Origin of the sequence: Streptomyces sp. SP18BB07, assembly GCF_036322545.1 — a bacterium.
Taxonomy (GTDB): Bacteria; Actinomycetota; Actinomycetes; order Streptomycetales; family Streptomycetaceae; genus Streptomyces; species Streptomyces deccanensis.
In genome coordinates this window covers 1-56,003 of record NZ_JAQYWT010000308.1, presented here as the reverse complement: position 1 = coordinate 56,003, position 56,003 = coordinate 1, and the positions used below count along the sequence as shown (strand labels likewise).

At 69.7% G+C, this 56,003-nt stretch carries 54 protein-coding genes and 5 pseudogenes (1 of these 59 running past the window's edge); 28 read left to right on the top strand and 31 right to left on the bottom strand.

What is annotated here, in order from left to right; all coding sequences use genetic code 11:
* Nucleotides 1–596, top strand: partial view of a hypothetical protein gene (locus PUR53_RS20360; RefSeq protein WP_329909184.1) — the 3' portion only. The gene continues 154 nt to the left of window position 1, outside the view; the window shows 596 of its 750 coding nt (coding positions 155–750); the start codon falls outside the window, past its left edge; it ends in the stop codon at nt 594–596.
* A 623-nt stretch (nt 597–1,219) separates the two neighbouring features.
* Here the strand turns inward: PUR53_RS20360 and PUR53_RS20355 are convergent.
* Together PUR53_RS20355 and PUR53_RS20350 are read right to left on the bottom strand one after the other, a co-directional pair.
* Nucleotides 1,220–1,612, bottom strand: coding sequence for a hypothetical protein (locus PUR53_RS20355; protein WP_329900619.1), 393 nt, complete (start codon nt 1,610–1,612; stop codon nt 1,220–1,222).
* A 436-nt stretch (nt 1,613–2,048) separates the two neighbouring features.
* On the bottom strand, nt 2,049–2,717 hold the full coding sequence (locus PUR53_RS20350; protein WP_329909183.1) for a GntR family transcriptional regulator: 669 nt from the start codon (nt 2,715–2,717) through the stop codon (nt 2,049–2,051).
* Nucleotides 2,718–2,811: 94 nt separating this feature from the next.
* Between PUR53_RS20350 and PUR53_RS20345 the strand changes: the two genes are divergently transcribed.
* Both PUR53_RS20345 and PUR53_RS20340 read left to right on the top strand, forming a co-directional pair.
* Nucleotides 2,812–3,240, top strand: coding sequence for a VOC family protein (locus PUR53_RS20345; RefSeq protein WP_329909182.1), 429 nt, complete (start codon nt 2,812–2,814; stop codon nt 3,238–3,240).
* A 118-nt stretch (nt 3,241–3,358) separates the two neighbouring features.
* Nucleotides 3,359–4,300, top strand: a complete 942-nt coding sequence (locus PUR53_RS20340) for a carbon-nitrogen hydrolase family protein (RefSeq protein WP_329900617.1) — start codon at nt 3,359–3,361, stop codon at nt 4,298–4,300.
* Nucleotides 4,301–4,383: 83 nt separating this feature from the next.
* Here the strand turns inward: PUR53_RS20340 and PUR53_RS20335 are convergent, their stop codons facing one another.
* The gene (locus PUR53_RS20335) at nt 4,384–4,650 is read right to left on the bottom strand and encodes a hypothetical protein (RefSeq protein WP_329900616.1); all 267 of its coding nucleotides are present in this window, start codon (nt 4,648–4,650) and stop codon (nt 4,384–4,386) included.
* Nucleotides 4,651–4,777: 127 nt separating this feature from the next.
* Nucleotides 4,778–4,993, bottom strand: coding sequence for a hypothetical protein (locus PUR53_RS20330; protein ID WP_329909181.1), 216 nt, complete (start codon nt 4,991–4,993; stop codon nt 4,778–4,780).
* 200 nt (nt 4,994–5,193) lie between these two features.
* Between PUR53_RS20330 and PUR53_RS20325 the strand changes: the two genes are divergently transcribed.
* The 4 genes from PUR53_RS20325 (at nt 5,194) to PUR53_RS20310 (ending at nt 6,528) form a co-directional block, all read left to right on the top strand.
* Nucleotides 5,194–5,328 carry a hypothetical protein gene (locus PUR53_RS20325; protein WP_329900614.1) on the top strand — a complete coding sequence of 45 codons (135 nt, stop codon included), beginning with the start codon at nt 5,194–5,196 and terminating at the stop codon, nt 5,326–5,328.
* Between the two features lie 192 nt (nt 5,329–5,520).
* Nucleotides 5,521–5,847: a PadR family transcriptional regulator gene (locus tag PUR53_RS20320; protein ID WP_329900613.1), complete on the top strand. Its 327-nt coding sequence runs from the start codon at nt 5,521–5,523 to the stop codon at nt 5,845–5,847.
* Nucleotides 5,844–6,200, top strand: a complete 357-nt coding sequence (locus tag PUR53_RS20315) for a DUF1048 domain-containing protein (RefSeq protein WP_329900612.1) — start codon at nt 5,844–5,846, stop codon at nt 6,198–6,200. The genes PUR53_RS20320 and PUR53_RS20315 overlap by 4 nt, the downstream gene beginning before the upstream one ends.
* A gap of 1 nt (nt 6,201) precedes the next feature.
* A complete protein-coding gene (locus PUR53_RS20310) occupies nt 6,202–6,528 on the top strand; it encodes a DUF1048 domain-containing protein (RefSeq protein ID WP_329900611.1) in 327 nt (108 codons plus the stop codon).
* A gap of 37 nt (nt 6,529–6,565) precedes the next feature.
* On the opposite strand, the gene PUR53_RS20305 is transcribed toward PUR53_RS20310, so the two are convergent.
* Nucleotides 6,566–6,748, bottom strand: coding sequence for a hypothetical protein (locus PUR53_RS20305; RefSeq protein ID WP_329900610.1), 183 nt, complete (start codon nt 6,746–6,748; stop codon nt 6,566–6,568).
* Nucleotides 6,749–6,909: 161 nt separating this feature from the next.
* On the opposite strand from PUR53_RS20305, the gene PUR53_RS20295 reads away from it, so the two are divergent.
* The 5 genes from PUR53_RS20295 (at nt 6,910) to PUR53_RS20275 (ending at nt 18,842) form a co-directional block, all read left to right on the top strand.
* A complete protein-coding gene (locus PUR53_RS20295; protein ID WP_443080336.1) occupies nt 6,910–7,326 on the top strand; it encodes a potassium-transporting ATPase subunit C in 417 nt (138 codons plus the stop codon).
* 399 nt (nt 7,327–7,725) lie between these two features.
* Nucleotides 7,726–9,486: a S8 family peptidase gene (locus PUR53_RS20290; protein WP_329901052.1), complete on the top strand. Its 1,761-nt coding sequence runs from the start codon at nt 7,726–7,728 to the stop codon at nt 9,484–9,486.
* A gap of 548 nt (nt 9,487–10,034) precedes the next feature.
* A complete protein-coding gene (locus PUR53_RS20285) occupies nt 10,035–13,754 on the top strand; it encodes an nSTAND1 domain-containing NTPase (protein WP_329900609.1) in 3,720 nt (1,239 codons plus the stop codon).
* Between the two features lie 143 nt (nt 13,755–13,897).
* Nucleotides 13,898–15,322: a polysaccharide deacetylase family protein gene (locus tag PUR53_RS20280; RefSeq protein WP_329900608.1), complete on the top strand. Its 1,425-nt coding sequence runs from the start codon at nt 13,898–13,900 to the stop codon at nt 15,320–15,322.
* Between the two features lie 127 nt (nt 15,323–15,449).
* Complete coding sequence (locus PUR53_RS20275; protein WP_329909180.1) at nt 15,450–18,842, top strand: S8 family serine peptidase; 3,393 nt, start codon at nt 15,450–15,452, stop codon at nt 18,840–18,842.
* 70 nt (nt 18,843–18,912) lie between these two features.
* On the opposite strand, the gene PUR53_RS20270 is transcribed toward PUR53_RS20275, so the two are convergent.
* Nucleotides 18,913–19,878, bottom strand: coding sequence for a helix-turn-helix transcriptional regulator (locus PUR53_RS20270; protein ID WP_329909178.1), 966 nt, complete (start codon nt 19,876–19,878; stop codon nt 18,913–18,915).
* Nucleotides 19,879–20,009: 131 nt separating this feature from the next.
* Here PUR53_RS20270 and PUR53_RS20265 point away from each other — a divergent pair, with 131 nt between their 5' ends.
* Nucleotides 20,010–21,326 (top strand): FAD-binding oxidoreductase, encoded by a 1,317-nt coding sequence (locus PUR53_RS20265; RefSeq protein ID WP_329909177.1) that lies wholly within the window; start codon nt 20,010–20,012, stop codon nt 21,324–21,326.
* A gap of 128 nt (nt 21,327–21,454) precedes the next feature.
* Nucleotides 21,455–22,372, top strand: a complete 918-nt coding sequence (locus PUR53_RS20260) for a zinc-binding dehydrogenase (protein ID WP_329900604.1) — start codon at nt 21,455–21,457, stop codon at nt 22,370–22,372.
* A 68-nt stretch (nt 22,373–22,440) separates the two neighbouring features.
* Here PUR53_RS20260 and PUR53_RS20255 read toward each other — a convergent pair whose 3' ends face one another.
* Nucleotides 22,441–22,878 (bottom strand): Lrp/AsnC family transcriptional regulator, encoded by a 438-nt coding sequence (locus tag PUR53_RS20255; RefSeq protein ID WP_086800909.1) that lies wholly within the window; start codon nt 22,876–22,878, stop codon nt 22,441–22,443.
* Nucleotides 22,879–22,942: 64 nt separating this feature from the next.
* Between PUR53_RS20255 and PUR53_RS20250 the strand changes: the two are divergent.
* Nucleotides 22,943–23,740: pseudogene (locus PUR53_RS20250) on the top strand (M20/M25/M40 family metallo-hydrolase); the annotation flags it as partial.
* 344 nt (nt 23,741–24,084) lie between these two features.
* Here the strand turns inward: PUR53_RS20250 and PUR53_RS20245 are convergent.
* A complete protein-coding gene (locus PUR53_RS20245) occupies nt 24,085–24,495 on the bottom strand; it encodes a hypothetical protein (protein WP_329909176.1) in 411 nt (136 codons plus the stop codon).
* 396 nt (nt 24,496–24,891) lie between these two features.
* On the opposite strand from PUR53_RS20245, the gene PUR53_RS20240 reads away from it, so the two are divergent.
* Nucleotides 24,892–25,077: a hypothetical protein gene (locus PUR53_RS20240; RefSeq protein ID WP_329909175.1), complete on the top strand. Its 186-nt coding sequence runs from the start codon at nt 24,892–24,894 to the stop codon at nt 25,075–25,077.
* Nucleotides 25,078–25,129: 52 nt separating this feature from the next.
* Here PUR53_RS20240 and PUR53_RS20235 read toward each other — a convergent pair whose 3' ends face one another.
* The 4 genes from PUR53_RS20235 to PUR53_RS20220 all read right to left on the bottom strand — a co-directional run bounded on the left by PUR53_RS20235 (nt 25,130) and on the right by PUR53_RS20220 (nt 27,803).
* Nucleotides 25,130–25,585 (bottom strand): hypothetical protein, encoded by a 456-nt coding sequence (locus PUR53_RS20235; protein WP_329909173.1) that lies wholly within the window; start codon nt 25,583–25,585, stop codon nt 25,130–25,132.
* A 126-nt stretch (nt 25,586–25,711) separates the two neighbouring features.
* Nucleotides 25,712–26,155, bottom strand: coding sequence for a TraR/DksA family transcriptional regulator (locus PUR53_RS20230; RefSeq protein WP_329909172.1), 444 nt, complete (start codon nt 26,153–26,155; stop codon nt 25,712–25,714).
* Between the two features lie 412 nt (nt 26,156–26,567).
* Complete coding sequence (gene ppk2, locus PUR53_RS20225) at nt 26,568–27,524, bottom strand: polyphosphate kinase 2 (RefSeq protein ID WP_329900598.1); 957 nt, start codon at nt 27,522–27,524, stop codon at nt 26,568–26,570.
* Between the two features lie 36 nt (nt 27,525–27,560).
* A complete protein-coding gene (locus PUR53_RS20220; protein WP_329900597.1) occupies nt 27,561–27,803 on the bottom strand; it encodes a DUF6411 family protein in 243 nt (80 codons plus the stop codon).
* Between PUR53_RS20220 and PUR53_RS20215 the strand changes: the two genes are divergently transcribed.
* Nucleotides 27,726–28,325 carry a hypothetical protein gene (locus tag PUR53_RS20215; RefSeq protein WP_329909171.1) on the top strand — a complete coding sequence of 200 codons (600 nt, stop codon included), beginning with the start codon at nt 27,726–27,728 and terminating at the stop codon, nt 28,323–28,325. The genes PUR53_RS20220 and PUR53_RS20215 overlap by 78 nt on opposite strands.
* On the opposite strand, the pseudogene PUR53_RS20210 reads toward PUR53_RS20215, so the two are convergent.
* Nucleotides 28,289–28,723, bottom strand: a pseudogene (locus tag PUR53_RS20210) (RICIN domain-containing protein); the annotation flags it as partial. The gene PUR53_RS20215 and the pseudogene PUR53_RS20210 overlap by 37 nt on opposite strands.
* Nucleotides 28,724–28,993: 270 nt before the next feature.
* On the opposite strand from PUR53_RS20210, the gene PUR53_RS20205 reads away from it, so the two are divergent.
* A complete protein-coding gene (locus PUR53_RS20205; protein ID WP_329909170.1) occupies nt 28,994–29,932 on the top strand; it encodes a hypothetical protein in 939 nt (312 codons plus the stop codon).
* Between the two features lie 183 nt (nt 29,933–30,115).
* Here the strand turns inward: PUR53_RS20205 and PUR53_RS20200 are convergent, their stop codons facing one another.
* A complete protein-coding gene (locus tag PUR53_RS20200; protein ID WP_329900593.1) occupies nt 30,116–30,286 on the bottom strand; it encodes a DUF5670 family protein in 171 nt (56 codons plus the stop codon).
* A 221-nt stretch (nt 30,287–30,507) separates the two neighbouring features.
* Between PUR53_RS20200 and PUR53_RS20195 the strand changes: the two genes are divergently transcribed.
* Nucleotides 30,508–31,269, top strand: a complete 762-nt coding sequence (locus tag PUR53_RS20195; RefSeq protein ID WP_329909168.1) for a ZIP family metal transporter — start codon at nt 30,508–30,510, stop codon at nt 31,267–31,269.
* Between the two features lie 302 nt (nt 31,270–31,571).
* Here the strand turns inward: PUR53_RS20195 and PUR53_RS20190 are convergent, their stop codons facing one another.
* Both PUR53_RS20190 and PUR53_RS20185 read right to left on the bottom strand, forming a co-directional pair.
* Entirely contained in the window at nt 31,572–32,246 is a 675-nt protein-coding gene (locus PUR53_RS20190; protein ID WP_329909167.1) for a LysE family translocator, read from the bottom strand.
* Nucleotides 32,247–32,327: 81 nt separating this feature from the next.
* The gene (locus PUR53_RS20185) at nt 32,328–32,609 is read right to left on the bottom strand and encodes a hypothetical protein (protein ID WP_329909166.1); all 282 of its coding nucleotides are present in this window, start codon (nt 32,607–32,609) and stop codon (nt 32,328–32,330) included.
* Between the two features lie 325 nt (nt 32,610–32,934).
* Between PUR53_RS20185 and istB the strand changes: the two are divergent.
* A pseudogene (gene istB, locus PUR53_RS20180) lies at nt 32,935–33,679 on the top strand (IS21-like element helper ATPase IstB).
* A gap of 48 nt (nt 33,680–33,727) precedes the next feature.
* On the opposite strand, the gene PUR53_RS20175 reads toward istB, so the two are convergent.
* The 3 genes and pseudogenes from PUR53_RS20175 to PUR53_RS20165 form a co-directional block, all read right to left on the bottom strand.
* Nucleotides 33,728–34,255 (bottom strand): DinB family protein, encoded by a 528-nt coding sequence (locus PUR53_RS20175; protein WP_329909165.1) that lies wholly within the window; start codon nt 34,253–34,255, stop codon nt 33,728–33,730.
* A gap of 214 nt (nt 34,256–34,469) precedes the next feature.
* On the bottom strand, nt 34,470–34,781 hold the full coding sequence (locus tag PUR53_RS20170; protein WP_329909240.1) for a hypothetical protein: 312 nt from the start codon (nt 34,779–34,781) through the stop codon (nt 34,470–34,472).
* 34 nt (nt 34,782–34,815) lie between these two features.
* Nucleotides 34,816–34,884: pseudogene (locus PUR53_RS20165) on the bottom strand (hypothetical protein); the annotation flags it as partial.
* Nucleotides 34,885–35,681: 797 nt separating this feature from the next.
* Between PUR53_RS20165 and PUR53_RS20160 the strand changes: the two are divergent.
* Nucleotides 35,682–36,290: a hypothetical protein gene (locus PUR53_RS20160; RefSeq protein WP_329895572.1), complete on the top strand. Its 609-nt coding sequence runs from the start codon at nt 35,682–35,684 to the stop codon at nt 36,288–36,290.
* Between the two features lie 346 nt (nt 36,291–36,636).
* Here PUR53_RS20160 and PUR53_RS20155 read toward each other — a convergent pair whose 3' ends face one another.
* Entirely contained in the window at nt 36,637–37,272 is a 636-nt protein-coding gene (locus tag PUR53_RS20155) for a TetR family transcriptional regulator (protein ID WP_329909163.1), read from the bottom strand.
* 120 nt (nt 37,273–37,392) lie between these two features.
* Here PUR53_RS20155 and PUR53_RS20150 point away from each other — a divergent pair, with 120 nt between their 5' ends.
* A complete protein-coding gene (locus tag PUR53_RS20150; protein ID WP_329909162.1) occupies nt 37,393–38,385 on the top strand; it encodes an aldo/keto reductase in 993 nt (330 codons plus the stop codon).
* Nucleotides 38,386–38,577: 192 nt separating this feature from the next.
* On the opposite strand, the gene PUR53_RS20145 is transcribed toward PUR53_RS20150, so the two are convergent.
* The 3 genes from PUR53_RS20145 to PUR53_RS20135 form a co-directional block, all read right to left on the bottom strand.
* Nucleotides 38,578–39,228, bottom strand: coding sequence for a hypothetical protein (locus tag PUR53_RS20145; RefSeq protein WP_329909160.1), 651 nt, complete (start codon nt 39,226–39,228; stop codon nt 38,578–38,580).
* A gap of 291 nt (nt 39,229–39,519) precedes the next feature.
* On the bottom strand, nt 39,520–41,007 hold the full coding sequence (locus PUR53_RS20140; protein ID WP_329909159.1) for an APC family permease: 1,488 nt from the start codon (nt 41,005–41,007) through the stop codon (nt 39,520–39,522).
* A gap of 78 nt (nt 41,008–41,085) precedes the next feature.
* A complete protein-coding gene (locus tag PUR53_RS20135) occupies nt 41,086–42,741 on the bottom strand; it encodes an amidohydrolase (protein WP_329909157.1) in 1,656 nt (551 codons plus the stop codon).
* Between the two features lie 150 nt (nt 42,742–42,891).
* Between PUR53_RS20135 and PUR53_RS20130 the strand changes: the two genes are divergently transcribed.
* The 3 genes from PUR53_RS20130 (at nt 42,892) to PUR53_RS20120 (ending at nt 45,356) form a co-directional block, all read left to right on the top strand.
* A complete protein-coding gene (locus tag PUR53_RS20130) occupies nt 42,892–43,503 on the top strand; it encodes a TetR/AcrR family transcriptional regulator (RefSeq protein ID WP_329909156.1) in 612 nt (203 codons plus the stop codon).
* Between the two features lie 176 nt (nt 43,504–43,679).
* Nucleotides 43,680–44,195, top strand: coding sequence for a hypothetical protein (locus PUR53_RS20125; RefSeq protein WP_329909155.1), 516 nt, complete (start codon nt 43,680–43,682; stop codon nt 44,193–44,195).
* Nucleotides 44,196–44,390: 195 nt separating this feature from the next.
* Nucleotides 44,391–45,356, top strand: a complete 966-nt coding sequence (locus PUR53_RS20120; RefSeq protein WP_329909154.1) for a DUF4259 domain-containing protein — start codon at nt 44,391–44,393, stop codon at nt 45,354–45,356.
* Here the strand turns inward: PUR53_RS20120 and PUR53_RS20115 are convergent.
* Both PUR53_RS20115 and PUR53_RS20110 read right to left on the bottom strand, forming a co-directional pair.
* A complete protein-coding gene (locus PUR53_RS20115; protein WP_329895563.1) occupies nt 45,253–45,540 on the bottom strand; it encodes a hypothetical protein in 288 nt (95 codons plus the stop codon). The genes PUR53_RS20120 and PUR53_RS20115 overlap by 104 nt on opposite strands.
* Before the next feature lie 734 nt (nt 45,541–46,274).
* Nucleotides 46,275–47,225: an RNA-binding protein gene (locus PUR53_RS20110; RefSeq protein ID WP_329909153.1), complete on the bottom strand. Its 951-nt coding sequence runs from the start codon at nt 47,223–47,225 to the stop codon at nt 46,275–46,277.
* 409 nt (nt 47,226–47,634) lie between these two features.
* Between PUR53_RS20110 and PUR53_RS20105 the strand changes: the two genes are divergently transcribed.
* The gene (locus tag PUR53_RS20105) at nt 47,635–49,035 is read left to right on the top strand and encodes a UDP-N-acetylmuramoyl-tripeptide--D-alanyl-D-alanine ligase (protein ID WP_329909152.1); all 1,401 of its coding nucleotides are present in this window, start codon (nt 47,635–47,637) and stop codon (nt 49,033–49,035) included.
* On the opposite strand, the gene PUR53_RS20100 is transcribed toward PUR53_RS20105, so the two are convergent.
* From PUR53_RS20100 to PUR53_RS20075, 6 genes are all read right to left on the bottom strand, one after another.
* Nucleotides 49,032–49,241, bottom strand: a complete 210-nt coding sequence (locus tag PUR53_RS20100) for a hypothetical protein (RefSeq protein WP_443080334.1) — start codon at nt 49,239–49,241, stop codon at nt 49,032–49,034. The two genes, PUR53_RS20105 and PUR53_RS20100, sit on opposite strands and share 4 nt — an antisense overlap.
* 126 nt (nt 49,242–49,367) lie before the next feature.
* Complete coding sequence (locus PUR53_RS20095; protein ID WP_329909151.1) at nt 49,368–50,528, bottom strand: bifunctional class I SAM-dependent methyltransferase/NUDIX hydrolase; 1,161 nt, start codon at nt 50,526–50,528, stop codon at nt 49,368–49,370.
* A 34-nt stretch (nt 50,529–50,562) separates the two neighbouring features.
* The gene (locus PUR53_RS20090) at nt 50,563–51,144 is read right to left on the bottom strand and encodes a class I SAM-dependent methyltransferase (RefSeq protein ID WP_329895560.1); all 582 of its coding nucleotides are present in this window, start codon (nt 51,142–51,144) and stop codon (nt 50,563–50,565) included.
* On the bottom strand, nt 51,141–52,421 hold the full coding sequence (locus tag PUR53_RS20085; RefSeq protein ID WP_329909150.1) for an MFS transporter: 1,281 nt from the start codon (nt 52,419–52,421) through the stop codon (nt 51,141–51,143). Before PUR53_RS20085 ends, PUR53_RS20090 begins: the two co-directional genes overlap by 4 nt.
* 58 nt (nt 52,422–52,479) lie before the next feature.
* Nucleotides 52,480–52,644 (bottom strand): hypothetical protein, encoded by a 165-nt coding sequence (locus PUR53_RS20080; protein ID WP_329909149.1) that lies wholly within the window; start codon nt 52,642–52,644, stop codon nt 52,480–52,482.
* Nucleotides 52,645–53,038: 394 nt separating this feature from the next.
* Nucleotides 53,039–54,808 carry an ABC transporter ATP-binding protein gene (locus PUR53_RS20075; protein WP_329895576.1) on the bottom strand — a complete coding sequence of 590 codons (1,770 nt, stop codon included), beginning with the start codon at nt 54,806–54,808 and terminating at the stop codon, nt 53,039–53,041.
* 544 nt (nt 54,809–55,352) lie between these two features.
* On the opposite strand from PUR53_RS20075, the gene PUR53_RS20070 reads away from it, so the two are divergent.
* Nucleotides 55,353–55,739, top strand: coding sequence for an HIT domain-containing protein (locus PUR53_RS20070; RefSeq protein ID WP_329909147.1), 387 nt, complete (start codon nt 55,353–55,355; stop codon nt 55,737–55,739).
* 30 nt (nt 55,740–55,769) lie between these two features.
* A pseudogene (locus tag PUR53_RS20065) lies at nt 55,770–55,994 on the top strand (ATP-binding protein); the annotation flags it as partial.
* Nucleotides 55,995–56,003: the final 9 nt, after the last annotated feature.

Here is a 56,003-nt window from a genome sequence, read left to right as displayed (position 1 = left end):
CCACACCGCCCAAGACGCCCGACGTCCCGCCCAAGACGCCCGACAGTCCTGCGAAGACACCTGGTACCCCCACCACGCCTCCGTCCCCGAAGCCGAGCGGTACGGCAGCCGACGGCGCCAAGGCCCTGACCTGCGAGCAGTTGCGGAACGCGTCTCTGGACGGCGGAGGGCTGGAGGGATACGGCATCCCGGGAGCCGCCCTCAGCGCGGGACGCTGGGAGGGCGGGGACGGTGTCGTGATCGAGTTGCAACCGCAGTGCGCGATCGGTGACATCACCGGAGACAGCGCGCCCGACGCCGTGGGAGCTCTGAAGATCTCGACCGGCGGCACCGGCAAGTTCTACACGCTGGTGACCTGGCGCAACGACGGCGGCACCCCCGTCCCCGCGGCCGCCGCCGAACTCGGCGACCGTACGCCTGTGGTCTCCATCGACTTCCCGTCCGGCGGGGCACCACGACAGGTGACCGTCGTCCACCGGACTCGCGGCGACGACGATCCGGCGGCCGTCGTCACCCTCACCCGTACCGCTGTGTACGAGGTCAGCGAGCCCACCATGGTGGAACTGCACCACAGCGACGCCCCGTACACGCCGTAACCGGCGACAACCTGGACCGGCGGGCACCGCCCAGGGCTGGGTTCCACGAGAGCGACCCCCGGCCAACACCGCTCCGTCCGACAGGCCCAGCAGGAGCTGCGGCACGCAGACGCGCAGACACGCAGACGGTGGCCAGCCGGGCAGGCGACAGCCCGGACGACCGTCACGCGGGTACCAGGGCGAAGGAAGCCCCCTCGTGGTGAGGAGGCTTCAGGGAGTTCGGGCGGCGTGGTATCAGGTCAGCGCAGGCCCAGCCGTCCCCGGGTCGCCAGCAGGATCACCGCTGCCGCCAGCGTCGACGCGATCAGAAGCTGAACGCGAGCGTCGTCCCCATGAAGGCGAGGAGGCGATCGTCATGAGGACCTCACGGGAGTCACTGAAACCCGCACAGTGTCGGACACACTCCCGCCGACATCAACCAGTTTTTTCTTGCCCGGCCCGGCCCAAAGGATGCGAGACGGCCGGGTGCGAGACGGCCGGGGGCATGCCGGTGTCCGCACCGGGGGCCTCGCTCCTTGCTGTACGGCCCCTGCGGCGTCGTACCCCATGGCCGCTTTGGAAGTGCTACTCCCGATCGTCGTCGAAGAGTCCCGCTGTGGCCTGTGGCAAGTCGATGATGTCAGTCAAGGTCCACTGACCGCCGCCTGCCTGGGGATCGCCTCCGTGCGGCGCCTCGGAGTGCTGCGGCCAATGGAGCCGGCGTAGACCTCGATGATGGGGAACTCGTTCGCGCCGTGCAGCTCGTGGACGAAGGCGGCGTGGAAGCGATCGGCGAGTTGGACGGAGACGAGGTCGCCGGGGCGTAGGAATGTGACCGTTCTGGGAATGCGCGGCCGACGGGTCACCGGCGTCGGTGCCGACTGCAGCAATGTCTTGATCGCCGGGGACTGCCTTGCGAACGCGTCGGACAGGACGACATCACAGTTGAGCTCGTCGAACGAGGCGAAGGCTCTCGCGGTGACGGCACCGCTCGCGTCGTGGAACCCGTACTTGTGTAGCAAGGTGGCCAGCGCCACCCACCCGACGTCCTTGGTCGTCGTCGTCGCCGCCGCCGTCGTCGCGTCAGCTGCGTCGAGCAGGCAACGCCAACGGGTAAGGAGCGGTGATCTTCATCGAGCACCCCAGGGCCAGGGCCAGGGCCGGTGACGGGCGAGCAGTCGTTGCCTGCCGGGTCTTGATACACGTCGGACGGAGTCCCGCAGCTCGTTCGTGGCGAAGCACCGAGCAGCAGGAGGTCAGCAGTTCCTCCTGGTCCTCGGCGATCTTCGAGACGGCCTGGGGGAACTCCGCGCCGTACGGCTTCGGGCCTTGGGGTCCAGTACCGGCTTGTGGCGGGCAGCCGGGAAGACCTTGGCGCTGCCTTCCACAGGCCGCCCATCGGCCGCCGCCATCCACGGTCAACTCGGGATCTTTCGCTTCGCCTGCCCTACCCCTACCGAGCCGGAGGCCCGGCTACTCCGTCGTGTCCGCCGCCTTGAGGAGGTCGAAGGCGTGGCTCCGGTGTTCCGCGAAGAGCCGGAGGGCGCGCTCGGTGTCGCGTGACTCCAGGACATCGGCCAGTTCCCGGTGTTCGACCTCGATGTGCTGGGCGTAGTCGTTGTCGCCGAGGCCCATGCGCATCAGCAGGAACAGGTGCACCTGGGAGCGGATTGCTTGCCATGCCTGTTCCAGGCGGCCGTGATGGGCGGCGGCGTAGACAGCGTCGTGGAACTCCAGGTCCAACCGCAGGATCGCGTGATCGTCTTCTGCGTGGGCCATCCGGTCCACGGCTCTCCGGACGGACGCCAGGTCCTCCTCCGAGGCGTGCTCCACGAGGCGCTCGACGGCCAGCTGCTCCAGGGCCCCGCGGAGGCTGTTCAGCTCCTCGGCGTCCTCTGCTGACAGGTTCGTCACCGTGGTCCCTCGGTGCCATTCGCTCTGGACGAGGCCTTCGCGCTCCAGCCTCAGCAGTGCCTCGCGCACCGGACCACGACTGACCTGGAGGGCCGTGGCCAACTCGACCTCGCGCAGCTGGGCTCCGGGTGCGTAGATGCCGGAGAAGATCGCTTCCCGGATTCGGTCTGCGACCTCGTTCGCCATGCCGCGTCGGCGGGCTGGTGCGATGCCCCTCTGGTTACTCACTTCGCTCACCCTTGCTTCTCGATGTAGCAATGTTAACATTCACACATTCACCGTCGCTGCTACTGCTACTCTTCCGAACGGAAGGCAAAAAATCATGACCGTGCACGAACGACCGGTCCCGCCCTTCCACCTGGCCGTGCCGGTCGACGACCTGGCGGCAGCTCGCCGCTTCTACGGCGAGGTCCTGAACTGCAGCCAGGGTCGCAGTTCCGACACCTGGATCGACTGGAACTTCCGTGGCCATCAGCTCGTGACTCACCTGGCGGCGCGTAGCGAGCCGGTCCACAATCCGGTCGACGGCCAGCACGTACCCGTCCCGCACTTCGGCCTCGTCCTGTCCGTCCCCGACTTCCACGCACTCGCCGAACGCCTCCGTGCCGCGGACACCACGTTCGTCATCGAGCCCTATCTGCGTTTCGAGGGGCAGCCCGGCGAGCAGTGGACCATGTTCCTCAGGGACCCGTCGGGTAACGCCCTGGAATTCAAGGCGTTCGCCGACAGCTCGCAGATCTTCGCAGCCTAGCCAGCGTAGCCAGCGTGGCTGCCGGGCTCGGCCCACCGACCGCCCTGCCCACCGCCGGCTGACCCCGCCGGCCGCTCAATCCCACCCATCGAATCGAAACGACGCAGGAGACAACGACATGCGTGTTGCCGCCGCACAGGCCCGGCCGCACTGGCTCGATTCGTCAGCCACGACCAAGAAGGTCCTCGCCTGGCTCGAGAGCGCGGCCGCGCAAGGCGTACAGCTGATCGCGTTCCCCGAGACCTTCCTGTCCGGCTACCCGTCCTGGCTGGAGCACACGGGCGGCGCCCGCTTCAACGACGCTGCACAGAAGCGCGCCTACGCCGCCTACCTGCAGGCTGCGGTCGAGCTCGACGGCCCGGAACTCGCCCAGATCGCCGAAGCCGCACGAGACCTGGGCATCTTCGTGTACCTCGGCACCACGGAACGAGGAGTCGGTACCGCCCGGGGAACCGTGTTCTGCACCCTGGTCGCCATCGACCCCGGCGCAGGCATCGTCAGCGCCCACCGCAAGCTCATGCCCACCCACGAGGAACGACTGGTCTGGGGCCTCGGGGACGGCAATGGGCTGCGCGTGCACAAGGTGGGCCCCACCCTGGTGGGAGGCCTGAACTGCTGGGAGAACTGGATGCCGCAGGCCCGTCACGCCCTTTACGCGCAGGGCGAGGAACTGCACATCAGTGTCTGGCCCGGCAACCCCCACAACACGGCCGACAACAGCACCTGCTTCATCGCCCGCGAGGGGAGGATGTTCCACCTCGCGGCCAACGGTCTGCTCTCCCTGGCCGACGTCCCTGCCGACTTCCCGCTGCGCGCCGAGCTGGAGGAGGTCGGCGTGACCGAGTACTGCCGTGGTGGCTCCGCCGTGGCGGCCCCGGACGGCACCTGGATCGTCGAGCCGGTCGTGGACGAGGAGCGTCTGGTCATCGCCGATCTGGACTTTGCCCGAGTCCGGGAGGAGCGTCAGAACTTCGATCCGACCGGCCACTACAGCCGTCCGGACGTCTTCGCCGTCGAGGTGGACCGTCGGCGCAGGGAGGCTTCGCACTTCCGCGACTGACCGGGGCCAGGGTCAACGACCCTGTCCCGCAGTCGGGGTAGCACTGCGTGGCGATCACCCTAGGAGTCACCGGCGTGGCGGAGTCACCTGCGTGGCCGCCGTCCTGAGGGTGCAGCGTCGCGTGTCCGCCATGGTGCAGTGGGGGCCAGCTTGCAGCAGGTCGCCTCGGTGGCCGTTCGGGCGTCGAAGACGTGGACCTCGCCGTGGCCGCCACGGGTGATGGCGACCCAGTCCACGCCCGGCGAGGCGGCCACGGCGCGGCGTACGGTGTGGTCGGCGTCCACCAGGACCAGCACGTCGCCGTCCGGGTGGATGCGGGAGAACGCGGTGTGGTCCTCGGTGAGGGCCAACCGGAAGGTGTCGGGTTGATCGTGATGTTCATCGCGATGGCACGGTTCGTGTGGCACCCGGGCAAGTGCCAGACCGGGCGGTACTGGCGGCGGGCTTCCTGGGGCGACGAGGGAAGAGTGCAGGGGCTCAGCGGCGCCGGACAGTGCGGCGCGTGAGGACGACGCCGGCTGCTGCGGCGGCCGTCAGCGCGGTGACCAGGGCCGCGCGGCGGGCGGCGGGGGCCGGGATGGGAGGAAGGCCGCATAGCCGGTCGAAGACACTGAGCGGTGGGCCGCTCAGCACGTTGCCGGGCGGGCGCCGCGGCACCCCGGGGTGGGGATGGGTGGGTGCGTCGGCGTGCACCGCCTCCCAGGCGGCAGTCGGCGGTCGCCGAGCGCGTCACGCATGCGGGGCAGTAGCTCGTCCTCCTCATCACGGATGTCCTGGGAGATCAGGGCGAACGCTCGGCGTATCCATTCGGAGCGGCGGGGATCGTCCGGTGACCTCTCGATCTGAGCGACCAGCTCGTTGATCTCCTGACCTTCGGTGCCCGGGTCGTCGCGGTGTTCGGCAGCGAGTTGCACGTATCGGTCGCGAGACCTCCCGTTGAGGCGGAGCACGCGAACCAGCTCGCTCTGGAACACGTGCTGTCGACCGCGGACAACATCGTCGATGACCTGCCCAACACCCTTCCCTGAGTGCGCGACGGAACTTGCAAGTCGACTCCACCATCGTGCGCGCTCACCTCTGTCAGGTTCAGCGTGCTGCGGCAGGGAAGTCCCAAGCCTGCTGGAAACAAGTCAGGCGCGTTGGCACATCCTCCGCTACTCGGTGATACTGTGTAGCGGTACTCGGTAGTACGTAGTACCGCTAGCCGGGGAGGACCCGCGATGGACGACCTGACGGAGATGCTGAAGGGCACGCTCGAAGGGTGCGTGCTCGAAATCATCGGCAGCGAGGAAACCTACGGGTACGCCATCACCCGTCAGCTGAACGAGCTCGGCTTCACCGACGTCGTCGAGGGGACGGTATACACCATCCTGCTGCGACTGGAGAGGAACAAGCTCGTCCAAGTGACGAAACGCCCGTCCGGGGTCGGACCGCCGCGCAAGTTCTACGCGCTCAACGACGCCGGACGCGAAGAGCTCGCGAAGTTCTGGGCGAAATGGCAGTACGTCTCATCACGCATCGACAGGCTCAAGGAAGGCGGGAGATGAACTTCTGGGAGAAGGTCACAGGCAGCGATCTCACCAGGGACGGGAAGGCGTTCGAAGCCCGGGCCGAGGCCCTGCCGGACGATTACCGGGCGGCGTGGGAACAGATCAAAATCCATCTCCTTCCCCATGGGGACTTCACCGGCCGCAACCTCATGCCGATCCTCGACGCCGCCCTGGCGTTGCTCGAAGAAACAGCGGCGGAGGGGCAGAGCGTTCACGAGGTGCTCGGCGACGACATCCAGGGCTTTTGCACGGCGCTGGCTGGTGGGGAAGGGGCTCGAACCTATCGCGACCGGTGGCGCGAGCAGTTGAACAGGAACGTCGCAAGGAAATTGAGCCGGCTGGGAGGCTGACGTGGGCATCCAGGACATCATCGAGGGCAAGAAGCAGTGGCGGGCGCACATGGCCCGGGTCAAGGCACTCCCGCCGGACTACCAGATTGTTTACAAGGAGATGCAGAAGTACCTGTTCAAGGTCGGACCGGTGGACCTGCCTGACGGGCCCCTGCTCCCCGGGATCGTCGACTTCTTCGAGGAAGGCGCCGCCGCGGGCAAGGGGGTCTTGGAACTCATCGGCAATGATGTCGCCGCGTTCTGCGACGACCTCATCAAGGACTCACCCACCTATGCGGACGTCTACCAGGAGTCCATCAGCAGCGAACCCCGTACGGCGGAAAAGTAGCCCCAGCGCTGGCCGTCACTCGGCGGTCACCCGGCGGTCAGTTCCGCGAGTTGTTCGGTCGGGGTGGCATTGCCCGGTCGGCGAGGCGCCGTAGCTCGTGCAAGTCCTCCTGTTCGGCGGCGAGCTCGATCAGTTCGTCGACCGCGCTGTGGTCGCGGTGCTCTGCCCGCTCCCGTAGAGCGGAGAGGGCCGACGGGGTGGTCGGGCCGTGTTCGGCCATCAGGGGCGACCTCTCTGTGTGGGGGCTACTTGCGGGGGTCGGACAGTTGTCCTGAGGTGCGTAGGAACGGGCGCGCGAGAGGGCCGAGACAGGGCGCGTCGGTGTCAGCCGGTGTGGACGCGTGGGCGGCGGGCTCGGTCCGGTTCCGCCTCGCCGGGCTGATGGTCGGCCGCACGCCCGAGTACTTGGGCAAGAAGATCGGCACCCGCGAGATCAAGCTGGCCGCCTGCTACATCCTCATCACCCCGGCCCTGGTCAAGGGCCTCATCGACTGGGTGAAGGCCGCCAAGGCCGCGGTCGTCCAGGACAACTCGGTGCCCGGCTATACGGTCGAGCCGTCCGAGGTGCCCGCCGACGCGGTGACCTCCTCCTGCTCCGGCCTGGACCCGGACATCTCCCCGGCCTACGCCGACCTCCAGGTCTACCGGGTCGCCGAGAAGAACGGCCTGCCCGTCGACCAGGTCCAGAAGCTCGTCGACGACCGCACCCAGAGCCGCACCGTTGGCTTCATCGGCGAGCCCCGCGTCAACGTCCTCGAACTCAACATCGCGCTCAAGGACCTCCTGGCCAGGAGCTGACGGCAACACACGGTCCGTGGAGGGAGTCGGCGGTCCAGTCGGGGGCCGGAAACCGCCGACTCCCGCCTCATGAGCACCGGTCGCACAGCCCTGGCGCTCATGGCCCGACCTACGAACAGGAAGGCGCACACCCATGCAACGGTCGTGGTGACCGACCCCGCCGGCCGTCTGCCGTGCGTCTCCGTGAGGAGTCGATGGCGGGGGAGAGGCCATGTCTCTTTTCAGCCATGCCCCCATAACGCCCCTGCACGGAAAGGTACTTCCGTACAGGGGCATGCACCTGACATCTTGCATCCACCACTCGTTTCGTACGGCCCGGCCGGTGCCACCAGCACCACCGGGCCGTCTCCGGAGGACGCATTGATACCCCACATGTCCAGCCGATCCAGACGCACGCTGGTGCTGGCAACCACGCTCGGCGCCGCCCTCGTGTTCGGCACGCCGGGCGCACTCGCGGGCACGCTCCCCGTCGCCCCCTCCACCGCGCCGGCCGCCAAGGCCGACGCTCCGGCCACCGTGCCCGCTTCACAGAGTGCGACCTGGGTGGCCGGCACGCGTGCCTACCTCGTGATCACCGCCCCCGGTGACAGTTCGGCGGTCCGCTCCGCGATCGAGGCCAACGGCGGCACCGTCTTCTCCGACTTCGAAGCCATCGGCGTGATCGTCGCCCACTCGGCGTCCAGCGGATTCGCCGCCACGATGCGCGGCGTCTCCGGCGTGCAGCAGGTCGGCGCCACGCGCACCTCGGACGTCCCGGCCGATGCCTACAACCCGGCGCTCCCGGCCAACCCGTCCCAGTCCTCGACCCCGGCCGGAGAACCGGTCCGGGCCGACATGAGCCAGATCAAGGCCGACCAGGCCTGGGCCGTGAACCCGGGCTCCGCCTCGGTCAAGGTCGGCATCCTGGACACCGGTGTCGACGACCAGCACCAGGACCTGGCGCCCAACTTCAACGCGGCCGACTCGGTCTCCTGCGCCTACGGCAAGCCCGACACCCGGGCCGGCGCCTGGCGGGACGTCGACACGCACGGCACCCACGTCGCGGGCACCGTCGCCGCGGCCAAGAACGGCAAGGGCGTCGTCGGTGTGGCTCCCGGGGTGAAGATCTCCGCGGTCCGGGTCGCCGAGCCGGGCACCTCCCTCTTCTTCGCCGAGAACACCATCTGCGGCTTCGTCTGGGCCGGTGACCACGGCTTCAACGTCACCAACAACAGCTATTACACAGACCCGTGGCAGTTCAACTGCCCGGACAACATCGACCAGGCCGCCATCATCGAGGGCGTCAAGCGCGCCCAGGAGTACGCCGAGGCCAAGGGCTCCCTCCAGATCGCCGCCGCGGGCAACGAGAACTACGACCTCGCCCACAAGACGACCGACTCAGCGAGCCCGAACGACTCGACGCCGGTCACCCGCACCATCACCAACGCCTGCCTCGACATCCCGACCGAGCTGCCGGGCGTGGTCACGGTCGCGGCCAACGGCACGGGCGTCACCAAGGCCTCGTTCTCCAACTACGGGCAGGGCGTCATCGACGTCGCGGCGCCGGGCAGCAACGTGTACTCCACCGTCCCCGGCGGCGGCTACGGCAGCAAGAGCGGCACCTCGATGGCCAGCCCGCACGTGGCCGGCGTGGCGGCGCTCATCGCCAGCGCCAACCCGGGCATCACCCCGGCGCAGCTCCGCGCCAAGCTGGCCACCCAGGCCAACGACATCGCCTGCCCCTCGGACAGCCGCTGCACGGGCACCACAGCCAACAACGCGTTCTTCGGCGAGGGACAGGTCGACGCCCTCAAGGCCGTCGGGACCACCCCGCCGCCCGGCAAGTACTTCGAGAACCTCGCGGACTTCGCCATCAACGACAACGCGACCGTGGAGAGCCCGATCGCCGTCACCGGCGTGACCGGCAACGCCCCGGCCACCCTCAAGGTGGGCGTGGACATCAAGCACACCTACATCGGTGACCTGAAGGTCGACCTGGTGGCGCCGGACGGCACCGTCTACCCACTGCACAACCGCACCGGCGGCAGCGCCGACAACGTGGCCCAGACCTACACCGTGAACGCCTCCTCGGAGGTCGCGAACGGCACCTGGAAGCTGCGCGTCAACGACAACGCCGCCTCCGACACAGGAAAGATCGACGCCTGGAACCTGACCTTCTAGCGCAGGGCCCGGCAACGCCCGCGTAGAGCACGCACTGGGCGGGCGACAGCTGCCCGCGGCCGCGGACAAGGTGGGCAGCGGTCCGTTCGGCCAGGGCTACGACCTGCTGGGTGGCAGACGGCGTATGGGCCTCGGCGGCGGTGTGCGCCGCGGTCGAGGCCCACATGCCCCGATACGAGGTCGCATCAGCACGCCTCCGACAACTCGTACGACATGCTGCGACGCGGTAGGCACGGGGCGCCGACCTGGCCATGGGGCGCCGTGCACGGCGAAAGAGTGGGCACCGCGGTGCGGTGACCACTCTCGGCGGTATCAAGCACTGATCTCGGCGGTATCAAGCACTGAAAGAACCCTGTCGCCTGCGGCATCCGCCACCCGGGGCCGACAACCGAGCCATGTGGGCGGCGCCCTCCGCGGGGCCCGTGCATCAACGAGGTCGGAGGGCGGGGGCGAGTGTCCCGTGGGCAGCGTCACAGATCGGACAGGATTGCGGGGGGACCTGGCGAAAACGTAGCTTGAACGCCGGACGTGTGTGAAAGGTGCTCCCGGTGGGACGACGTGAGAAGCCGGTCGATCCTGACGCCGGTGCCGTGCAGCGCCTCGCGCACGAACTGCGGCTCCTCCGAGAGAAGGCGGGCAAGCCGCCGTACCGGGAGATGGCCGCGCGGGCGGGCTACTCCATCACCGCGATGTCCCAGGCCGCAGCCGGTGATCAGCTGCCGTCCCTGGCGGTGGTGCGGGCGTACGCCGAAGCGCTGGACGCAGACCCGGACGAGTGGGAGCGCCGCTGGCGGGAGGCGGACGCCGAGGTCCGGGCGCCCATACCGGACGAGAAGCCGCCGTACCGGGGGCTGGCGCGGTTCGAGCCGGACGACAGCGAGCTGTTCTTCGGCCGGGAGACGCTCCTCGCCGAACTGGTGGGGTTGGTGCGCGAGCACCGGTTCGCCGCGGTGTTCGGGCCGTCCGGCAGCGGCAAGTCGTCCCTGCTGCGAGCGGGACTGATTCCGAGGCTGCGGCAGGCGGCGGGGGAGGAGCGGCCCGCGGTGATCCGCGTGCTCGCCCCGGGAGAACTGCCCGCGCGCACGCACGCGCAGGCACTGGTGCCGCGCGATGCCGACGGCGAGACCTGGGTGATCGTCGACCAGTTCGAGGAACTGTTCACGCTGTGCCACGACCGGGCGGAGCGCGACCGGTTCCTCGACCTGCTGCTCGCGGCCCGGCAGCCGGAGAGCGGGCTGCGGGTGGTGGTCGCGGTCCGCGGCGACTTCTACGGCCACTGCTCCGCACACCGTGAGCTGGCCACGGCCGTCAGCCGGGCCAACCTGCTGGTCGGGCCGATGAGCCGGGACGAGCTGCGTGAGGCGATCACCGGCCCGGCCGCCTCCGCCGGACTGAACGTGGAGCGCACCCTCACCGCCCGGATCATCGACGAGGTCGTCGACCAGCCGGGCGCGTTGCCCATGCTCTCCCATGCCTTGCTGGAGACCTGGCGCCGTCGCCGTGGCCGCCTGCTGACCCTGGCGGCGTACAACGAGACGGGCGGAGTACGCGGCGCGATCGCCGCCACCGCCGAGGAGGTGTACAGCCAGGTACCGGCGGAGCAGAGCCGTATCGCGCGACGCATCCTGCTGAGACTGATCGCTCCCGGCGACGGCACGGCGGACACACGCCGCCCGGCGTCCCGCTCCGAGCTGGGCAGCGATGCACAAGACGTGCTGGACCGTCTCGCCGCCGCCCGTCTGGTCACCCTGGACGGCGACACGGTGGAGCTGTCGCACGAGGCGCTGATCAGCGGCTGGCCGCGTCTGGCCGGGTGGATCGAGGAGAGCCGGGAAAGGCTGCGCGCACAGCGCCGACTCGGTGAGGCGGCTCGCGGTTGGGAGGAGTTGGCGCGTGATCCCGGAGCTCTGTACCGGGGCACGAGGCTCACCGGAGCCGCGGAACTGTTCGTCCAGCAGCCGAACGACGACCTCACCCCTCTGGAAAGGGACTTCCTCACGGCCTCCCTCGCCGCTCAGCACGCCGAGCGGGAGGCCGAGACACGCACCGCACGTCGGACGCGTTCTCTGACCATCGCCGTGTCCGTGTTCCTCGTCCTGGCGCTGACCGCCGGCCTGGTCGCCTGGCAGCGCAATGAGGTGAGCCGGGAGGAATCCGCCAAGGCCACGGCTCGCCGCCTGGCCACCGTGGCCGGCAGTCTGCGCTCCACCGATCCGCGCACCGCCGCCCTGCTCGGGGTGGCGGCATGGAAGATGGCCCCGCTCACCGAGTCCCGCTCGGCGCTCCTGGGGTCCCTGGCGCAGACGGAACGCGACGCGTTCACCGACCCTCTGGCGGGAAGGGACGTCCGGCGCTTCCTCTCCGACAGCGGCCGGACGCTGCTCAGCGTGGAGGGCACCACGGTGACCACCCGGAATGTGACCGACCACAAGGTCACGGCCACCTACCGCCTGCCGAGCGGTACGGAGGTGGGCGATGTCGGGCCCGACTCCCGGTTCCTCGACGTCATCGGGCCGGACGGGGGAGGCAGGCTGTGGAACCTGCCGGAGGGCAGATCCGAGGCCGAGCTGGGCAATGCGTCACAGTGGGGCAGCTCGACGGACGGGAGAACATACCTCACCGGACCGCCGGACGGCCCGGGCGCAGCCGCCTTGCACCGGACGGACGACGGCCAGGTCCTGTTCACCACCGACGTCCCGCGCACGCTGTCCTCGGCGGCGATCGGCCCCGGCGGACACTTGCTCGCCCTCTGTCCCGCGGATGGGCCGCTCCAACTGTGGGACACCGTCGGCCGCAAGCGGCTGCCGGGAACCTGGGAGAAGGCGGACAGCACTGTCTGCGGAACTGGTTCCGGTGCGGACGGCGGCCCCCGCCTCCTGCGGTTCAGCGCGGACGGCAGGCGACTGGCCGCCGTCTACGGCACGCGGGCCCTTGTCTGGGACGTCCGCGGCGGACGCACGCTCGCCGACTTCGCCAGTGACGGGAGCACCGGCTTCACGCAGGCAGCGCTCTCCACCGACGGCGAATTCGTGGCCACAGCGGACGACCAGGAACTCGCCGTCTGGCGACTGGCCACAGGCGGGACCCAGGTCTTCCACCGGCCGATGTCCAAGGACGAGGTCACCGGGCTGACATGGGACCGGGGAAAGCCCGGCCTCCTGCGCTACCTCGACGGCGCCACGGTTCACACCCTTGACCTGACCGCCCGTCTCACCCCGCGGTGGCACGGCACACCGACCGACGCGAGCGTGCTCAGCCCGGACGGCACCACCCTGGCCACCGTCACTCGTGCTGGCGCCGACTACCGCTTCGAGCTGCGAGCCACGCGCACGGGCACGGTCCTCGCGCACGCGAAGCTCGGCCCGCTGCCGAGCACCTCCGACGAGGACGTTCCCCTGCTGGCCTTCAGCCCGGACGGCCGCACCCTGGCCCTCGCCGACACCGCGTCCTCGCACGGCTCGTTGCGGCTGCGCTTCACCGTGTGGGACGTACGGACACACCGGATCCGTACGGTCTTCGACACCTCCGGCGCGGCCGACCGCCCTGCCACGGCCCTCGCCCTGGGACCCGGCGGCCGCACCCTGCTGGCCGTCCGCTCCACCGACGGCACCTCCACGACGGAGGTATGGAACACCCGCGACCACCGCCGATCAGGGACCGTGCGTGGCTTCTCCGGGGAGGTACTGACCGGGCGACCGGACGGCGGTCTGCTCGTGAGCTCCGACGATCAATACGTCGATCCAGGGGCCGCAAGGGTCAGTGGACGGGCGCTTGCCGACGGCCGCCAGGTCACCTCGCTCGCTTTCAGCCCCGACGGCACCCAGCTCGCCGTCGGCGATTCCACCGGGCACGTCACCCTGTGGGACGGCGCGATCCGAGACCGCACCGGCGCACTGACCGGCACCTCCGACACGGTCACCCAGGGCGAACCGGAGGCAGTGGGGGCGCTCGCCTTCTCCTCCGACGGCGGCACACTCGCCGTGGGCGGCGCGAACGGGACGCTGAGGCTGTGGGACACCGAGGGACATCAACTTCTCGGGACGGACCTGCCCACGCCCGGCGACGAGATCCACTCCCTTGCCTTCACCGAGGACGGCGGCACGGTCTACGCCAGCGGCCCCCACGTGTCGCTCCTGCGTTTCCCTGTCGACCCGGACCAGGTCGTGGAGACCGTCTGCGCGCGCGCCGGTGGCGGACTGACCGCAGAGCAATGGCGGACCTACGTCCCCGACGCGCCGCACGAGAGCGTCTGCCCCACAAGCGGCTGACGCGTCCGGTAACAAGAACCGGATTTTTCAGAGTGGCGTCGAGGGTCGCTGAAAAACGCCTCTGACCTGGACGCTCGTGACCAGAACGACCGCGGCGCCCGCCGACGGCGTCCGCCCTCCCCTCTCCCAGGTTCTGGTCACACATGCGCACTCACACCCTGCTGCCCTCGCTCCTGCTGCTCGGCACCCTCTCGATCACCACGGCCTGTTCCCCCGGTTCCCCGGAGCCGGCACCCGCCGGCCCGCCACGAGCCGCTGCCGAATCTCCCTCATCCGTGCACAGCGTCGACCCGTCGAAGATCAAGGGCCTGCGGATCGTCAGCAACAGCAGCGAGCAGCGCTCCTGCCCCTTCGCCACCAGCTACCCGGACGTGCCCGGCGCGGAGGCGATGACGGCCGCGATGAAGAAGGACGTGGAGCAGCGCCTGGCCACATTCCGCGAGGGGGCGTGCGGTAACGGCGCAGTCGGCGAGCTCAACGTCAGCCACAGGTTCCTGGTGGCTTCCGGCGATGTACTCGGCGTCCGGCTCACCACACAGGACAGCAGCGGCGCCGGGTCCGGGCTGTCGGCCAGGACGTACTGGTACGACGGTGACGCGGGCGACTACGGCACTGCTCTCGAACTCATCGCCGACGACTCCCGGAACGCCTTCATCTCCACCTTGAAGGACGAACTCAAGGGGCGCGAAGGCTTCGACGCGACCGTCTTCGACGGCACGCTCTCCGACGCTGCCTCCCGCGTGCCCGCTCTGGACAACATGGCCTTCACCGCTGACGGCGGGCTGCAGGTGACCTTCGACAGCGGCGAGGTGGGCGCGCCGCCCGCCGGAACGTTCCTGGTGACCCTCTCCAAGAAGACGGTCACCCCCTGGCTGTCCGCATTCGGCAAGCGTGCCCAGCGGCAGACCACGACCCCCGGCCGTTCGCTCGACCTGGGCGCGCGGAACACCCCCGACCCGGCCGTCCCCACTCACACCGCCTCCGGTGACGACGACACCGACTGCAAGCAGGTCACCTGCATCGCGCTGACCTTCGACGACGGACCGGCGGCTCCCGAGACCGCGACCCTGCTGAACCACCTGGCCCAGTACAAGGCCCGCGCCACCTTCTTCACCACCGGACAGAACGTCGCCGCCCACCCCGACCTGGTTCGCGCCGAGGCCCGCGCCGGACACGAGGTCGGCAATCACTCCTGGAACCACCCCGACCTCACCAAGCTCACCCCCGAGCAGATCGCCTCCCAACTCAACCGCACCAGCGCCGCCATCAAGGCCGCCACCGGCAAGGAGCCCACCCTCTTCCGCCCGCCCTATGGCGCCATCAACTCCACCGTCCGGTCCGCCACCAGGCTTTCCCCCGTCCTGTGGGACGTGGACACCGAGGACTGGAGGTATCCCGACGCCGCCAAGGTCGCCCGGACCGTCATCGACAAGGCGCAGCGCAACAGCGTCGTCCTCATGCACGACATCCACCCCACCTCCGTCGCCGCGGTCCCGCAGATCCTGCGGACCCTCACCGCCCGCGGCTACCACTTCGTCACGGTCAGCCACCTGCGCGCCAGCCTCTGAACCGTCGCGTACGACGTGATCGAGCCCCTGCCGCGAGCGGCCGACGGCGGCCCGAATCCGCTTGTCGGCCACCCAGTTTTCGAACCACCAGATTCCGGCGTGGAGCCGGACACCGAAGGAGTACGCATTGCTGCCCAAGTCAGTCAGGTGGGGGGTGCTCCCCGCCCTCGCAGGTGTGGTGGCCGTCTCGCTCGCCGTACCGGGACCGGTCGCACAGGCCGTCGCCCCCGAAGCAGCGTCGGTGGGGCGGCACACGGGGACAGCCAGAACCGTGACCCTCATCTCCGGCGACCGGGCCATTCTGCGCCCCCAGCCCGGCGGCAAGGCCCCCGCCGTGTCCGTGCTGCCCGGCAAGGGCCGGGAGGACATGGGCTTCCGCCTCGTACGCTCCCTCCGAGCCGGGACACAGCACATCAGCGTGATTCCAGCTGACGCCGAGCACTCCCTGTCCACCGGGAAGTTGGACGCGCGGCTGTTCGACGTCACGGAGCTGATCCGCATCGGTCAGGACGACGCGCGCTCGCGCTCACTGCCGTTGATCGTCATGGAACGGTCCGACAAGGGGGCCGCCCGGTCCGCCCTCACCGCGCACGGAGCCGACCTCGGCCGCACCCTGCGCGCTCTGAACGGCGGCACCCTCACCCAGCCCAAGAAGAACACCGGTGCCCTGTGGCAGTCACTGCTCAAGGGACCGTTGTCCAGCCGTGTCAGCAAGCTCTGGCTGGACGGCAAGGCGAAGGTCCTGGACGACGAGAGCAACAAGATCATCGGAGCCCCCACCGCCTGGAAGTCCGGCCTCAGCGGCAAGAACGTGCTGATCGCCGATCTGGACACCGGCATCGATGCCAACCACCCCGACTTCAAGGGCCGCATCGCCGACTCGAAGGTCTTCATCGGCACCAGCCTCAAGGACGGGTTCGGGCACGGCACCCACACCGCCTCGACCATCGCCGGCACCGGCGCGGCCTCCCGGGGCAAGTACGCGGGCGTCGCGCCGGGCGCCAAACTGCTCATCGGCAAGGTCTGCGACGACAACGGCGCCTGCCCGGACAGCGCGATCATCGCCGGCATGGAGTGGGCCGCGGCCCAGCACGCGGTCGCCGTCAACATGAGCCTCGGCGGCACCGTCACCGACGGAACCGACCCCCTGTCCACCGCCCTGAACCGGCTCACCGCACAGACCGGCACCCTGTTCGTGGTGGCCGCCGGAAACGACGGCGGGCCGACGGGCAACGGCGTGGACGGTACGGTCGGCAGCCCCGGCAGCGCCGACGCCGCGCTCACCGTCGGCAGCACCACCAAGCGCGACACCCTCAGCGACTTCTCCAGCCAGGGCCCCCGACTCGGCGACGCCGCCGTCAAGCCTGACCTGGTGGCACCCGGCGAGGACATCATCGCGGCCCGCGCCGACGGCACCAACATGGATACGCCCACGCCCGACCCGCGCTACGAGCAGGCGTCCGGCACATCCATGGCCACCCCACACGTCACCGGTGCCGTGGCCCTGCTCGCCGAGGCTCACCCCACCTGGAAGGCCGCCGACTTCAAGCGGGCCCTGACCTCCTCGGCGCACGGCCTGAAGAACCTGACCGCCTTCCAACAGGGCTCCGGCCGCCTCGACATCGTGCGCGCCCTGCAGCAGAAGATCCACGCCACCTCCGGCGCCGCCAACCTGGGCCTGTTCGCCTGGCCGCACGCCGGCACCACCGCCACTCGGCAGATCACCTACCGCAACGACGGCGACCAGGCGGTCACTCTCAAGCTCGCCCTGGACACCTACGGCCCGGGCGGCAAGCGGGCCCCGGCCGGCATGTTCTCCCTGGGCGCCACCAGCGTGACCGTCCCCGCGCACGGCACCGCCACCGCGAACGTCACCGGCCGTACCACCAAGGCCCAGATCGGCCGCTACGGCGGCGCCGTCCTCGCCACCGCCCGAGACACCACGGTGCGTACCGCGGTCGGCCTGTTCGCCGAACCGGAACGCCACACACTGACCGTCACCGGCCTCAACCGTGAGGGCAAGCCGGCCGCAGGCGCACTGCTGACAATCGTCGGCCCGCGCACCGGCATCCAGCAGGACATCCGGCTGGGGAGTGACGGCACGTTCCGGCTGCGCCTGCCGGAGGACGACTACACCATCCTCGGCATCGACGACAGCCTGGCCGAGTTCGACGGTTCCGGCACCCGTACCGGGACCCGGACCCTGCTCGCCGCCACCGCTATCCGCACCGACCGGGACCGCACCGTGACACTCGACGGCCGCAAGGCCGGCAAGGTCTCGGCCCGCGTCGACCACCGCGACGCCACGACGATCTCCACCTCGGCCACCCTCGCCCTGGCCGGGGGGCCGGGAATCGACACCTACTCACTCACCGCCGTCGTCGGCAGCAAGGCCACCCTGTACGCCACGCCCACCGCACAGGCCCCGGGCGTCCGCTACGCCGCCTCCGCCACCCTCACGGGCAAGGGCTCGGGCGGCGCCTACCGCTACTCCTTGCGGCAGACACACAACGGCGGCATACCTGCCGACACCAACCCCGTCGTCCACGACCGGCAACTGGCCACCGTGCGTGCCAGTTACGCCTCACAGGGCGGCAAGCGCGTAGCAGCCGTGCGCTCCGATCAGCCCACCAACGAGACGGAGTTGATGCCGTTCATCCCGACACTGCACACCGCACTGCCGAGCCGAGTGACCGAGTACTACTCAGTCGCCCCCGGACTCACCTGGACGCACTACCTCGACCTCTTCGGGACGACGGACAACAGGCCCGACGGCACTCTCCCGGACCATGACGAGACGACCGCGGTCCGTCGCTACCAGGCCGGACGCACGTACACCGTCGACTGGAACCGGGCCCCCGTCGGCCCGGCCGTCTACAGCTCCACCCGCAAGGGCAACGACCTGTCCCTGGACATGACGCCGTATGCCGCCACAGGCACCGGTCAGCGCCTCGACGGCTCCTCCAACTTCGGGGTCGACGGCGAGGTCGTGCTGTCCTCCGGTGGACGGGTCATCGACCGAACCGGCGACCTCTCGAACATCGGCTTCACCGTCCCCAGCGCCGCCAAGCGCCGCTACACGCTGACCACCCGCACCACGCGCACGGCCGACTGGACGGCGCTCGGCACTCGCTCCACGGTTACCTGGGGCTTCACCTCGGCACGGCCTCGCGGCTCGACATCCTCGACGCTGCCGCTGCTGACCGTACGCGCCGGGGGAGGGGTCGACCTCAAGAGCACCGCCCCTGCCGGCCGTACCTTCCGCGTCCCGCTCACCGTGCAGCGCCCCGCGGGTGCCGAACGGTCGGCGGTCACCCGGCTGACCCTCCAGGTCTCGTACGACGACGGCCGCACATGGAAGACCGTCCGCGTCGCCCGCCAAGGCACCACCGGCAACGCCCTGCTCCACCACCCGAGCCGCACCGGCTATGCCTCCCTGCGGATCAGCGCAGCGGACAAGGCAGGCAACACCGTCACCCAGACCGTCATACGGGCCTACCGAATCGCCACAGTGCACTGACCTGCACGACGGCACCCTCGTGGGCACCCTTCACTCCTGGTGAAGGGTGCCTCGGCCTGGCTGTCGCGGGTCAGGACGTCGATGACGGCGCGTAGTGGCGGGCAAGGTCGGTGGCGAGGGCGCGGAGGTGGGCCCTGGCTTCGGTGGGGCCGTGCACGGTGATGGCGCTCCCGAACGGCAGTAGCGCTCGCACGTCCTCCAGGTGCAGGAAGCGGATCGTCACCCTGTGGCCGGTGGCGGATGCCTCATGGTCGTCCCGGACGAGTCGCTGGCCAAAGATCCGTCGCGCTCGCTCGAACTGGGTCTGGTCGATGGTGGCGCTGACCTCTATCGCATGGTTGTGTTCCCACTGATCGACGAGCGCTGCGGCGACGGTGGCCAGGGTCTGGTTCTCGCGGATCCGTCGTGGCTGGTCGACTTCTTTCCACGTAGTGATCCGTTCGAGTCGGTACATCCGTGGCACTTGGGCACAGTCGGCGACGAGGTACCAGATACCGGCCTTGGCGAACAGCCCGTAGGGATCCACGACCAGGTCGCGTGGGCATGACTCGCGTGGGCTGTCGTACTCGATCCGTAGCCGTCGACCTCGCCGCACTGGGCCGATCAGCGTAGCCGGAGTTGTGCCGGAAGCTCGTGTCCGGAGCCAGGGACAGCTGTCCACGTGCACCACGTCGGTGAGCGGCAGAAGCTCATGAACTCGACGTGACTGCGCAGCGCCGATCTTGGAGAGCGCGCGCCGGCTTTCGGCCGATGCGTCGAGCTCCGCACGTTGCTTCTCATCCAGCCCGGTGAGCGAGAGGTGTTCACGCTCGCCCGGCGTGAGGCGCGTGAGGTCGAGCCCGGACCCGGGCAGCATGGTCACGCCGCCGAGGCGGCCCCGGTGTGCGGTCACCGGCAGACCGGCGTCGCGGAGCCAGTTCAGATCGCGGGTGATGGTGCGAAGGGACACCCCGAGCGCCGAGGCAAGTTCCTGTGTGGTCACCGCGTCCCTCGATTCGAGGAGCAGCATCAGGGCGAAAAAGCGGTCTGGCGTCACACCCCGAGTTTTTCAGGGAATTGCGACACGATGCGGCGCATATACCGGTGAGGCTGATGGACGCGTACCTACGAGCTGCCTGTTGGCCGGGGGTGCGCGCACACACCCCCCGATCCAGAAAGATGCCCGCGATGAGTGCCGACCCGACCGACGCCGAATCACCGGTGACATACCAGCCAGGCTCTGCCGAATATGACGAGCACCGTGCCGGCTTCCAGTTGCGGGAGCGTCATCGGCCGGCCCACGTGGTGGCGGCACGCGCCGCCGGTGACGTCGTGGCGGCCGTCCGGCACGCCGCGGAGTCATGTATGCCGATCGCGGTCCAGGCCACGGGACATGGACTCGCCAACCCCCTCGCCGGTGAAGGTGTGTTGGTGTCGACGCGAAGGATGGACGGTGTCGATGTCGACCCCGGTGCCGGCACCGTACGGGTGGGCGCGGGAGCGCGGTGGCGCGATGTGATCGAGGCCGCCGCGCGCTACGACCTGGCACCGCTGTCCGGGAGCATGCCCGGTGTCGGCGCTGTCTCCTACACGCTCGGCGGCGGCATCGGGCTGATGGCTCGTCACTACGGCTTCGCCGCAGACCATGTCACGCGCTTGCAACTGGTCACCGTCGACGGCTCCCTGCTGACGGTCTCGGAACGCGAGGAGCCGGACCTGTTCTGGGCGCTCCGCGGCGGTGGCGGGAGCTTCGGCATCGTGACCGCGCTGGAGATGGCTCTGATGCCGGTCGCCAGGCTGGTCGGGGGCGGTCTGATGTTCGACCTGGGGGAGACGCCGGAGGTGGTCTCCACCTGGTTGCACTGGACGGCGACCATGCCCTCGGAGATGACCTCGGCGATGACCACGCTCGAGGTTTCCAAGCGGCACATGGCCCATGTCCAGATCGCCTACCTGGGTTCGGCTGCGGAGGCAGACGAGTTGGTGGCCCCATTGCGGGCGTTGAAACCCGCGTACGACGGTGTGCAGGAGATCCCGTACCGGCGGTCCGACACGGTCTTCAGCGAGCCGGATCAGCCGCATGCGTATGTCGCCGACAATGTCTTGTTGCGGGCGATCGACGAGGAACGTCTCCGCGACGCCATCGCCGTGTCGGCGCCAGGCCGGTCGGTTAGCTCCATCATCTCGGTTCGTCATCTCGGTGGGGCGCTGTCCACTCCGCCGAGGGTGCCGAACGCGGTCAGCCACCGCGAGGCCATGTACCTGCTGTGTGCGGTGTCCCCGACAACCAGGTCGAACGCGGCAAGTGCGCGGGCTCTGCAGGGCGAAGTGTTGGCCGGCTGGTCCGGGACCGCCGTAGGCAGTTCGCCGAACTTCACTCTCGGACGACCCGACCGACGCGCCGCCGCAGAACTGTTCGACGCCGAGCGTCGTGACCGATTGCTGCAGCTGGCCCGCAAGTACGACCCCGCCGGACTGTTGCACCCCAGCTTCGTCATCGCCTGAGCACAAGCATCGAAGCTTGTTCGCTGTTCCACTCCGGCTGCCGTGGAATCGCCAGAGCTCGGGAGCCGCTGGGCAGCAAGGTTATCGATGTTGACTACTGTTACAAGTCGTCAACCAAGGGGGAAGACATGCCTGTTCGTGCTCTCGTCGTCGATCCGTCCGCACCCGCCGCCGTACGCCTCGCCGAGGTTCCCGACCCCGTGCCCGGACCGGGCCAGGTCCTGGTGGACGTCTCCCACGTCTCCTTGAACTACGGCGACCTCAACGACGCTCGCTCCGGTCGGGTTCCCGTGGGTGCGGTGCTCGGTTCGGACGCAGCCGGAGTGGTCGTTCGGGCTGCCGCCGACGGAACCGGCCCGGCGGTGGGCACTCGGGTGGTGGCCCTGACCTCGGGGGCGTTCGCCGAGCGCGTCGCGATCGATGTGGGTGCGCTTGCCGAGGTGCCCAAGGGCTTGGACCCGGCGAAGGCGGTCGCCCTTCCGGTCGCCGGAGTGGCGGCACTGCGCTCACTGAGGGCCGCCGGGCTCGGGCCGGACAAGAGGGTCTTGGTCACCGGCGCGTCCGGCGGGGTCGGCCGCTTCGCCGTTCAGTTGGCGGCGAGGGCGGGTGCCCACGTGATCGCGTCCGTGGGCTCGACGGCCCGCGGGGAGGGGCTGGTCGGCTTCGGCGCCGACGAGGTATTGGTCGGCCTGGAAGGACTCGAGCGAGCGGTCGACGTGGTCATCGACAGCGTCGGCGGCCCCCAACTGGTGGCGGCATGGAACCTGCTCGCTCCCGGGGGCAGCGTGCAGAGCGTCGGCTGGACTTCCGGGGAGCCGGCGGTCTTTCCCCCGTATGCGACCGTGGGCCCGACCAGGTCGCTGACGTCCTTCGTCATCGAGGGCGATGTCGGCCCGGACCTGACCGTTCTCACTGAGCTGGCTGCTGAGGGGGCCATCACTGTCGAGATCGGCTGGCAGGGATCCTGGGACCGCTTCGCCGAGGCCGCCGAGGCCCTCCGCGGGCGCCGCGTCTCCGGAAAGGCCGTCCTGCAGGTCACGAAGTGAGCGGTGCGCCGGCAGTGCCGCCGCAATCCGTCGCGGACGCGGCGTTCGAGGTGATCCCATGGTGTCGATCACACGCGAGGTCGGTTCAACAGCCGGGAGAGCACGATGGCGCTCTCGGTCCGTTCGACAGGAGCTGTGGCGCGCACGCGTTGAATGGCCTGTTCCAGGTGGTGGATGTCCCTGGCGAGCATGTGGACGACTGCGTCGGCGGCGCCAGAGACGGTACAGGCTTCGACGACCTCGGGGATGCCCTCCAGGGCTCGGCGTAGTTCGGCGGGGGTGGGATTGCCGGTGCAGTAGACCTCGACGAAGGCCTCGGTGTGCCAGGCCAGTGCCTGAGGGTCGATGAGAGCGGTGTAGCCGCGGATCGCGCCTGTGGCCTCCAAACGCCCGAGACGCCGCTTGGCGGCGGGCGCGGACAGCCCGGCCGCCTTGCCGATCTGGGCATACGTGGCACGTGCGTTGTGCAGCACGTAGCGGATGATCGCTTCATCGATGGCGTCCATGACCCCACTCCAGACGTCAGAACCCGCGGCTGGCCCCCGGGGCGGCACGGCGCAAGTATTCGCACTGCGCGGCCAAGTGTCCGCGCACTTCGTCGTCAGCGAGGAGGACGGAGGGCTCGGAGCGTTCGGAACCCTCGAACGCGGCCACACCGGTGATGCCTGCATCATCACGGAACCGACCAGCGGCGCCCTCATGACCGCGAACGCCGGCGCCCTGACTTTCCGTATCGAGGTACCCGGCCGCGCCACCCACGGCAGCACCAGATACGTCGGAGTGAGCGCCGTCGACGCCTACCTGCCCATCCACCGCGCGCTCGCCCGTCTCGAAGCCCGCCGCAACACCGGCGCCGGCCCGCTGATGGCCGACTACCCCATTCCCTACCCGCTGTCCGTGGGTACCGTCCGGGCCGGCGACTGGGCCAGCAGCGTGCCCGACCTGCTGGTGGCCGAGGGACGACTGGGTGTCCGGCTGGGCGAGGATCCGGCCCAGGCGCGCACCGAACTGGAAGTGTGCGTGGCCGAAGCCTGCGCGGACGATCCGTGGCTGCGCTCCCACCCCGCCACGGTGACGTGGCCCGGAGGCCAGTTCGCCAGCGGACAGCTGCCCGCCGGACACCCTCTCGCCGCCCTGGTCGGCGACGCGCACGCCGACGTCACCGGTGGCCCCCGCCCGCCGGAGCGAGGCGCCCCCTACGGCAGCGACCTCCGGTTGTACTCCGGCGCGGGCATCCCCACGCTGCAGTACGGCCCCGGCGACGTACGCCTCGCGCACGGCCCGCAGGAACAGGTCCGCGTCAGCGAAATAGTCACCGTCACCCGGGCACTGGTGCTCGCCACGCTCCGTGCGGTCGGCACCGAGTAGTACCGCCGCACCGCCCTTTGCCGCCTACTGCAGAAAGGCATGGCCACGGTGATGGCCCTTCGGACGAGGCACTCGACTGTCGCCCGCGGGCCCCGCCACCAGTGACCGCTTCGCTGTCGTGTCGTCCCACGACGTCCAGGTCTGGGACACCTCGACAGGGCGCCGGATCGCACCTCGACGTCTCGGGTGTGTCGACCGCGGTTTTCCGCGCGGACTCGAGGACATCAGGCATGGCGGCTGGCCGCGCTCGGGTCGCCGTCGGCGTCGACGGGCGCCGCGCCGATCCGACCGGCGGTGGCCTGGCTCGGCACGGCGTTCACCGCGGTACCGGACGTGACCGGAAGCTACGCGACGCCCCTGGCGCTTCGGCAGTTGGCCTCGTTGTTGCCCCAGTACTCGCAGACCGTGACGTACACGTAGAACCCGTCGGCGAAGAAGTTCTCGTGGTCCGCGGTGCAGCTGCCGTTGTTGGACGGGTCGCGCAGGATGACCGCCATGTCGCCGCCACGGGGGTCGGTGCCGGTCACGACGGCGACGACACCCCGCTCATTGGAGTCGTTGTCGCAGACCGTGATCTTCTCCATCGACGGATAGCCGGCCAGGTCGGCGTCGAAGAACACCGCGCCGCTGCCACCCGCCGTGTAGAGCCAGCCGACGTTCTGGGGCGGCTCGGCCGCGTTCGCCTGCGTCCCGACACCGAACACCACGGCCAACACCGTGGCGACCACCAGACTGAATCGTCGCACCCACCTCATCGACCATCCCCCTTCCCAGCCCGAGACAAGATCGGCACACCCTACGGAAAACTCCGGCTCCCGTCACCGCCCGCTCGGAAATCTGGCTGGATCTGACGGCCACCCACCGACCGCCCCTGCGCGAGCCCCTCCAGGAGAGCCGCCGTCTCGAAGGCGTGTGGGTACGGAACGAATGGGTGCTCGTGGTGGAAACCGAATACTCGACCGTGTCGTTCGCGGAGTCGTTTTGCCCCTCCGGTGTTGGCGGGGTCGAGCCGACGAACGGCCGAGGACACCGCGCTGTCAGTGCCCCGCCGTAGGGTGGCCAGGTGTGGCCCGAAACCGGCCTCGACCCGCAATTGACCACCCACCGGCCGCGCCGCTGCCGGGAAAGTCCGACAGAGAGCAGATCCCGTCGTGTTCCAGGAGACCCCCATCTTCAGCCGCCTCGTCGACGAGCGCGGCGACGTCCCCGCCCAGGTACGCGGCGAAGCCGAGCGCATACGACGCGACTTGGCCCGCGTCCTGCCTCAGGCGCCCGCATCCTCCTGGAACACACCGCGCAGCACCCAGGGCCCGACGGCTCCCTCCACCGCCCTGTAGGGGCGCGAGGGGCCCAACGTCTGCCGCTCCCCGTCACCCGCCGAACTGCGCCTCACCGCCCTGCGTCCGTCAGGCCCGTGTGGACGGGTGCCGGGGACCACGTGGGAGGCAGTGGCTCAGCCGGATCCCCGGTCACCAGCAGCGGGTAGTGGAAACGCCACCACCGGGCGTGCTCTGTCATCAGGTTCTGGCTCGTACCGAACGGTCTGATCGGTGCCGTGGCCAGGCGGAACCGCTCGTCCAGGGCGTCGAGCTCGGCCTGACGGTGTCGGCGTACCCGTTCGGTCAGGATCGGCCAGGCGTCATGGAGCCAGTCGCGATCGGAGATGTCATGGGAGAACTCCCAGGCCCACATCGTGTCGAAGCCCTCTTCGACGTCCGTCACGAACTCCGCCCACGCCTCCATGCGAGCGTTCAGCGTCAGGACGCCGTGGTAGCGCGTGGACAGCTGCCGCGTAGCGCGATGAACCGACGCGTAATCCTCGGCATCCAGCAACTCAGTCTCCATACCCTGCAGCCTCGCAGGAGCGAGCACCATCGTCACCGACGGGTGTGTGGTGACCTCGCTCTGGATCTGGTCGACTACGAACAGTGGCTGAGGGTCGAGCCCGGATCGGGCACTCGGCTCGTTCCCTCACGGGTCGCGCGGTGGACGCCGTAGCGGGTGGCCGGTTCGTGGCGGCCGGCGTGCGTCGGATTCGGCGCAGCGGACACACGTGGTCGCCGCCGGACGGATCTCCAGGCGCTCGGGCGGGATCGTCATGCCGCAGCCATCGCAGCGTCCGTACTGACCTCGGTCGAGTCGTTCCAGCGCCCGGTCCAGTTCCTTCAGGTGCTCGCGTGCCTGCGCCATGAGGGCGGCCACGTGGGCCCGCTCGAAAGCGGTGGTGCCTCCTTCGGGGTCGTGCTCGTCGTCGACTGCGATCAGTGCATTCGCCGCGACGATCCCGTCGAAGTCGCGGCTCAGCGCGGCCGCCCGGGCGAGGGTCTCGGCGCGGGCGGCCAGGAGGCGCGCGCGGGCGGCCGAGAAGGCGGGCGGCCCGGGGGCGTCGGGGTCGTTGCGGGGTACGTCACCCATGCTGCGAGAACGCCGAAACGCGGCTCACGATTCCCTGTTCAGGACCACCGTCACCCGTTGGCCTGCCGGTGGTCACCGCAGCGGTCGCAGGTCGGTCCTGGCCCCAGGCCGGCCAGTACACGCATGGGTGCCTGTCCGTAGCCGTGTGCATCGTGTGGGACGAACTGTGGTCGCTCATCGAGCCGTTGTCGCCCGGGGAACGAGGCGGCCGGCGTCCGGGACCAGCTGTACCAGCTGCTGCCTCGGGCCCAGGAGCGGGCCCAGCCCCATCGACCGTGCACGCCCAGGCAGGAAGCCCCGCCGCATCACCGGCCGGCCACGGCGGCGAGCCGAGATGCTCTCAGGGCGTCCGGCGCGTCCACTCACCGCCCACCTTCTCCACACCGCCGGACGATCACGGTGGCCCCGCCGGTCAGAGGGGTTCGGGATGGTTGCCGGGCCCGTTGGTGCGGGGGGACAGAGGGGTGGGTGACAGCGTGGTGTCCTCCTCTCCGGGCTCCAGCAGGGTGTTGGCGGCGCCGACGATGAGCGGATCGGGGGTGCCCACCGCCTCGGGATCCTTGCTGGTGTAGTCGATGCGCGACAGCAGACTGCGCATGGTCTCCAGTCGCGCACGACGTTTGTCGTTGCTTTTGACGACGGTCCAGGGGGCGCGTTCGGTGTCGGTGGCGCGGAACATGTCGACCTTGGCCTCGGTGTAGTCGTCCCACCGGTCCAGCGAGGCCAGGTCGGTGGGAGAGAGTTTCCACTGCCGCACCGGGTCGACCTGCCGGATGGCGAATCGGGTGCGCTGTTCGGCGCGGGAGACGGAGAACCAGAACTTCACCAGCAGGATGCCGTCGTCGACGAGCATCCGCTCGAAGGCGGGGCACTGAGCGAGGAACAGCTCGTACTCGTCCTTCGAGCAGTAGCCCATCACACGCTCCACACCGGCCCGGTTGTACCAGGAACGGTCGAAGAAGACGATCTCTCCCGCCGTCGGCAGGTGGGCGACGTATCGCTGGAAGTACCACTGCCCCGTTTCCCGCTCGGTCGGCCTGTCCAGGGCCACCACACGTGCGCCGCGGGGGTTGAGCCGCTCGGTGAGGCGTTGGATCGTGCCGCCCTTGCCCGCCGCGTCGCGCCCCTCGCACACCACGATCACGCGTGCGCCGGTGTCCTTGACCCACCGCTGTAGCTTGAGCAGCTCGATCTGCAGGACGCGCTTGCGCCGCTCGTACGCCTGGCGGCTGACCCTGTGGTCGTACGGATGGTTCTCGCGCCAGGTCCGGAGGGGGCGGCCGGCCCCGTCCAGCAGGACCGGCCGCTCCCGTCGGCTGGTGTCCACGGTCAGCCCGTCCAGGAGCCGGTCGCCCTGTTCAGCGTTCATCACACCACTCCCGAGTGAGCTCTGTACGCGCTGAGGTCAGAGGGGCATGCGGCCACGGGTACGGCGGCCGGCCGAGCCGCTGCGGCCCACGGCGCGGGAACTCGAGCGGAACGGCTTGCTGAAGAGTCGACCAAGGACACCGGGCGCCTTGCCGCCGGCCCGCGCGCCGGCGCCGAGCGAGCGCTGAGTGCCACGTTCGGGATGACGGGACAGACGCGGGACGAGGAAGGCCAGCACGGCCAGGACGACACACACTCCGACAACTGCGGCGATGATCACGAATCGACTCCTTCGATAGGTCGGAAGAACACGAGTGCCCCGTCACACGCCCCACCCACCTATGCAATCGCTTGCATACTCTCGACGTTCCGCGAGGGCGGGAACCTTCGGAACTGCCTGCGCCTGGCCGCGACGCACGCCACCCACACATCCGCGGACGTCGTACGCTCCATGCACGAACTCGGCAGTGCATCAGCGCTCTACGAAGATCAGCCGCCCCAGCGCCGGTTCCGGGACGCGAACGCCGTCCCTTGCGGTGCTGTCCGGTTGGAGTGCGATCGGCAACCGACGTCTACGGCGGCGAGGACGCAGGCCCGCTCCCGCAGTGCTTGTGCGTCCGCCCTACGACAAGACCAGCGCGGCATTCAGCGGCTCTTCGGCGAAGGGGAGCCGGCCGCGGCTGGAGGGAAGCGCACCGAGGTCCGGCGGATGGTGGAGGACGCCACCCGCCGGACCTCGGCGTGTCGTCAGCTCATGCCGCGCTGGAACTGCTGGTTGGTGCCGGTCCCGCAGGTCCACTGAATGAGCCGGGCGCCGTTGGCGGTGGAGGCGTCCTTCACGTCCAGGCACTTGCCGCTGTGCCGGGCGACCAGGTTGTAGTACGGGCCGCCGCCCACGCCGGTGACCGTGCCGGCGGCGGTGTCGAGGGCGATCTGCGGGTACCACGGCATGCTCATGGTGGTCCGGCTGGGGAAGGCCAGCGGCAGCCAGACGTACTGGGAGTCGTTGACGGTGCTGCCCATGGAGTCGCCCCAGCGGTCGCCCATGTACAGGTACGAGGTGCCCTGTGTGCCCTGGACGGGCAGGATGAACGTGGTCTGGGAGCCGTAGCCGGTGTCGTCCCCGATGTCGGCCATCGCGGTCCACGGGCCGGTGATGCTGGTCGCGGTCGCGTACCGCTGCTGGTTGGGCTTCCAGCCGCATGTGCAAGCTGGGTTGGGTCGGATGAACGCGGATCGCACTGCGGTCTCGGCACAGCGGATGCTGTGGATCGTGGCCGCCGGGTTCTGTCTGGTCTCGGCCGTCCTCGTACCGCTCACACTGCCGCTCGGCTGGGACGAGATCGTGTACGCCAGCCGCTTCGGGTCGTACGGTCCCGCGACCCCGTTCAGTGCTCCGCGTACCCGCGGGGTTCCTCTGCTGCTTGCTCCGGTCGCCTCCTGGGGCGACTCGACGGTGCTGCTCCGGGTGTGGCGCTCCTGTTGGCCGGCGGCGCGCTCTGGCTGGGGTTCCGACCCTGGCTGCGGATCCTGCACCGCCCGGCGGCGGTGTGGGTGGCGGCCGGGCTGTACGGCAGCCTGTGGATCACTCTGTTCTACGCCGGTTCCGCGATGCCGAACCACTACTCCGCGATGGGTGCCACGGCCGCGGTGGGCTGTCTCCTCGCGCCGCGTCCCCGATACGCGGGTGTCGCGGCAGGGCTGGCGGTGGTGACCCTGATGCGGCCCAACGACGGTGTGGCCGTCGCCGTGCCGTTGCTCATGGCCGCCGTACTGATGCCCGTGTTGCGTGACCACGGCCGTCTCCGGGGGCGTCTGTCGGCCGTGGTGGCCGGACTCGTGGCGGGTGCGCTGCCCTGGGTCGTCGAGGCCGAGGTGAGGTTCGGCGGGGTGCGGAACCGGCTCGCGGAGGCCGGCGACGTCCAGGGCGGCCTGGGGGCCGCCTTCCTCGTTCCCTACGCCGCGCCGCGCTTCCTGCTGCCGGCCTACGCCCTGCTGGCTCTTCCTGCCGCCGTCGGGCTCCTGGCCGTCATCCACCGGGCCCGCACCCGCCGTTCGCTGCCGACAGCCGCGGTGCTCGCCCTGGCACTTCTCGGGCACTGGGGCCTCCAGGCCGACCTCGTCCACACGCATGCGAGCATCCAGCAGCGGGCCCGCGGAGACTGGGTCCGGATCGCCTCCGTGCTGCGCGAGCACGGGGTGCACCCGCCGTGTGTCCTCGCGGGAAACCGTTCGACGATTCCCATCGCCCACACCGCGGGCTGCACTGTCACGGAGACGGATCCCTCGGCGCACCCCAGTGCGGTAGTCCTTCGCGAGGGCAAGCCACCGCGATGGGCGCGCGACTGGCAACGTTTTCCGGTGCCGGACACCTACAACCCCGGATGGACCGTGGTCGTGCCTCGATGACGGCCGACTGCGCACCTCAGGCCGGTAGGGCGATGCGGCCCCCGAGGCCCCCTGCGGCGGGTCAGCTTCGGGTGGATGCGTAGTTGCCGCATCCGGCTCGCCCCACCGGAGAGATGTCCTGATCCGGAACACGCTTGTGGGCTCCGGATACATCCGGAGCCCACAAGCACGCCGCTGCTTGGCTTACCAGCGATACCAGCGTCCCTTGCGGCCGCTCGCGCCCGCGGAGCGCATGACGAAGCCGAGCAGCCAGACCACCAGCACGATGACGGCGATCCACCACAGTGCCTTCAGCGCGAAGCCCGCGCCGAAGAGGATCAGAGCCAGCAGAAGAACGAGAAGCAGGGGAACCATAGTTATCAACCTCCGTCGCTCCTCGTGCCCGGCGAATGCAAGAACACACGGTCGATTTCCTTGGTTTCTCCATTGCTCTCGCGGGCACTGGACCCAGTTTCTCCACGGCATTCACTTCACCGCCGGATCGGTGGTGCTGTCGGTTCAGTCAAGTCCGGCCGCCACCGACGGCCGCGCCAGTTGTCCGTTGATCCACATCGATAGCGGGTAGACGGGGCGGCATGGTTGAAGTGGTAGAGGCTGGGCTGTGGGGGTTGGTGGCGGGGTCGGCGCTGCTGCTCGGTGCTGCGCTGGGGTACGGGCTGCGCGTGCCGCAGAAGGTGATCGCGACCGTGATGGCCTTCGGGGCCGGGGTGTTGATCTCAGCGGTCTCCTTCGAGCTGGTCGGGGAGGCGTACGACCAGGCAGGGCTCGCTCCCGCAGCCGTCGGCACCCTCATCGGCGCCCTGGCCTACACCGCTGGGAACGTGTGGCTGGCCCGCCGGGGCGCCCGGCACCGCAAACGCTCCGGTCACGAGCACGCAGAAACGCAGCCCTCGGAGGCTCAGCAGGGTGGGTCCGGGATGGCGCTCGCGCTCGGTGCGTTGCTCGACGGCGTGCCGGAGTCGGCGGTTATCGGCGTCAGCCTGCTCGACGGGGGCGCGGTGAGTCTGGTGACCGTGGCCGCGGTGTTCATCAGCAACGTGCCTGAGGGGCTGTCCAGTTCGGCGGGGATGAAGAAAGCCGGCCGCACCAAGGGGTATGTCTTCGGTGTCTGGGCGGCGATCGCCGCCGCGAGTACCGTGTCGGCTGTCCTTGGCTACACGATCGTCGGCTCCTTCTCCCCGGCCGTGATCGCCGCAGTGACCGCGGTGGCGGCGGGGGCGATCCTCGCCATGATCGCCGACACGATGATCCCCGAGGCATTCGAGGACGCTCACTTGGCCATCGGACTGATCACCGTGTGCGGTTTCCTGGTCTCTTTTGCCCTCTCACACACTTGACCGCTTGGGTTCGAAACGGGTGGACCGTGCCGTGGCGCTGTGTGTGGCAGGTGGTGGTGCCACGAGCCTCTGGCCGCCGGGCGCCGCGGGGCCTGGTCCTCGCCCGTTGTGGGAGACGAAGTTCGCCACGTAGAACGCGACGCGGGGAAGCGATCACCCAGAACGCCAGAGCCAGCACGCTGCCCGGCGTGACCCACCTGGCCGGCATACTCGCCCCGCCCTGCGGACCGCTCGCGGGCGGGTTTTGGTCCGCCGGAAGACGTGATGTCGCTGGAGCTCATGAACGTCGCGCCGCCGAGCTTTCAGGCTGTCGCGACGAGGCCGAGGCCGATGCCGATGAACAGCCAGCCGGTCGTCAGCTCCCAGCGGTGGCGGACCTTCGGGCGAGCGAGGAATGCCCGTAGCCGCGCGGCTACGGCGACAAGGGCGAACCAGTAGGCGACACCGATGACGATGTCCAGGGTGCCGAGGAAGAAGATCTGCCGCGATGCCGAGCCGCCGCCGTTGACGAACTGCGGCAGGACGCTGAGAAAGAACAGCGCCGCCTTGGGGTTCAGCACATTGGTGACGAAGCCCTGGGTGAAGCCGGATCGCCGACCGCCGTGGACAGGGCCGTTCCTGGCCGAAGTTCGCGGGCCGGCGACGTCTGCCAGGCCGCCGGCCCTCTCCGGCCCGGCGGCCCGCTCACGGGCGGCCCGTCGCGCGGCCAGCACGGCTCGGACTCCCAAGTGGACGAGGTAGGCCGCGCCCAACAGTTTGATGGTGTCGTAGACTGCCGGTGATCGGGCGGCGATCAGCGACAGTCCGACCGCGGCGGCGAGCATGTGCACGCACAGTCCGGTCTGGGCGCCCAGCGCCGCGGCCCGTCCTCTGGCGGGATGCTCGGTGGCCGCTCTCACCACCACGAGGAAGTCCGGGCCGGGGACCACGTACGCCACCAGTACTACGCCGAGAAAGCCGACGAAGTCGACCGACATCCGTTCTCCGTTTCGTTGGCCCCGCGGCCTGCTCGCCGCGCGTGGATCGTTCGCCCAAGGGTTGGGGTACCCGGATCCGGGTCAGGCCGCGAGGGTCCGCTTGCCGACCACCGAGGCGACGGCCTCATCGAGTACCCCGAGGCTCCGTTCCACCTGCTCGTCCGTCACGGTCAGCGGCGGCAGGACCTTGGTCACCTCGGCGTTGGGCCCGGCCGTCTCCATCAGCAGACCGCCCCGGTACGAGGCGTCACACACCTCGCGGGCAGCGCCCGGACGGCCGAAGGGCAGACCCCGCGCGAGGCCGCGCCCGCGCGGGGCGGGCAGTCCGTACCGGCGGGCGGTGTCGGCCAGTGCGCGGCCCACGCGCTCGCGCCGAATCGGACGGGCAACCGGCACTGCCGGCCCGTTCTGGGCCCGGGACGGCGGCGACGGAGGGCGAGGGGCCGACCGTGTCGGTGACCTTCCTCGCCGACTGGCGGCTGTCCCACCTGCCGGCCGCCGTCACCCGTCCCCGCGGGCCCGCTGCCACAGCTCCCCGGCGGTGGGCCGCTGCCCCCCGACAACCGGCCGCTGCCCTCGGTGGCCCACTACGACCAGCTCCTGCAACGGCCCGCCCGCACGGCCGGCAAGAAGGAAGGATCATGACGCGCAAGCGCGGAGACTCACCGAGGAAGCCGCCACCGCCTCGATCGACCAGGCGTGTCGCATGCTGCGGCTGCCCACCATCCGCCAGCAGTTCAAGGACCAGGCCGACGGCGCTGCCCGCGAGCAGATGTCGTATCGGGCGTGCCTGGCCGAGCTGCTGATGGCAGAGTGCGACGACCGGGCCCGACGCAGGTCCGAGCGCCGCATCAGGGCCGCGGCCTTCCCCCGCGAGAAGAGCCTGCGTGCCTTCGACTTCCAGGCCAAACCTCAACGTCGACCCCGCCACCGTCAACATGCTCGCGACCTGTGAGTGGGGCAAGAAGGGCGAACCGCTCTGCCTGATCGGCGACTCCGGCACCGGCAAGTCCCACCTGCTGATAGCCCTGGGCACCGAGGCCGCCATGCAGGGCTTCAGGGTCCGCTACGTGCTGGCGACCAAGCTCGTCAACGAGCTGGTCGAGGCCGCCGACGAGAAGCAGTTGTCGAAGACGATCGCCCGCTACGGCCGTGTCGATCTTTTATGCATCGACGAACTCGGATATATGGAACTGGACTGCCGCGGAACCGGGTTGCTGTTCCAGGTGCTGACCGAACGCGAGGAGAAGAACAGCGTCGCCATCGCCTCCAACGAGTCGTTTTCCGGGTGGACGAAGACGTTCCCCGACCCGCGACTCTGCGCGGCCATCGTCGACCGGCTCACCTTCAACGGCGCCATCATCCAGACCGGCACCGAGTCCTACCGCCTCGCCCACACCAAGGCCCTGGCCGCGCAGACTGGTGCCGGCTGAGATCCGAGCCGGGTACTTGCGCGGTACTTGCGACCGCGCAAGTCTGTCTCAAGCGCCGGTGACTCCGTCGATCCGCTCACGGATGAGATCGGCATGACCGTTGTGACGTGCGTATTCCTCGATCATGTGCACCATGATCCAACGCAGGGAGACCCCCTGATCGCCAACATGACCCGCTTCCTGTTCGGACAGGCGGCCGGAGTCGTCCAGCGACGCGTCAGCGATCAGCTCACGGCCTCGGGCGACCTCGGCCTGCCAGGCAGCGATCGCTTCGTCGAGCCCACGGTCCGGCCGCAGCGCATAGCCGTCGATGTTGTTCTCCCCGAAGACTGGGGGCACATGTTGACCTGCGAATACACGCTGGAACCAGTTGCGCTCCACCTCAGCCAGGTGCTGAACGAGACCGAGTAGCGTCGTCGATGAAGGTGACACGGCAGCAAGCCGTAACTGATCATCTTTGAGGCCCGAACACTTTAGGGCAAGAGTTGCACGGTGAAAGTCCAGCCATGCCTCCAGCATGGCGCGCTCCTCAGCATGCGCGGGCGGGATAGGCCGTCCATCCGGTGTCGTATTCATCGGCCCACCATGGCAGCAACAGCCGTGGCCCACGACTACCTTCGCTGGCGACGAACACGCACCTTGGCCTCTCCCGCGGCGAGCCAGTGACATCAAAAAGGTGTCCCAGCGCACCAACATCAAACTGCACGCGCGGCTGTGCTCCGGCGGTTACGTCAGCAGGAGCCCTCAGACGGGGGAGCCGGCTGGAACGGTGCGGCCGGGACGCCGCGGGTCAGGCGGTCAGCGCCTGCTCGACGGTGGAGTAGCCAGCGGCGGCGAGGCCAGGGCTCCGTCGTTCTTGTAGTGTGTCCGGTTTGATGCGGGACCGGGTAGCTCGTGTTGTTCTCGCCTTGCTGACGGCGATGCCCTCGCGTTGGGCGAGCCAGGTGCCGACGGCCATATCCAGTGCATCGTCGTCGATGCGCTGCAGAGTGCGGCGCATGGTGGCCTCGGCCGGGGCGACGGGGCCGAGGTCCGGTTTCCGGCACACGCCGCCGAGCCGGGCCGGGACGGCGGGGCGGGGCGTCGGCAGCCCACTCTGCAATCACGGCCAGGTACTTCGCTCCGGCCAGGACCGCGCACGCTGCCATCGACAGGACGAAGACGAGTGGGTGGCGTCGGCCCTGGCGTCGGCGGGGGTCTGGCACTTGAGCCAGGCAGGCAGGGTCTTCCGTTGTGGTGATCAGGGACTCGACATCTCATGATCACCGGGAGTCGTGCCTGCCTCCACGTCAGTCCGAGCCGACCACCCAGCAGTTCTGACTCGATTCCTGAAAACCCATCAACCCGGACGAGCCGCCTGAACGGCACCGCCCTGGCGGCAAGGTTGGCCACCGGTGCGGCGAACCCGGCCCCAAGAGGCGCGGCACTCCGGGCATCCGGAGCACCTCGGCCGAACTGCCGAGGTGCTGATTACCGGTCATTGGATCACGCCGGCGCCGCGACGGGAGTAACCATGCGCACAGGCTCCCGGGCGTTTGCGGCGAGAAGCGAGAAAGGGCCGACTGCACAGGGAATTCTCAGGTCGAGAGCTTTCGCGGCTCGCTCTGGGGTCTGTTCCTGCGAACCGCAGTTGATCCTTGAGGATCGGAGCAACGAATGTCTTCCGTGAATATGCAGGTCGCAGCCCGCTCCAACGGGACGGCCGCCACCGCATCCAACGCACCTGAGGAGCCTTCCCTTCGCTGACCAGTCCCTTCTTGGCGTCGGTGCCACGCTGCTCCGCCTCAGGCGCGTCTCGCTCCCCGGCTGCGACTTCGCCCTCAATAAGGCTCACGGGACTCACGGGATTCCAGAGACTCGTGTTGTAGTTATAGGCGGCTCTGGTGTCCTCAACCGGACGGGCTTATTTCCGCCTTGTTGTCTCTGTGTGTCGAACTCGTATTCTGGCGTCGTCCTGGCCGCGCAATCATCTGCGGGGCCACCGTGAAATGGGGGAGAATTGATGCGCATACGCATGCTCGCGGTCGTCGCTGCGACCGCCGCCGCATTATTGGGCACGGTAGTGCCCGCCGCCGCGTCAGCCGATGCGAACGGCGGCAGCAAGTCGTCGCAGGCCCAGGCCGCCGACCGGGCGTTCGCGAAGCAGGCCAAGACCGCGCACCTGACGAAGGCCCAGACCACCGCGCTGCAGGCGAAGGTGGACCGCTACGTGAACAAGACCGGTGGAAAGCAGGTCGCCCTCAACAAGATCGACCTCAACGGCAAGGGTGAGCTTCTGGTCACCGTCCCTGGTGAAAAGCACCCCAGAGACTTCACCTCCGGTGACGGAACCCGGATCGCGGCCGACCCCTGTCTGGAAGGCGCGGTCTACAGCGGCTGGTTCTGCGCCTACAGTGGCGAGGTCTACCAGGGTGACGCCCTGCGCTGGTACGCCTGCGGCAAGCGATCCATGCCGTGGGGCGGGTACGGGTCGTGGATCAACGACCAGACCCCCGGCACCCGGGCGACCTTCTACAACAGCAGCGGAGGCGTCCACTACGTCACCCCTGCGCCGTACAGCTCCTCGCAGAGCTATTACTGGACGCCCGTCTGGCACATCAGGAACTGCTGACGACCCGTCCCAGTAACCCCAGGGCTCCAGCCGCAGTGGCTGGAGCCCCTCCTGCGCACGGCCTGGGCCGCGCTCCTTGACGCAGGCCACAGCAGCGGGTCCGTAGCCCGGCAACTCCGCATGGCCCTCACCATTCTGCGGTTCTCCCTGGCCACCACCCCGGAGGAGCTGTTCGAGGCACTCGACTTCGCCACCGGATACCGGATCGCCGCAGCGGCGATCCGGGACTGACGCGGCGAGTGACGGGCCGCACGAGGACCGCGTCCAGGTCAGTGGTGACGGCCGCCCGGTGAGGCGACTCCGGTTCCCCGTCGCCGGCGAGGCGACCCCGCTGTTCTGCGAGCTCTCACTGCGTCATGCGAGGGAAGAGGCGTTCGACGGCGGTGACCAGGGCGGCGCGGCGGGCGGCCAGGGACGGGTCCGCGGCTTGGTCCGCCGCGACGGCGCCGATCTCGGTCTGGGCGGCCCACGTGGTGGCGATCTGGTTGACCAGGGCGAGGACATCGACCGGGTCCCAGTCGGGATCGAGCTGCCCCGCTCGCTGCGCCTCGCGCAGCTGGTCGATCTTGCGGGTCACGGTCTCCCGAACCGGATCGGCCCCGGACGGAGCGGCGGTACCGGTGAGTTCGAGGCGCCCCCAGGCGATCAGACGGTGGTGGTCGGGACGGGTGACGGTGAAGTGGTCGTAGAGGCGGCCCGCGTAGCCCGGCAGATCGGCCGGGTCCATGGGGGTGGCCTCCGCGACCCGGGCCAGTTCACGCAGGGAGACGTGGGCGTAGAGCGCCTCCTTGCCGCGGAAGTGCGCGTAGACGCGTTCCTTGCTGGTCCTGGCCTGTTTGGCGATGCGGTCCACCCGGGCGCCGGTGATTCCGTGGCGGGCGAACTCGTCCGTGGCGGCGGCGACGATCCGTTCGCGGGTGGAGTCAGCACCTTCCGGAGCGGCGGGCTCGGAGGTCGGGTGGGTCGTGGTGGAGCGCGGCATATGGCCAGGATAAGTGACCGAACTGTTTGGTTTGGAATTGTGGCGGTCCGGAGCTAGAGTGCCAAACCAAACGGTTCGGTTTGGGTCGGCGAACTTGGCACTCATGTCTGGAGACAACTCATGCATCACCGCGATCTGGGATCCCAGGGCTTGCGCGTCTCCGCGCTGGGCCTCGGCACCATGGGGATGACCCTCGCCTACGGCTCCTCGAACGACGACGAGAGCACGGCCACCATCCGCCGCGCCCATGAACTCGGGGTCGACTTCTTCGACACCGCCGAGTTGTACGGCCTCGGCACCGGCAGCAACGAGATCCTGCTCGGCAAGGCCGTGAAGGGCTTCCGTGACGAGGTGGTTCTGGCCACCAAGTTCGGGTTCGACATGACCGCGCAGCAGACAGGTGCCGGATTCAACAGCCGACCGGAGAACATCCGCAAGGTCGCCGAGAACAGCCTGCGCTACCTGCAGACAGATCACATCGACCTCTTCTACCAGCACGTCGCCGATCCCGATGTGCCGGCCGAGGAGGTCGCGGGCGTCGTCGGTGAACTGATCGCCGAGGGCAAGGTGAAGTACTTCGGCCTGAGCAACGTCGGCCCCCAGTACATCCGCCGTGCCCATGCCGTCACCCCGGTCACGGCCCTGCAGTCCGAGTACTCCCTCTTCGAACGGGAGGTGGAGGAGAAGATCCTGCCGGTGCTCCGGGAGCTGGGCATCGGCTTCGTCCCGTACTCTCCGCTCGGCCGCGGCTTCCTGACCGGCGTCGTCAAGCCTGCCGCCGAGTATCCGGCGGACGACATGCGCAGCTGGGACGAGCGGTGGCAGGGTGACAACTACACGTACAACCTCAACGCCACCGAGCAGCTGAAGAAGCTCGCCGCCGCCAAGGGCATCACCGCCGCACAGCTCGCGCTGGCCTGGCTGCTCGCCCAGGGGGACGACGTGATCCCGATCCCCGGCACACGCAACGCCGCCCGCCTGACGGAGAACACCGCCGCGGCCGACGTCGAACTCACCGACGCCGATCTTGAGCACATCAGGCAGATCCTTCCCCGGGGTTCTGCGGGAAGCCGGTACCCGGCCGCCATGCTGGCCACCATGTCGACCGACTGACGGGCCTTATGCAGAAGGGGGTGCCCCGTCCCCGCTGTGTCGGAGGCTCGCCATATCGTCCAAGATCCGTGGGATGGACGGTGAGGCTGCGGAGCGGACACGCTGGGGCCGTCCGGGCCGTTGATTCGTCAGCGACGTATGAAGAGGCCCTGGTCAGGGCCTCCGCGAGAGCGTTGCCGACGTTCGACGGGTCTACCGATCGGCGTCGTGTCGGACGTCCGTGCCTTGCGGTTGACCTGCTGCCGCTCGGCTGTTCCTTTCTGCTGTTCTCGGCTCAAGGGCCGGCGTCGGCTCACTGTTGGGCGGCGGTGTAGGCCAGGAGGGGGTCGCCGCCGTCGTGTCCCCAGGGGAAGGGGTGACGATACCGGCGATGGCCTGGCCCGGCTCGGGCCAGGCCGCCTGTGCCGTCTCCAGAATCCTCGTGGCTTCATACCCGCTCCACAGGCGATCGGCCGTGAGTGCCTGGACACCGCCTTGGGACCGGGCGGTGTGGTAGCGGTCGATCAACGCCAACAGCGGGAGGCCGGCTGTCGGTGCCGTGGCCGGGGCAGTGGCCCTCACCTGGTCGACGAAGTCCATGGACTGGGCGAGGGAGCCGCATTCCCTGGGTGAGAGGTAGCCGTACATCTGCAGATGAGCCTCGCGGTGCCAGGGGTCTCTCGCGACGATCTCTCGCCATATGGGGAAGACCTCCGTGGGCGGCCTGCGCCACTGGCGGAGCAGCCCGAGGCGCACCACCCACGGGTTGGGGTCGTAGGGATCCAGGCGGGCCGCCGCCGCGCAGGCTCGGAAGGCCTGTTCGAACTCGTCGTGGTGCAAGGGCGTGCGGGTGCCGCGCGCCATGATTCCCCAGGCGAACAGGGTGTGCGCGTCGGGGCGGTCGGGGCGCAGTTCGGCCCAGGAGCGCTGGATGCTTCGGGCGCGTCACGGCGGCCAGGGCGGCCAGTCGATGGGCCCGGCGGTCCCAGTTCGGCGTCGTCGAGTTCCGCGGCGAGGCGCGGTGCCGGCTTTCTGCCCAGGCCACGGATCATGACCGCTGACCCTCCTCGTGGGGCGTCTCGTGGGTCGGACGACCGTGCGGGGCGGTCCCGTGTCCGGCCTGCTGCCGAAAGCCGGGACCGCCGCTTGCGCACGTCAGGCGGCGTCGACGTCGGTGGTGGCGAGCTTGGCGTAGACGTCCGGCCGGGTGCGGCGGATGCGGGCGGAGAGGGCCATGCCGGCCAGGAACACCGCCGGGGTGAGCGCGACCAGTGCCCAGTTGACGGTCGGGCCGGCGCCGGTGAACAGGTCCAGGCGCTTGCAGACCAGCACGGTGACAGCGGTGAGGAGGACGCCGGCCGCGGCGGGCGCGAGGAGGGTACGAAGAGGGCCCTCGCCGTGCTCGGCGGGGTTGCGGCGGAAGAAGGCGACCACCGCGAAGGCCGCCAGCGCCTGCAGGACGAGGATGCCGACCACACCGGGAGTGTTCACCCACAGGAAGAACTTGGTGTAGGGGTCGACGCCGATCACGGCGAAGACGGCGACGACCACGACCGCCAGGACGCTCTGGGCGACGCCGGCCACCCACGGCGAGCCGTGCCGAGGGTGCACGCGGCCCAGCGCCGGGGGCGCGACCTTCTCGGCGGACAGGGCGTACATGTACCGGGTGATGGCGTTGTGGAAGGCGAGGAGGGCGGCGAGCACGCTGGTGACGATCAGGAGGCGCTGCACGTCGGTCGCCCAGCCGCCGACGTACTGGGTCATGGCGGTGAAGAACATCTCCGCCGGGTTCTGCGCGGCGACGGCGACGGCCTGGTCGCTGCCGAAGGCCTGCACGATGATCCAGGCGATGAAGGCGTAGAAGAGGCCGAGGAAGCCGACCGCGAGGTAGGTGGCGCGGGGCACGGTGCGGTCGGGGTGACGGGCCTCCTCGCGGTAGATGGCGGTGGCCTCGAAACCGATGAACGCGGCGACGGCGAGACCGAGCGGTCCGCTCATCCCCGAGACGAAGACGTTCGTGGGGGCGAAGGAGTCGAAGCTCAGCCCGCTCGCGCCGCCCTTGACCAGGACCGCGCCGGCGAGCAGCACCAGGATGGCGGTCTCCGCGACCAGCAGTGCGGCCAGGACCTTGGCGCCGAGGTTGATGGAGCGGAAGCCCAGGAACCAGACGACGGCGATCCCGGCGAAGGCGTACACCGGCCAGGGCAGGTCGATGCCGAGGAGGTCGTTCGCTGTGGTGGAGGCGAAGAAGCCGAAGGCGCCGAACATGCCGATCTGCAGGGAGTTGTACGAGAACACCGCGAGGAACGCCGCCCCCAGCCCTGCCGGACGTCCGAGACCTCGGGCGATGTACGAGTAGAAGGCGCCGGCGTTGCGGATGTACGGCGTCATCGCGGTGAAGCCGACCGAGAAGAGGACCAGTAGCACGCCGACGGCGAGATAGGCGACCGGGGCGCCGATGCCGCCGAAGAGGATGGCGAGGGGAGCCACGCCCGCCATCACCGTGAGCGGGGCGGCCGCGGCGACGACGAAGAAGACGATGTCGGCGACGCCGAGGCTGCCGCGCTGGAGGTGGCCCGGATCGGTGCCGGCGGCGGCCGGTGGGGGCTGCTGGGCAGCGGTGGGGACGAGGGGCTCGGTCATGGAGGTCTCCGCGTGGTGTGTGTCGAGGAGTGGGCGGAACGTCCAGGAGACGCAGACCGGTCGTGACGCGACGTAGGTCTATCGTCTCCCGGCAGGTGTGCCGCGGGGAGTGGTGGCGTCGTGGGTACGCCGGCCGGCGAGCCAGGTGCCCAGGACGGGGAGCTGCGCGAGGTCACGGGGGGCGGTCCCGGCCGGGTCGGCGGCGAGATGCACCAGGTCGGCGCGCATTCCGGGACGCAGCGCGCCCCATTCCTTCTCCTCGAACGCCTGGTGGGCGCATCCCGCGGAGTAGGCGGCGAGAGCGGTGTCGATGTCGATCCGCTCCTCGGGGAGCCAGCCGCCCTCGGGAACACCCTCGGGCGTCTGGCGGGTGACCGCGGTGGCGATGCCCCGCAGTGGTTCATGGGCGGTGACGGGCCAGTCGCTGCCGAACGAGAGCCGGGCGCCGGAGTCGAGCAGGGCGGCGATCTGGTACTGCCGCGCGCCGCGTTCCGGGCCGATCCGCGGCAGGGTCAGCTCAGTCATCAGAGGGTCGGGCTGGGCCCACAGCGGCTGGAGGTTGGCGATCACACCGAGGGCGGCGAACCGGGCCAGGTCGGCGGGGTGGATGAGCTGGGCGTGGGCGATGACCGGACGGCGGTCGCGGGCGCCGTTGGCGCGGGCGGCGGCCTCGATCGCGTCCAGGGCGTCCCGGACTCCGCCGTCGCCGATGGCGTGGAGGTGCGCGCGGAAGCCGAGAGCGTCGACGGCGGTGACGGCCTCGGCGAGCTCCTGAGGGGACCAGTTGGCGATGCCGTGCGAGTGCGGGCAGTCGGTGTAGGGCTCGAGGAGGGCGGCGGTGCCGGCCTCGATGACGCCGTCGGTGAAGAACTTCACGCTCCGTGCGGTCAGCAGCCCGGGAGCGGAGCTCTCCACCTTGTCCCGGTCCGCCGTGAACCGGAGGATGCGCTCGCGCCAGCCGTCGGGTTCCAGGACGAAGGCGAGGTCGGCTCGCACCGGAAGCCCCGGCTCGGTGGTCGCGGCGGTGATCCAGACGTCGGCCTGGTGCGGTTCGACCCAGGCGTCCTGCACCCAGGTCACGCCGGCCGCGGCGAACCGGGTGGTGGCTTCGCGCAGGGCCGCCACCTGTGCCTCGTGGATCGCTGCGGGAATGAGGGCGAGCACCGGGCCGAGGGCGCCGAACTCGCGCAGGGTGCCCAGCGGTTCCGCGGACCCGTCCCGGCGCAGGATCTCCCCGCCCGCCGGGTCCGGGGTTGCGGCGGTGTACCCGGTCCGGCGCAGGGCCTCGCTGTTCACCCAGGCGGTGTGGTGGTCCATGGTGCGCAGGACGACGGGACGGTCGGGTACGGCGACGTCCAGCCACCGGGCGTCGAACCGGCCGTCGGGGGCGAGCCACGGGTCGAAGCCGTCACCGGTGATCCACTCCGTCTCCGGGTGTGCGGCTGCCCAGCCCCGTACGGTCTCGACGATCTCCTCGACGCTTCCACGGTCCCGGACCGGAACCCCGGCCAGCCCCAGTCCTCCCATCACCGGGTGCACATGTCCGTCACCGAACGCCGGCAGCAGGGCCCCGTCGGCCAGGTCGACGACGGCGGTACGCGGTCCCCGGGCGGCGAGCGCCTGTGCTCCGAGGGCGGTGATCCGGCCGCCGGTGACGGCAAGGGCGTCGTGGACGGGGGCATCCGATGCCCCGGTCCGGACGGTCCCTCCGGTGAAGACGATGTCGGCGTGCATGGCGTGGCGGTGCCTCTCCTTGAGCCGACCGCCTAACTGAAAGGCGTTCGGTTTCCGGTAATGTAGGCGCCGCCCGGGCGACTGGGAAGAGTTTTACTGAATGCCATTCGGTAACTTCTGGGTTACGGCGCACGAAGACGAGGAGCCACCGTGGGACGGCCGCGCACACCCCTGCTGGACCGCCGGCGCATCGGTGCCGCGGCACTGCGCCTGGCCGACGAGAAGGGCGCGCTCTCCATCCCGGCTCTGGCCAAAGCGTTGGGCGTCGCCCCGTCCGCGCTCTACCACCACGTCGCCGGCCGCGACGACATCATCTCGCTGATGCGCGAGGAACTCGCCCTGACGACCGGAGGCGACCAGGACTGGTCACAGCCCTGGGAGAAGGCCCTGGAGGGCTGGGCCCGCTCCTACCTCGACGCCTTCGCCGCCCACCCCGGTGCGGTCCCCTTGCTCGCGACGGCGCCGCTGGCCGAACCCTTCATGCACGCGATGTACGAGAAGGTCGCGGAGCTGCTCCTGGACGCCGGGTTCGCCCCGCGTGAGATCATGCCGCTGATCACGGCCCTGGAGAGCTTCGTCCTCGGCTCCGCCCTCGACCTGGTGGCGCCGCCCGTGATGGTTTCCGACGTCGCCCGCGACGCGACTCCGCACCTCAGCGCCGTACTCGACCTGACCCCCACCGACCGCAGCCGCGCCACCCTGGCCTTCGACCTCGGGCTGCGCGCCCTGCTCACAGGATTCCGCGACCTGCTGCGTCGCTGACGACCGCATCCCACCCCCAACCAGGGTGACAGCGCGTTCAAGAAGCGCCTGAGGGCCAGCCGTTCGTTTTGCTTCCCCTTCTGGTGGCGGCTGCGTGCTCCGCCGCCAGAAGGGGAAGGGACCCCGCGGCCAAAATGTGATTGAGCGCTCCCGACCGCCGCCGCTACGTTCAGCTCGTGAAAAACATCGATGTGCTCGTCCTGCACGGATCGCCGGGCGCGGGGAAGACCACCCTGGCACGGGCCGTCTCGGAGATCCTGCGGGAGGCCGATCTGGCCCACGGGGTGATCGACCTGGATGAGATCTCGCTGGTCCATCCCGACCAGGGCCGTTCCTTCGCGCGCGAGAACCTCAAGGCCATCTGGCCCCGCTACGCTGCGGTCCCCGATCTCAGACTCCTGCTGCCGAGCGTCATCGCGGACGAGGAGGAACTGGTGCTCTTGCGTGAGGCCCTCCCCGGCGCGAACCTCGCTGTGTGCGAGCTGACCGCGCCGGAGACCGTCCTGAAGGAGCGGGTCACGGCACGTGAGCCGAACGAGTTCTGGCGGGAAGGGCTGCGCGGCTGGGTCGACGTGTACCACGCACGAAACGATCTCGACAAGATCCGGGACTTCCTCGTCTCCACGCACGAAAGGTCGGAGGAGGACGCGGCTCGCGAGGTCATCGAAAAGGTCAGTTGGCTCGCCGCATGACCCGCCGGGTGCGGCGCCGCGTTCAGGGCCCGGCACGCCGGTCCACGCCTCTCCCGCCGCACGGGCACCGCGTACCGAGCCGGGTTCCGTCGCCAAGTGATCTTGAATGGTGGACCCTGATCGGGTGATCGGTCGCCATGAACCAGCCCGGCTCCTCCCGGCGCAGGCCGAGACGTGCGGCGGCCAGTTTTTCGCATGGGCAGGACACGAACTGGTACAGCGGGCACCTCGGGCTGCTCGTTGAGCGGTGCGTGCAGCCACGCCGGATGGACACCCAGCGCCTCCCGCTCTCGATCTCCGAGCCGTGCAGAGCGCCCGAGGCCGACCCGACAGCGACCTGCCCAGTCTCCACACGCTCGCCGCCGGCATCGACCGCGACCTCGCCGCCGGATTGACCCTGCCCTGCCGATCGGGAGCGGTCGAGGAGCATGCCAACCGGAGCAAGATGCGGCTGATGCGAAGATCCGGGCGGAATTACGCGAGGAGATCAACATGGGCACCTGGAACACTGGGCCCTTCGACAACGACACGGCCGCGGACTTCGCCGGCGATCTCGACGACGCCAAATCCGAAGAACGCGAGGCACTGATCCGCGGTGTCCTCACGCGCCCTGTCGACGTCACCGGCTGGCTCACCGAAGGGGAAGAAGCTGTGGCCGCAGCGGCACTGATTGCGGTCCGATGCCCTGGCGGCGCCCCAATCGATACACCATTCGGCCCTGAAGAACCCATGCCACCTTCCCTGACGATCTCCGGACACTCGCGGACGAGGCCCTCCCTCGTATCATCAGCGACGAGGCCGGTCCAGCCTCGAACCGGGTCGACCCGGAAGACTGGAAGCAATGGCGAGCCAACCTCAACCGCCTTCTTGCAGTCCTTGCTCCGCCACCACCGTCCATCCCGCTGTTCGATGTCGAGCAGTGACGTAGCGTCACCTATCACAAGACCTGAGGGCAGAGCCTCTTCGCGGATGTCGTTTCGACGCAAGTTCGGGAGTCACTCGCGGGGCTGCCGCGTGATCAATGTCGATGTTGCAAGGAAGGGCGAGGCCGGCTCCGTCAGCGTTCACGCATCCTGGTCCACCACCAGCCGTCCATTGCCCACTCGATGTAGTTGGGCTCCGGCAAGGTGCGGCGCTCGAATTCCTCATCGATGCGCGTAATCAGTCGACCCAAGTCTCGTTTGGCGCCGGGAGGAAGGTACAGCATCGCCAGCTCCAGATCGTCACGAGCGTCTTCCACCTCTATCCCCGGCGAACAGGCCTCGGAGGCGTTCAGGTAGCGGCCATGTTGCTTGAAGGCCCACTCGAAGCGAGAGAGCGCGGCCGCGACCGCGTTGGGCCACATCTCCTGGTCTTCGACCCGGCGGATCGCCGCACGAGTCCGCGCGGAGACACCGCGGACCCTCAGCACCGGATATTGCCACTGCGGCCGCCACCGCTCAGCACGGACGGCCTTGGGACGCCTACGCGGCATCGCCCTTTCGGCTCAACATGAGGCCATCCTGTCCTACTTCGCGGTTCTGTGCGTCTTGGGGCGTCTCACAATGTCACTGGAGCAGGATCATCTTCCGGTCAGCCCGGTCTTCCTCGGTCAGGGACGCGGGGTGAAGGGTGATTCAGCCGGTCGTCTGTCGCCCCGTCGGCGGCCGGGGCGATGCCCCGGATGGAGCCTTGCGCAAAGTGGCAATGTGTGCGCGGACCATGCCGTAGGAGACAGGAGCGCGCTCGCCAACCAGCTCGCCGTGCAGTCGGGTCGCACGGCAGCATCCCACCACGACGGATCACGACGGATCGCGGCGTACAGGTCGACTACCGCCTGCGACCTCCCCATAGGCCCCCGCGACAGAAACGCACTCCATGTCCCACGGCAAGCCCCGAGTGGCGTCAAAATGAACCGACATCGCAAACTCGGTCAGAAGGCGGCTCCCACAGTCACCGCAAAACGACTCCTCCACTGAGATACAAAGCCAGACCTCGGACGGGGAGCCGCTCACGTCCGCCTTTGACTACGCGCGACACCCAGTCTCGTAAAACAATGTCAATGCACAGCACCAGCCGCCCCGCGCGGCGCGAACCGCGTCACCATCGTGCGCGCAGGACGCCGTCGCTGTCCGGCAGGGCAGCGCAGAGCATCGGGTGGCGTTCGTCGAGGGACAGAGGCAAAACGCAAGCCGCTCGCGCATCGGCCACTTGGGTGGCAAGGTCCTGGTACTCGGTGTCGTCGACGATCGCGTAGCTGATCATCCCGTCGTGCGTCTCCCAGACGAACTCCACGGATCCCTCCTCGGGCAGCGCGGCGAGTACCGCGCCGAGGTCCGGATTCAGGTCAGGCCAGAGGGTCAGCAGGGCACGTGGGCCGAGACCGGCGCGCACGGTGTCGAGGTTCTCCGGCGTGAGGCGGTGCCAGCGTGCGGCGTTGCGGAGATAGCTCTCCTCGAGGAGCAACGTCTTCCGTGCGGCGAGCGTGGTGCGCACGCGCGTCCAGAAGTCCTCGTCGGCCGGCTCTGTCACCTCCGCTTCGTCGACCTCAGCCGCGTAGGGCGAGGCCGTCAGTGGTTCCGCGAAGAGGCCGAGTTCCCGTGTACGGGCCACGGCATCCGCGCAGAGCCGGTCGCTGCCCACGTACACGTACTGGTCCCACCCGACATGCACGGAGAACACATCTCCCACCTCCAGCCGGCACCAAGCTCCCTGGTCGCGGAGCATGGCCCGGACCAGCTCCAGAGCGACCGGAAGGGACACCTCGGCCCCGTCGTGGTAGCCGGTGAGGTCGGGCGGGAAGAGCCCGCCGAGGCCGTGTCCCTCAACCGGCGGCTCCACACCGAAGTGGACGAAGCCGGTGACCGCAGGTTCGCGGATCTCCAACCGGTCAATGTCCGATGCCACCGCGAAGGCGGCGATCGCCGCCAGGTACGCCGCTTCCACTTGTCCGTGGTCGCTAGCTGTGTCCTCGGCGCCGGTGTAGTGGCCGTGCTCGTCGCGGTCGGCTGGGTCGTACTTGGTGATCCGGTGAACGAAGGACGGCGGCACGCTGCTCCTTGGACGGACGAGAGGGGATGCCAGCGTAGTTTCCGATTCCGTTACGCACAGAGCGTCGCACCAACTACCGGAGGACGATCGCAGCCGGCAAGGAAGCCGCAGTATTTCTGACATGCTGCCGTCACAGTAAGTCACCGACTTGGAGCGCGCGTTGGTTCGGACGTCGATGGTGAGCGTCTCGACGTCGGCGACGGCCGCCCGGTGGCCGCCCGGTGACCTCCCGTTCGCGCCGGAAAGCCGCCCGGGCGGCCAGTGCGGCACCGGCATCGGCCTCAGTCAGGGACCCCCCCCCGCGGCCGCCGAAGAGATGCGCCGGCACTCGAAGGCGCTACGGTCGGATGGACTGAACCGGCGGGTGCTTGGCCCTGCTGGCAAGCCCTGCTGATGCGGAGTGCGTTTCGTGATCCCCCTTTCGGTCGAAGCCGTCGCGGCCGCCGTCGACGGCCGCCTGTGCGACGTGCCGGACCCATCCGTGTTGATGACGGCGCCCGCGGTCGTCGACTCGCGCACGGTCGAGCCCGGTGGTCTGTTCGCTGCGCTGCCCGGTGAGCACACCGACGGGCACGCCTTCGCGGCGGACGCGGTGAAAGCCGGGGCGGTGGCGGTCCTCGCGGCCCGTCCCGTCGGTGTCGCGGCCGTGGTCGTCGATGACGTGCTGGACGCGCTCGCAGCCCTGGCCCGCACCGTGCTGGCCGCCGTGCCGGAGGCGACGGTGGTCGGGCTGACAGGCTCGGCGGGCAAGACCAGCACCAAGGACCTGATCGCGCAGGTTCTCCCCGAGCTCGGCCCGACGATCGCCACGGTCAAATCGTTCAACGGTGAGATCGGCATGCCGCTGACGGTGACCCACCTGGATCAGGGCGTGCGCTACATCGTGCTCGAGATGGGTGCCCGCGGCATCGGCCACATCACCCACCTGACCCGTATCGCCCCACCGTCGGTCGGCTTGGTCCTCAACGTAGGGTCTGCCCACGTCGGCGAGTTCGGCGGACGCGAGCAGATCGCCCAAGCCAAGGGCGAACTCGTCGAGGCGCTCCCGGCAGACGGCTTGGCGGTCCTCAACGCCGACGACCCGCTGGTCGCCGCCATGGCCCCCCGTACCTCCGCCCGGGTGGTGACCTTCGGAGTCGACAACGACGCCGACGTCCGGGCCCTGGATGTCACCGTCGACACCTCCGGCCGGGCCTCGTTCACCCTCGCGGCCGCCAGCGCCAAGGCGCGGGTCGATCTGTCCCTTCACGGCGTGCACCACGTGTCGAACGCGCTGGCCGCAGCAGCCGTCGCGATCGGACTGGGAGCCGACGTGGAGACGACGGCGGCCGCGCTGTCCCGTGCGGTCCTGGTCGCGTCGGGGCGCATGGAGGTGACCGACCGGCCCGACGGGATCCGGGTCATCAACGACACGTTCAACGCGAACCCCGATTCGATGAAGGCAGCCTTCACGGCCCTTGAGGCCATGAAGGACAGCCGCCGGACCATCGCGATCCTGGGCGAGATGAAGGAACTCGGTGCCGACGGAGGCGAGGAGCACCGGCAAGTCGGCTGTCTCGTCGCCACCGCCGGCATCGATGTGCTGATCGCGGTCGGCGGCGGCGACGCCCGGGCCATGGCCGAGGCTGCCCAGCAGGACAACCCGCGGCTGAAGGTCGTGGGTGCCCGCGACCGAGACCACGCCCTGACCCTGGCCAACGACCTGATCCAGCCCGGGGACATCGTCCTGGTCAAGGGCTCCCACAGTGTCGAGCTGGAGCACACGGCGGTGCGCCTGGCCCACCCCGACACCATGGCCGGCGACTGCTAGACGAAGGTCAGGGGCCGGTTGGCGGGCGCCAGGGTGGCCGGGGCCGCCTCGTGGTTGAGTACGTCGTTGTATCCGAGCAGGCGTGGGGCGTCGGCGCCCAGGACGGCGAGGGCGTCGGAGAGTTCGGGGATGCGGTGGCTGTCCGGCGCCCAGGTTGCGGTGACGAAGGCGGTACGGGCGCCGACGGCGTGGTGCTGGGCGAGCACGCCGCCGGACAGGGGAGATTCGTCGTCCGGGTGGGCAAAGACCGCTATGCAAGAACGTAGGGGGCAGCCGGAGGTGGGGTCACGGCGGTGGTGCCTTCCTGTCGAAGACGGTGGGTGGTCGCCGGGTCAGGCGCGGCCGGGAGAGTAGTAGGACTGGAAGTCGGCGGACGGGTGGTCGAGCGGCAGGCCCGGGTTCCAGGCAGTCAGGCACTGGGCGCTCGGGATGAACAGCGGGCCGGGTAGGCCGTTCAAAGGCCAGAACCGCCAGTCGCCGATTGTCTCCTCGCACTGCTGCGGGACTCCGGACCACTGGGTGACGAGAACGGGCACCGTCACCCGGACCACGTCGCCCACCCGGTCCAGGAGCGTGCCCAGCACCCGTACCTCGCCGGGCGCGGCCACAAGCCCGGCCTCTTCGCGGAGCTCGCGGACGGCGGCCTCGGCGAAGGACTCGCCCGCTTCGACGCTTCCGCCCGCGAGCTCCCACGTACGGCGCCGGTGCCGCCCGAGCAAGATGCCGTCCGAGCCGTGCACGATCACGCCCACGCCCACCGCCGCGTGCGGTGGTGGCGGCGCGCTGGTGCGGGGACGACTGGGCACGCGGTTCGGGCGCCGGGCTGCGTACAGCCGGTAGGAGAGGTGGCTGTCCGGCTTGTCGGAGTCGATCGTGGTGACCGCCTCCATGGTGAGGCCGTGCTGGACGAGGAGGTCCTCCCACAGGTGCGGGGTGAGGACCCACATGTCCACGGGGTGGTCTTCGATGGTGCCGGGCAACCGCAGGATCTCGGGCCGCGGGGCAACCTCGTTCGACGGCCCGGTGCCGTTCGAGTTCGTGTGCAGCGCGGAGAAGAGCAACAAGCCACCCGGTTTGAGGCCGTTGGCCAGGACGGGCAGCAGCCGGTCGGGGTTCAGGTAGGGGACGGAGCAGACCGAGTAGATCAGGTCGTACGGTTCGGCGTCGCGCAGGTGGGCCACAGCGTCGGCGCACAGCAGGCGCAGGCCCGCGGTGTCGGGGTAGCGGGTGACGGCGCGCCGGTGCTGGGCGGGGGAGGCATCGACGGCGGTGACGTCGGCGCCCCGGGCAGCGAGGTGGGCGGCGTGTCGGCCGAGGCCGCTGCCGAGGTCGAGGATGCGTAGCCCGCTCACGTCGCCGAAGGCTTCGATGCCGGGGCCGGTGCCGGGGATGCCCCAGTTCCACCGGTCCAGTTCGGGCAGCTCGAGCCCTCTGGTGAGCTGGTGGTTGCCGTAGGTGTTCCAGGTCTCGACGGTGTCCTGTTCGACGGTCACCGGGTCCTCCATCAGATCGCGGGGGGCGGGCGGTTCAGGGGCGTAGGGCGTAGCAGCGCAGGACGTCGAGGTCGGCGGTGTGGATGGCGGACCAGCCCGAGGTGAGGATCTCGGCCTGGGCCGGGGTGATCCCGAGGTCCTGCAGGGGGTCGGTGGCGGGGCGGCGTCCGGAGATCTCGGTGACCACCCAGAAGGTCCCGCCCGGGGCGAGGAGGTGGCGGACGCGGTCGAGGAAGACTGTCTTGTCGCCGATCCACCGGTACACGAGGCGGCAGGTGATGACTGCGTATGCCGGTTCAGGCAGGGCACGGAGGTCGTCGGTGGTGATGTCCATGCACCGCCAGACCGGTTCGCGTCCGGGCCCGGTGGCCTGGGCGGCGGCGACCTCGATGGCGCTGGGGGAGCAGTCGAGGCCGGTCGTGCGGTAGCCGAGTTCGGCGAGGCGCCGGGCGAGCGAGCCGTCGCCGCAACCAATGTCGAGGGCGGGGCGGTCGCGGCCCGGGCCGAGGTGGTCTTCCAGCAGCCGGTTCTCGGCGTCGTCGAGCTGCCGGTAGCGGCGGCCCTGGGACCAGAGCCGCTCCCAGTAGGTCGCGGCCGCGGTGGACGCGGTGGTCATGAAGGGGCTCCTTCTCGGGCTGGCGGCACGGCCGCGCGGGGGATCTTCCGCAGCGTGCGGATGGGGGAGGCCAGCAGCAGGACGACGGGGACGACCTGGAGGAGCGCGCCGACGGCGAGGGTGGCCCGAACGTCGAGGAGGAGGACCAGGCCGCCGGCGGTGACGGCGGCGAGCGGGCGTGTCCCGGCGGTGAGCGTGGTGCTGGCGGACTGCATCCGGCCCTGGAAGGCCGGGTGGCACACGGATTGGCGCAGGGACCTCTGGCTGGTCCCCGAAGCGGTCGCCCAGAACAGCTGCACCGCCAGCGTGGCGGCCAGGACGATCTGCCATCGCAGTCCGGGCCCGGCGCACAGCAGGGGCACCTGGGCGACGGGGCTGACCGCGAACCCCACGACGATCGTGGGACCGATGCCGATCCGGGCGGCGATCCACGGCGCGAGCAGCGCACCGACCACCCCGCCGGCACCGCCGACGCCCATGATCACGCCGAAGGCGGACGGGGAGGCACCGAGCCGGTCCAGCAGGTAGTACGCCCAGTACGTGTTCATGATCGCCAGGCCGAAGGAGAGGGTGGACAGGGCGGCGATCACGGTGCGGATCGTGGGCTGCCGAGCCACGTAGCGCACGCCGGCGGCGATGTCCCGCGTCAAGCCCGTGCGGGCGCGCGGCGCGGTCGCGGCCTCGGGGATGCGCATGCGCCAGATCAGCACCGCGGCGACGAGGAAGGACACGGCGTCGACAAGGACCGAGCGGGCGGGGCCGATGGCGCCGACCAGGAGAGCACCCACGTTGGTGCCTGCGCTGTCGGCCACCGAGGACGCCGCGCCGATCTTCGAGTTCGCGTCGTGGAGCTGATCCGGACCGACCACGGCCGGCAGGAGGCTGATTGCCGCGGCGTCGTGCACCACCTTGGCCGCCCCGAGGACTACCGCGACCGCGCACAGCTGCCCGACCGTGAGCACCCCGACGAGGGCGGCGGCCGGGATGGTCACCAGCGCGGCGCCCGCCGCCAGGTCCGACGCGATCAGCTGAGGGCGTTTCGGGTGCCGGTCGGACAGCGCCCCGGCCCACAGCGCGACCGCGTTCGGGAGCTGTCCGAGGAACGCGAGCACGGCGACCTCGGTGGTGGACGCGCGCAGCTCCAGCACAGCCAGCGCGGGCAGAGCGATGGTGCTCACCGCCGACCCGGACAGGGTCACCGCCTCGGCTCCGAGCAGGAACCGGAAGGCGGGCCTCGACCACGCGGTGCTCCTCGCGGCTCGCGCGGCGACCGTCACGAAGCCTCGCCCCCACCGGTCAGTTCCGGAACGTACGCGATGCTCCGGTGATCGTCGCTCACGGCCTGTCCTCCTTCATGCGCCGGTCCGGGGTCCGCCGGCCTCGGGTGGTGACCTCGGGCTTCATACGCCGGTCCAGGGTCCGCCGGCCCCGTGCGGTGACCTCGGGCTTCATACGCCGGTCCAGGGTCCGCCGGCCCCGTGCGGTGACCTCGGGCTTCATACGCCGGTCCAGGGTCCGCCGGCCCCGGGCGGTGACCTCGGGATGGTGGCGGTCCGGCTCCCCGGGCCAGGCAGTTGACCGCGTCCAGCGCGGTCAGACAGCGCAGTGCGCGAGGCTCGGTGCCGGTGAGCACTCGCCCATACGCCTGGACGAAGGCCTGCTCGCGGTCGGGGTGGTCGAGCCATTCGGTGACGGCGAAGATGACCAGGTCCTGCACACGAGCGGCCGGAAGATGGCGGTAGGCCCTGGTCTGCCTCACGCCATGCACCTCGCGCTGGGGTACGAAGCGCACGGGGGAGCGGTGGGGAAGGTTGTCGGCAGCGGCCAGGGATGGGGGCACGGGTCCTCCTTGAGGGGCGCCCGTCCCGCCGGGGCGGGACGGGCGCGAGGCGGATCAGCGGTCCTGGGAGAGTTCCAGGAGTTCGGCGAAGGTTCCGCCGGCGTGGACGAGGTCGTCGTACCGTCCCTGCTCGGTGATCCGGCCGTGCTCCATCACGACGATGTGGTCGGCGATCCTGGTGTTCTCCAGACGGTGCGTGACCATGATCGTGATGCGGTCGGCGGCGATGGCCTTGATCTGCTCGAAGATCCGGTGCTCGCCACGCGGGTCCATCTGGGAGGTGGGCTCGTCCAGGATCAGCAGCCCCGGGCGCCTGTACAGGGCCCTCGAACAGGCGATGCGCTGCCACTGACCGCCGGAGAGTTCCGAGCCTCCGAAGACGTCGCGCGCCAGGAGGGTGTCGAGGCCCGCAGGGAGGTCCTCGACGGCCTCGCGCAGACCGATCGCGTCGATGGCGTCCCACACGGGGGCGTCGTCGTGGGTGCGAGGCTGGCCAAGGGTGACGTTCTCGCGGACCCGCAGCGGCCATTGCGCGAAGATCTGCGGCACCAGGCCGGTGTTCGCCCACACCGTGGCGGGGTCCACCTCGGCGAGGTCGGTGCCGTTCCACGTGACCTTGCCCTTGTCCGGCAGGTAGATCCCGGTCAGCAGGCGGGTGAGCGTGGACTTCCCCGAGCCGTTCGCGCCTACGATCGCGAGGATCTGACCGCGCTCCAGGGTGAGGGAGACACCGTCCACGGCGGGCTTGTCCTTGCCCGGGTACTGGTAGACGACCTCTTGGAGCCGGATCTCCTGCGTCGGCGCGGCGTGCACGCGGGGGCCGCGCTTGGGGGCGCGGGCGGCGGCGTCGTCGAGGAAGGCCTGCATGTCGCCCAGGTACAGGCTGGTGTGGAAGACGGCGGCGCCGTTGATGACCACCTGGGACAGCGCGGCGAGCATGGTCTGCACGGCGATGACCGCCGTCGCCGCGACCGCGAGTTCGATCCGGCCGGACACCGCAAGCCAGGCCAGGGCGCCCCAGGTCGCGACGAGGAAGACGCCGCCGACCAGCGCGGAGAGCAGGGAGATCCGCAGGGTACGCGGGGCCGCGGCCAGGGTGCGCCGGTCGCACCGGTCGGACAGGGCGCGGTACCAGTGGATGAGGTAGTCGGTCATCGAGTTGGCGCGGACTTCGTCGCCGTACTTCGACTCCGTCGCCCACCAGCGCATCATGCCGCGCACGTTGCGGTCGGCGATGTTGGCGTAGTGGATCTCGTAGTCGACCCGGGCGGTCAGCACGGCGCCGACGCCGGCCGGTAGCACGGCGAGCAGGAGGGGCGGCAGGATCAGCGGGTTCAGCACCGACAGCACGCCGCCGGCGGTGACCATGCGGATCAGCGCGGACAGGAAGCGCTGGGCGTCGGTGACCATGACGTGTGTGCGGATCACCCCCATCTCGGCTGCCTCGTGCCGGTCGGAGAATCCGTCCTCGGCGTATGCGGAGGCTTCGACCCGGCACACCGCCTCGACCAGGGCGGTGTCCGTCTCCGTGGTCAGCCGCGGAGTGATCCGCCGCTCGGCGTACGTGGCCACCGCCCCCGCAGCGCGTGCCAGCGCGGCGGCGAGCGCCACCACCAGCAGCGCCGGCAGGGCGCCGCGCAGCCGCTCGCCGGCAGTGCCGTCCCCGAGGACCGGTGCCATGGCGCGGGCGGTGGCGGCCAGCACCACGGCGGCTGCGACTCCCGTGACCACCTGGCAGCCGAGGAGGAGCTGCACGGCCCGCCGGTCGGTCCGCCACGACAGCCGCGCGATCCGGCCCAGGACGGCCGGGATCTGCGCGCACATCCGCCGGAAGGAGACCTCGGCGAGCGGATTGACGGAGTACTGCCCGCTGTAATTGATCTCCGCGGGAGGTGGTGGAGGCGGCGCGGTGTCCTGCTGTTCGTTCGTGACCGAGGTCAACGTGTTCCCCCTGGAGGTCGTCCGGCGTGGTCGTGAAGCTCAACGAGCCAGCGCGGATATCGAACTGGTGTGTTTGAGCCGCTTCCGATTTCCCGGGACAGAGCGTGTGTCGGAGCGTGGTGGATGCATCGATCCGCCTCCAGCAACAGGAGTGCGAGGGAAGGGGGTTGGCCGAAACGCCGACAGTTCCCCAGCGGGCGGCCCGGCCGGGTGCGGAAGTCGCCGCGACTAACGGTGGCCCCCCGCTCTCTGGATCGCTCGATCAGGTGATTGTCGGGATCGAGGCCGATGCGGTCATCAGTTGGCGGCAAGAGTGTGGTGCCTGGGGCGACTTCCTCGCTTCCCCACGCCTCGACTGGTAGCGGTGCTGCTTCGGGGGAACGGCCCGCAGACCGGTGACCGGCCCGCCGATGGACCGCGGAGAGTGATGACTGTGAAGGCTGGCGCTGCTGTCTCCGACTTCTACTGCGACCAGGCGCTGTCCGGCCTGGTGCCGGTCGAGAAGGTTGCGGAGACGGACCGCGCTCTCGCCTTCCACCACACCAACCCGTCCCATCCCGTGCACATCGTGGTGATTCCGAAGGAGCACATGCCGTCCCTGACCAACCTGGGCGATGCCGACGAGGGCCTGCTGACCGAGGTCATCAGTCTGGCGCGCAAGGTGGCCGCCCAAGTCGAAGCGGAGCACGGATCGTGCTCGGTCATCACGAACCTGGGGCTGTACCAGGAGTCGAAGCACCTGCACTGGCACGTGATCTTCCGTGGCGAGAGCGACGAGCAGATTCTCAGCACCCACGGACGCCATGACGGCTGACTTTTTCACGCCTCGCCAAGGCTCCCGGGGCCGGGCCCGGTCCTGCTGGATCTGCGGATCGACGGCGCGGCGGTCGAGGTGACGGTGTGGGATGGCGATCCGGTGCTGCCGGTGGCCCGGGCTGCGGACACCGGCCGGGTGGGCCAGCACGGCCTGGAGATCGTGATGGCCGTCGCCCAGGGCTTCGAAGCCCGCCAGGAACCGGTCGGCAAACGCATCACCGCCCGCATCGCCCTTACGCACGGGACAGCTTGATGGTGGTGT

What these genes read in the sequence shown, in the direction of transcription:
- PUR53_RS20345 (WP_329909182.1), top strand. Translation starts at nt 2,812, where the DNA reads ATGACCGTGCACGAACGACCGGTCCCGCCCTTCCACCTGGCCGTGCCG.
- PUR53_RS20340 (WP_329900617.1), top strand. Translation starts at nt 3,359, where the DNA reads ATGCGTGTTGCCGCCGCACAGGCCCGGCCGCACTGGCTCGATTCGTCA.
- PUR53_RS20320 (WP_329900613.1), top strand. Translation starts at nt 5,521, where the DNA reads ATGGACGACCTGACGGAGATGCTGAAGGGCACGCTCGAAGGGTGCGTG.
- PUR53_RS20315 (WP_329900612.1), top strand. Translation starts at nt 5,844, where the DNA reads ATGAACTTCTGGGAGAAGGTCACAGGCAGCGATCTCACCAGGGACGGG.
- PUR53_RS20305 (WP_329900610.1), bottom strand. Translation starts at nt 6,748, where the DNA reads ATGGCCGAACACGGCCCGACCACCCCGTCGGCCCTCTCCGCTCTACGG.
- PUR53_RS20295 (WP_443080336.1), top strand. Translation starts at nt 6,910, where the DNA reads ATGGTCGGCCGCACGCCCGAGTACTTGGGCAAGAAGATCGGCACCCGC.
- PUR53_RS20280 (WP_329900608.1), top strand. Translation starts at nt 13,898, where the DNA reads ATGCGCACTCACACCCTGCTGCCCTCGCTCCTGCTGCTCGGCACCCTC.
- PUR53_RS20265 (WP_329909177.1), top strand. Translation starts at nt 20,010, where the DNA reads ATGAGTGCCGACCCGACCGACGCCGAATCACCGGTGACATACCAGCCA.
- PUR53_RS20260 (WP_329900604.1), top strand. Translation starts at nt 21,455, where the DNA reads ATGCCTGTTCGTGCTCTCGTCGTCGATCCGTCCGCACCCGCCGCCGTA.
- PUR53_RS20255 (WP_086800909.1), bottom strand. Translation starts at nt 22,878, where the DNA reads ATGGACGCCATCGATGAAGCGATCATCCGCTACGTGCTGCACAACGCA.
- PUR53_RS20245 (WP_329909176.1), bottom strand. Translation starts at nt 24,495, where the DNA reads ATGAGGTGGGTGCGACGATTCAGTCTGGTGGTCGCCACGGTGTTGGCC.
- PUR53_RS20235 (WP_329909173.1), bottom strand. Translation starts at nt 25,585, where the DNA reads ATGGAGACTGAGTTGCTGGATGCCGAGGATTACGCGTCGGTTCATCGC.
- PUR53_RS20230 (WP_329909172.1), bottom strand. Translation starts at nt 26,155, where the DNA reads ATGGGTGACGTACCCCGCAACGACCCCGACGCCCCCGGGCCGCCCGCC.
- ppk2 (WP_329900598.1), bottom strand. Translation starts at nt 27,524, where the DNA reads ATGAACGCTGAACAGGGCGACCGGCTCCTGGACGGGCTGACCGTGGAC.
- PUR53_RS20215 (WP_329909171.1), top strand. Translation starts at nt 27,726, where the DNA reads ATGACGGGACAGACGCGGGACGAGGAAGGCCAGCACGGCCAGGACGAC.
- PUR53_RS20200 (WP_329900593.1), bottom strand. Translation starts at nt 30,286, where the DNA reads ATGGTTCCCCTGCTTCTCGTTCTTCTGCTGGCTCTGATCCTCTTCGGC.
- PUR53_RS20195 (WP_329909168.1), top strand. Translation starts at nt 30,508, where the DNA reads ATGGTTGAAGTGGTAGAGGCTGGGCTGTGGGGGTTGGTGGCGGGGTCG.
- PUR53_RS20190 (WP_329909167.1), bottom strand. Translation starts at nt 32,246, where the DNA reads ATGTCGGTCGACTTCGTCGGCTTTCTCGGCGTAGTACTGGTGGCGTAC.
- PUR53_RS20175 (WP_329909165.1), bottom strand. Translation starts at nt 34,255, where the DNA reads ATGAATACGACACCGGATGGACGGCCTATCCCGCCCGCGCATGCTGAG.
- PUR53_RS20160 (WP_329895572.1), top strand. Translation starts at nt 35,682, where the DNA reads ATGCGCATACGCATGCTCGCGGTCGTCGCTGCGACCGCCGCCGCATTA.
- PUR53_RS20155 (WP_329909163.1), bottom strand. Translation starts at nt 37,272, where the DNA reads ATGCCGCGCTCCACCACGACCCACCCGACCTCCGAGCCCGCCGCTCCG.
- PUR53_RS20150 (WP_329909162.1), top strand. Translation starts at nt 37,393, where the DNA reads ATGCATCACCGCGATCTGGGATCCCAGGGCTTGCGCGTCTCCGCGCTG.
- PUR53_RS20145 (WP_329909160.1), bottom strand. Translation starts at nt 39,228, where the DNA reads ATGGCGCGCGGCACCCGCACGCCCTTGCACCACGACGAGTTCGAACAG.
- PUR53_RS20140 (WP_329909159.1), bottom strand. Translation starts at nt 41,007, where the DNA reads ATGACCGAGCCCCTCGTCCCCACCGCTGCCCAGCAGCCCCCACCGGCC.
- PUR53_RS20135 (WP_329909157.1), bottom strand. Translation starts at nt 42,741, where the DNA reads ATGCACGCCGACATCGTCTTCACCGGAGGGACCGTCCGGACCGGGGCA.
- PUR53_RS20120 (WP_329909154.1), top strand. Translation starts at nt 44,391, where the DNA reads ATGGGCAGGACACGAACTGGTACAGCGGGCACCTCGGGCTGCTCGTTG.
- PUR53_RS20115 (WP_329895563.1), bottom strand. Translation starts at nt 45,540, where the DNA reads ATGTGGCCCAACGCGGTCGCGGCCGCGCTCTCTCGCTTCGAGTGGGCC.
- PUR53_RS20090 (WP_329895560.1), bottom strand. Translation starts at nt 51,144, where the DNA reads ATGACCACCGCGTCCACCGCGGCCGCGACCTACTGGGAGCGGCTCTGG.
- PUR53_RS20080 (WP_329909149.1), bottom strand. Translation starts at nt 52,644, where the DNA reads ATGAAGCCCGAGGTCACCGCACGGGGCCGGCGGACCCTGGACCGGCGT.
- PUR53_RS20075 (WP_329895576.1), bottom strand. Translation starts at nt 54,808, where the DNA reads ATGTGCGCGCAGATCCCGGCCGTCCTGGGCCGGATCGCGCGGCTGTCG.
- PUR53_RS20070 (WP_329909147.1), top strand. Translation starts at nt 55,353, where the DNA reads ATGACTGTGAAGGCTGGCGCTGCTGTCTCCGACTTCTACTGCGACCAG.